Annotated in this window: 50 protein-coding genes (1 of these 50 running past the window's edge); 36 read left to right on the forward strand and 14 right to left on the reverse strand. The window is 45.0% G+C overall.

Annotated elements, in window-relative coordinates:
• Positions 1-152 precede the first annotated feature (152 nt).
• Entirely contained in the window at positions 153-1,307 is a 1,155-nt protein-coding gene (gene metK, locus AACS90_RS10455; RefSeq protein ID WP_099122616.1) for a methionine adenosyltransferase, read from the reverse strand.
• Positions 1,308-2,230: 923 nt separating this feature from the next.
• Here metK and speA point away from each other — a divergent pair.
• Entirely contained in the window at positions 2,231-4,135 is a 1,905-nt protein-coding gene (speA, locus tag AACS90_RS10460) for a biosynthetic arginine decarboxylase (RefSeq protein ID WP_099122617.1), read from the forward strand.
• A 54-nt stretch (positions 4,136-4,189) separates the two neighbouring features.
• Here the strand turns inward: speA and AACS90_RS23325 are convergent, their stop codons facing one another.
• On the reverse strand, positions 4,190-4,300 hold the full coding sequence (locus tag AACS90_RS23325; protein WP_099122618.1) for a hypothetical protein: 111 nt from the start codon (positions 4,298-4,300) through the stop codon (positions 4,190-4,192).
• A gap of 401 nt (positions 4,301-4,701) precedes the next feature.
• On the opposite strand from AACS90_RS23325, the gene speB reads away from it, so the two are divergent.
• The 4 genes from speB (at position 4,702) to AACS90_RS10480 (ending at position 7,621) form a co-directional block, all read left to right on the forward strand.
• The gene (gene speB, locus AACS90_RS10465; protein WP_099122619.1) at positions 4,702-5,628 is read left to right on the forward strand and encodes an agmatinase; all 927 of its coding nucleotides are present in this window, start codon (positions 4,702-4,704) and stop codon (positions 5,626-5,628) included.
• A gap of 307 nt (positions 5,629-5,935) precedes the next feature.
• Positions 5,936-6,082 (forward strand): hypothetical protein, encoded by a 147-nt coding sequence (locus tag AACS90_RS10470; protein WP_241538277.1) that lies wholly within the window; start codon positions 5,936-5,938, stop codon positions 6,080-6,082.
• A 198-nt stretch (positions 6,083-6,280) separates the two neighbouring features.
• Positions 6,281-6,766 (forward strand): YbhB/YbcL family Raf kinase inhibitor-like protein, encoded by a 486-nt coding sequence (locus tag AACS90_RS10475; RefSeq protein WP_099122621.1) that lies wholly within the window; start codon positions 6,281-6,283, stop codon positions 6,764-6,766.
• A 57-nt stretch (positions 6,767-6,823) separates the two neighbouring features.
• Complete coding sequence (locus AACS90_RS10480) at positions 6,824-7,621, forward strand: L-threonylcarbamoyladenylate synthase (RefSeq protein WP_099122622.1); 798 nt, start codon at positions 6,824-6,826, stop codon at positions 7,619-7,621.
• On the opposite strand, the gene AACS90_RS10485 is transcribed toward AACS90_RS10480, so the two are convergent.
• Positions 7,584-8,309 carry a helix-turn-helix transcriptional regulator gene (locus tag AACS90_RS10485; RefSeq protein WP_099122623.1) on the reverse strand — a complete coding sequence of 242 codons (726 nt, stop codon included), beginning with the start codon at positions 8,307-8,309 and terminating at the stop codon, positions 7,584-7,586. The genes AACS90_RS10480 and AACS90_RS10485 overlap by 38 nt on opposite strands.
• Positions 8,310-8,714: 405 nt before the next feature.
• Here AACS90_RS10485 and AACS90_RS10490 point away from each other — a divergent pair, with 405 nt between their 5' ends.
• Complete coding sequence (locus AACS90_RS10490) at positions 8,715-10,208, forward strand: APC family permease (protein WP_099122624.1); 1,494 nt, start codon at positions 8,715-8,717, stop codon at positions 10,206-10,208.
• The gene (locus AACS90_RS10495; RefSeq protein ID WP_099122625.1) at positions 10,183-10,770 is read left to right on the forward strand and encodes a DUF3156 family protein; all 588 of its coding nucleotides are present in this window, start codon (positions 10,183-10,185) and stop codon (positions 10,768-10,770) included. The genes AACS90_RS10490 and AACS90_RS10495 overlap by 26 nt, the downstream gene beginning before the upstream one ends.
• Here the strand turns inward: AACS90_RS10495 and AACS90_RS10500 are convergent.
• Positions 10,729-11,640, reverse strand: coding sequence for a LysR family transcriptional regulator (locus AACS90_RS10500; RefSeq protein WP_099122626.1), 912 nt, complete (start codon positions 11,638-11,640; stop codon positions 10,729-10,731). The two genes, AACS90_RS10495 and AACS90_RS10500, sit on opposite strands and share 42 nt — an antisense overlap.
• Before the next feature lie 222 nt (positions 11,641-11,862).
• On the opposite strand from AACS90_RS10500, the gene AACS90_RS10505 reads away from it, so the two are divergent.
• Positions 11,863-13,161, forward strand: coding sequence for a 3-isopropylmalate dehydratase large subunit (locus AACS90_RS10505; RefSeq protein WP_099122627.1), 1,299 nt, complete (start codon positions 11,863-11,865; stop codon positions 13,159-13,161).
• Positions 13,158-13,739 carry a LeuD/DmdB family oxidoreductase small subunit gene (locus AACS90_RS10510; RefSeq protein ID WP_228864816.1) on the forward strand — a complete coding sequence of 194 codons (582 nt, stop codon included), beginning with the start codon at positions 13,158-13,160 and terminating at the stop codon, positions 13,737-13,739. Before AACS90_RS10505 ends, AACS90_RS10510 begins: the two co-directional genes overlap by 4 nt.
• Before the next feature lie 116 nt (positions 13,740-13,855).
• Here the strand turns inward: AACS90_RS10510 and AACS90_RS10515 are convergent, their stop codons facing one another.
• Positions 13,856-14,596, reverse strand: coding sequence for a 4'-phosphopantetheinyl transferase family protein (locus AACS90_RS10515; protein WP_099122628.1), 741 nt, complete (start codon positions 14,594-14,596; stop codon positions 13,856-13,858).
• A gap of 314 nt (positions 14,597-14,910) precedes the next feature.
• Between AACS90_RS10515 and galE the strand changes: the two genes are divergently transcribed.
• From galE to AACS90_RS10535, 4 genes are all read left to right on the forward strand, one after another.
• Positions 14,911-15,930 carry a UDP-glucose 4-epimerase GalE gene (gene galE, locus AACS90_RS10520; protein ID WP_099122629.1) on the forward strand — a complete coding sequence of 340 codons (1,020 nt, stop codon included), beginning with the start codon at positions 14,911-14,913 and terminating at the stop codon, positions 15,928-15,930.
• A gap of 125 nt (positions 15,931-16,055) precedes the next feature.
• Complete coding sequence (locus AACS90_RS10525) at positions 16,056-17,108, forward strand: UDP-glucose--hexose-1-phosphate uridylyltransferase (RefSeq protein WP_099122630.1); 1,053 nt, start codon at positions 16,056-16,058, stop codon at positions 17,106-17,108.
• Between the two features lie 35 nt (positions 17,109-17,143).
• Positions 17,144-18,307, forward strand: a complete 1,164-nt coding sequence (gene galK / locus AACS90_RS10530; RefSeq protein WP_099122631.1) for a galactokinase — start codon at positions 17,144-17,146, stop codon at positions 18,305-18,307.
• 94 nt (positions 18,308-18,401) lie between these two features.
• On the forward strand, positions 18,402-19,094 hold the full coding sequence (locus tag AACS90_RS10535; protein WP_241538279.1) for an O-methyltransferase: 693 nt from the start codon (positions 18,402-18,404) through the stop codon (positions 19,092-19,094).
• 159 nt (positions 19,095-19,253) lie between these two features.
• Here the strand turns inward: AACS90_RS10535 and AACS90_RS10540 are convergent, their stop codons facing one another.
• Both AACS90_RS10540 and AACS90_RS10545 read right to left on the reverse strand, forming a co-directional pair.
• Positions 19,254-19,745, reverse strand: a complete 492-nt coding sequence (locus AACS90_RS10540; RefSeq protein WP_099122633.1) for a membrane-associated Zn-dependent protease 1 — start codon at positions 19,743-19,745, stop codon at positions 19,254-19,256.
• 53 nt (positions 19,746-19,798) lie between these two features.
• Positions 19,799-20,734, reverse strand: a complete 936-nt coding sequence (locus AACS90_RS10545; protein WP_193757242.1) for a lipase family protein — start codon at positions 20,732-20,734, stop codon at positions 19,799-19,801.
• Positions 20,735-21,146: 412 nt separating this feature from the next.
• Here AACS90_RS10545 and AACS90_RS10550 point away from each other — a divergent pair, with 412 nt between their 5' ends.
• A complete protein-coding gene (locus AACS90_RS10550; RefSeq protein WP_099122635.1) occupies positions 21,147-22,517 on the forward strand; it encodes a pyridoxal-phosphate dependent enzyme in 1,371 nt (456 codons plus the stop codon).
• A 20-nt stretch (positions 22,518-22,537) separates the two neighbouring features.
• Complete coding sequence (locus AACS90_RS10555; RefSeq protein ID WP_099122636.1) at positions 22,538-23,692, forward strand: trans-sulfuration enzyme family protein; 1,155 nt, start codon at positions 22,538-22,540, stop codon at positions 23,690-23,692.
• A 184-nt stretch (positions 23,693-23,876) separates the two neighbouring features.
• Here AACS90_RS10555 and AACS90_RS10560 read toward each other — a convergent pair whose 3' ends face one another.
• The 3 genes from AACS90_RS10560 to AACS90_RS10570 are packed head-to-tail and all read right to left on the reverse strand — an operon-like array spanning position 23,877 to position 26,693.
• A complete protein-coding gene (locus AACS90_RS10560) occupies positions 23,877-25,259 on the reverse strand; it encodes an amidase (RefSeq protein WP_099122637.1) in 1,383 nt (460 codons plus the stop codon).
• Entirely contained in the window at positions 25,256-25,468 is a 213-nt protein-coding gene (locus AACS90_RS10565; RefSeq protein WP_099122638.1) for a hypothetical protein, read from the reverse strand. The genes AACS90_RS10560 and AACS90_RS10565 overlap by 4 nt, the downstream gene beginning before the upstream one ends.
• Before the next feature lies 1 nt (position 25,469).
• Complete coding sequence (locus AACS90_RS10570) at positions 25,470-26,693, reverse strand: MFS transporter (RefSeq protein WP_153043675.1); 1,224 nt, start codon at positions 26,691-26,693, stop codon at positions 25,470-25,472.
• 121 nt (positions 26,694-26,814) lie between these two features.
• On the opposite strand from AACS90_RS10570, the gene AACS90_RS10575 reads away from it, so the two are divergent.
• Both AACS90_RS10575 and def read left to right on the forward strand, forming a co-directional pair.
• Positions 26,815-27,369, forward strand: coding sequence for a TetR/AcrR family transcriptional regulator (locus AACS90_RS10575; RefSeq protein WP_099122639.1), 555 nt, complete (start codon positions 26,815-26,817; stop codon positions 27,367-27,369).
• Positions 27,370-27,416: 47 nt separating this feature from the next.
• A complete protein-coding gene (def, locus tag AACS90_RS10580) occupies positions 27,417-27,923 on the forward strand; it encodes a peptide deformylase (RefSeq protein WP_099122640.1) in 507 nt (168 codons plus the stop codon).
• 100 nt (positions 27,924-28,023) lie between these two features.
• Here def and mutH read toward each other — a convergent pair whose 3' ends face one another.
• The 4 genes from mutH to leuA form a co-directional block, all read right to left on the reverse strand.
• Positions 28,024-28,713 carry a DNA mismatch repair endonuclease MutH gene (mutH, locus tag AACS90_RS10585; protein ID WP_099122641.1) on the reverse strand — a complete coding sequence of 230 codons (690 nt, stop codon included), beginning with the start codon at positions 28,711-28,713 and terminating at the stop codon, positions 28,024-28,026.
• 589 nt (positions 28,714-29,302) lie between these two features.
• On the reverse strand, positions 29,303-30,964 hold the full coding sequence (sgrR, locus tag AACS90_RS10590; protein ID WP_099122642.1) for an HTH-type transcriptional regulator SgrR: 1,662 nt from the start codon (positions 30,962-30,964) through the stop codon (positions 29,303-29,305).
• A gap of 388 nt (positions 30,965-31,352) precedes the next feature.
• On the reverse strand, positions 31,353-32,471 hold the full coding sequence (leuB, locus tag AACS90_RS10595; protein ID WP_099122643.1) for a 3-isopropylmalate dehydrogenase: 1,119 nt from the start codon (positions 32,469-32,471) through the stop codon (positions 31,353-31,355).
• A gap of 2 nt (positions 32,472-32,473) precedes the next feature.
• Positions 32,474-34,051, reverse strand: a complete 1,578-nt coding sequence (leuA, locus tag AACS90_RS10600; protein ID WP_099122644.1) for a 2-isopropylmalate synthase — start codon at positions 34,049-34,051, stop codon at positions 32,474-32,476.
• 891 nt (positions 34,052-34,942) lie between these two features.
• On the opposite strand from leuA, the gene leuO reads away from it, so the two are divergent.
• The 19 genes from leuO to ftsA form a co-directional block, all read left to right on the forward strand.
• Complete coding sequence (gene leuO / locus AACS90_RS10605) at positions 34,943-35,887, forward strand: transcriptional regulator LeuO (RefSeq protein ID WP_099122645.1); 945 nt, start codon at positions 34,943-34,945, stop codon at positions 35,885-35,887.
• A gap of 226 nt (positions 35,888-36,113) precedes the next feature.
• Positions 36,114-37,916 carry an AMP-dependent synthetase/ligase gene (locus AACS90_RS10610; protein WP_099122646.1) on the forward strand — a complete coding sequence of 601 codons (1,803 nt, stop codon included), beginning with the start codon at positions 36,114-36,116 and terminating at the stop codon, positions 37,914-37,916.
• A 274-nt stretch (positions 37,917-38,190) separates the two neighbouring features.
• On the forward strand, positions 38,191-39,918 hold the full coding sequence (gene ilvI / locus AACS90_RS10615) for an acetolactate synthase 3 large subunit (protein WP_099122647.1): 1,728 nt from the start codon (positions 38,191-38,193) through the stop codon (positions 39,916-39,918).
• Positions 39,918-40,412: an acetolactate synthase small subunit gene (gene ilvN / locus AACS90_RS10620; protein ID WP_086956589.1), complete on the forward strand. Its 495-nt coding sequence runs from the start codon at positions 39,918-39,920 to the stop codon at positions 40,410-40,412. The genes ilvI and ilvN overlap by 1 nt, the downstream gene beginning before the upstream one ends.
• Positions 40,413-40,501: 89 nt before the next feature.
• Positions 40,502-41,509 carry a catabolite repressor/activator gene (gene cra / locus AACS90_RS10625; RefSeq protein WP_099122648.1) on the forward strand — a complete coding sequence of 336 codons (1,008 nt, stop codon included), beginning with the start codon at positions 40,502-40,504 and terminating at the stop codon, positions 41,507-41,509.
• A 650-nt stretch (positions 41,510-42,159) separates the two neighbouring features.
• A complete protein-coding gene (mraZ, locus tag AACS90_RS10630; RefSeq protein ID WP_086955542.1) occupies positions 42,160-42,618 on the forward strand; it encodes a division/cell wall cluster transcriptional repressor MraZ in 459 nt (152 codons plus the stop codon).
• 2 nt (positions 42,619-42,620) lie between these two features.
• A complete protein-coding gene (gene rsmH / locus AACS90_RS10635) occupies positions 42,621-43,580 on the forward strand; it encodes a 16S rRNA (cytosine(1402)-N(4))-methyltransferase RsmH (RefSeq protein ID WP_099122649.1) in 960 nt (319 codons plus the stop codon).
• Positions 43,577-43,897 (forward strand): cell division protein FtsL, encoded by a 321-nt coding sequence (gene ftsL / locus AACS90_RS10640; RefSeq protein ID WP_099109915.1) that lies wholly within the window; start codon positions 43,577-43,579, stop codon positions 43,895-43,897. The genes rsmH and ftsL overlap by 4 nt, the downstream gene beginning before the upstream one ends.
• Positions 43,898-43,925: 28 nt before the next feature.
• Positions 43,926-45,680 carry a peptidoglycan glycosyltransferase FtsI gene (locus tag AACS90_RS10645; RefSeq protein ID WP_099122650.1) on the forward strand — a complete coding sequence of 585 codons (1,755 nt, stop codon included), beginning with the start codon at positions 43,926-43,928 and terminating at the stop codon, positions 45,678-45,680.
• A 42-nt stretch (positions 45,681-45,722) separates the two neighbouring features.
• Positions 45,723-47,225, forward strand: a complete 1,503-nt coding sequence (murE, locus tag AACS90_RS10650) for a UDP-N-acetylmuramoyl-L-alanyl-D-glutamate--2,6-diaminopimelate ligase (protein ID WP_099122651.1) — start codon at positions 45,723-45,725, stop codon at positions 47,223-47,225.
• Complete coding sequence (gene murF, locus AACS90_RS10655; protein ID WP_099122652.1) at positions 47,222-48,604, forward strand: UDP-N-acetylmuramoyl-tripeptide--D-alanyl-D-alanine ligase; 1,383 nt, start codon at positions 47,222-47,224, stop codon at positions 48,602-48,604. Before murE ends, murF begins: the two co-directional genes overlap by 4 nt.
• Positions 48,598-49,680 carry a phospho-N-acetylmuramoyl-pentapeptide-transferase gene (gene mraY / locus AACS90_RS10660; RefSeq protein WP_099122653.1) on the forward strand — a complete coding sequence of 361 codons (1,083 nt, stop codon included), beginning with the start codon at positions 48,598-48,600 and terminating at the stop codon, positions 49,678-49,680. Before murF ends, mraY begins: the two co-directional genes overlap by 7 nt.
• 17 nt (positions 49,681-49,697) lie before the next feature.
• On the forward strand, positions 49,698-51,008 hold the full coding sequence (murD, locus tag AACS90_RS10665; protein ID WP_099122674.1) for a UDP-N-acetylmuramoyl-L-alanine--D-glutamate ligase: 1,311 nt from the start codon (positions 49,698-49,700) through the stop codon (positions 51,006-51,008).
• Positions 51,008-52,201, forward strand: a complete 1,194-nt coding sequence (gene ftsW, locus AACS90_RS10670) for a cell division protein FtsW (protein ID WP_099122654.1) — start codon at positions 51,008-51,010, stop codon at positions 52,199-52,201. Before murD ends, ftsW begins: the two co-directional genes overlap by 1 nt.
• Positions 52,198-53,265, forward strand: a complete 1,068-nt coding sequence (gene murG, locus AACS90_RS10675) for an undecaprenyldiphospho-muramoylpentapeptide beta-N-acetylglucosaminyltransferase (protein WP_099122655.1) — start codon at positions 52,198-52,200, stop codon at positions 53,263-53,265. The genes ftsW and murG overlap by 4 nt, the downstream gene beginning before the upstream one ends.
• A 74-nt stretch (positions 53,266-53,339) precedes the next feature.
• Positions 53,340-54,815: a UDP-N-acetylmuramate--L-alanine ligase gene (murC, locus tag AACS90_RS10680; RefSeq protein WP_099122656.1), complete on the forward strand. Its 1,476-nt coding sequence runs from the start codon at positions 53,340-53,342 to the stop codon at positions 54,813-54,815.
• The gene (locus AACS90_RS10685; protein WP_099122657.1) at positions 54,808-55,728 is read left to right on the forward strand and encodes a D-alanine--D-alanine ligase; all 921 of its coding nucleotides are present in this window, start codon (positions 54,808-54,810) and stop codon (positions 55,726-55,728) included. The genes murC and AACS90_RS10685 overlap by 8 nt, the downstream gene beginning before the upstream one ends.
• 1 nt (position 55,729) lies before the next feature.
• On the forward strand, positions 55,730-56,536 hold the full coding sequence (ftsQ, locus tag AACS90_RS10690; RefSeq protein WP_099122658.1) for a cell division protein FtsQ: 807 nt from the start codon (positions 55,730-55,732) through the stop codon (positions 56,534-56,536).
• 35 nt (positions 56,537-56,571) lie between these two features.
• Positions 56,572-57,671 carry the 5' portion of a cell division protein FtsA gene (ftsA, locus tag AACS90_RS10695; RefSeq protein WP_086955564.1) on the forward strand. Its footprint extends 157 nt past the window's final position, so the window shows 1,100 of its 1,257 coding nt (coding positions 1-1,100); it begins with the start codon at positions 56,572-56,574; its stop codon lies off the right edge, out of view.

The following is a 57,671-nucleotide window of genomic DNA, read 5'->3' on the forward strand; positions in this document are numbered from 1 at the left end:
CGCAAGGTGTTTTAACAAATCAAAAGGGGTTTTTATAGCTGCCTCATCGCTGAAAGCTCTACGGAACCCCCTGCCTAGCAGGGGGTTTTCTATATACAAAAAAAGCCCGCTTGTTATGAGCGGGCTTTTTAATATTGCTTAATATTGCAGGATTATTTCAGCCCGGCTGCATCACGCAGGATTTCAGCTTTATCTGTTGCTTCCCACGGGAACTGCTCACGACCGAAATGACCGTATGCCGCAGTATCACGATAGATTGGATGCAGTAGATCCAGCATTTTGATCAGCCCATAAGGGCGCAGATCGAAGAACTCGCGTACCAGCTGAACCAGTGTTGATGTTGGCACTTTTTCAGTTCCAAACGTCTCAACCATGATAGAGGTTGGCTCAGCAACACCGATAGCGTAGGAAACCTGAATCTCACAGCGATCAGCCAGACCTGCGGCAACAATATTTTTAGCCACGTAACGTGCTGCGTAAGCCGCAGAACGGTCAACTTTAGATGGATCTTTTCCTGAGAATGCTCCACCACCGTGACGCGCCATACCACCGTACGTATCAACAATGATCTTACGGCCTGTCAGACCACAGTCACCCATTGGGCCACCAATCACAAAACGGCCTGTTGGATTGATGAAGTATTTGGTCATTGGAGTGAGCCATTCTGCCGGTAAAACAGGCTTGATGATCTCGTCCATAACTGCTTCTTGCAGCTCTTTCTGACCAATTTCTTCTGAATGCTGAGTAGAAAGTACAACGGCATCAATGCCGACAATTTTGCCGTTGTCATACTGGAATGTAACCTGACTTTTGGCATCCGGACGCAACCAAGGCAGTGTATTGTTTTTACGTACATGCGCCTGACGCTCAACCAGACGGTGAGCATAGGTAACCGGTGCTGGCATAAGAACATCGGTTTCATTGGTTGCATAACCAAACATCAATCCCTGATCACCTGCTCCTTGCTCCAGAGGGTCAGCTCGGTCTACACCCTGATTGATATCAGGAGATTGCTTACCAATCGCGCTGATTACTGCACAGGAATTAGCATCAAAGCCCATATCTGAACTGGTGTAGCCAATCTCACGTACTGTATTACGGGTAATTTCTTCGATATCAACCCAGGCGCTGGTAGTGATTTCACCACCAACCATAACCATGCCGGTTTTCACATAAGTTTCGCAGGCTACACGAGCCTTAGGATCTTGTTCTAGGATTGCATCAAGAACAGCGTCGGAAATTTGGTCGGCAATTTTATCTGGATGACCTTCTGAAACAGATTCAGAAGTAAAAAGGTGTGTAGTCATTATATTTCGATACCTTAAATATAATCTTGGTTTAAGGGTGGATGTTTTACCATCTAGACGGCTAGTCTAAGTCAGTATCACTAAATATACCAGTTTTTTTGGTTTCAAATACCTTCTGTTGCGTGACATTTTGGATTTCTTATCTGTCATTCCTTGAAATGTGCAGTTTAAAGAAATCTAACTTCTTGCGCGTTATCTCTTTGTGTGTTGTTGATGGGCCAGTTTATTCTTTTGTGCCCTAATATCTCCCGGAATTGACGGAATACAAAAAATAACTATTTTCTTTATTTTCAAATTGTTATTTTGTTGGTGGGGTTTATTTATCCAAATAAATAGTGATGGAAGTGTTTTATATTAGTAAGAGATTGTTTACTTTCTATAAAGATAACGATGTAAATTTATCGGATATGCTTATCTATATCTGTTAGGCATCAATAAATTTCATTTTGCAATTTTGTAGGATTACAGGTATAAACAGCGCCCTATAACTGATAGGTTTTTTATACTTCAGGTTATAGGCGTTTGCCGGATACGTTTTATGCGTGTTCTGCGTCTCATCAATTGAGAAACGGCTTTCGTAAAGCCATGTGGGGTGAATGGGGTTATGAACCATTATTTGCTGCTTGTTAACAACCGACAGCCACATTATGCCATTGATGTATCCACATCTTGTTCCTTTCTTATCAATATGAATTCATTCCGATGTTACCTGAAACATTCGAGTAGACAGGTCGCTTCGGACAGAAGCCGTATTACCAAACCGTAAATATACATATTGTTTAGCTTCCTCTAAACGTTTTTATAATTTAAGAGCATGCTATTCCCTGACATTTATAAATGCGCAAGATACGCACACTAAATATAGTGTCTTGGGTTATTGACTACAGGTGAAGGCAAACCTCTACTCCATGAAGGAGACTGCCATGAATGATAATATCGCTCGTAAAATGCGCCAGACTTACAATATTGCATACTGGGGCGGCAACTATTACTACGTCAATGATCTGGGTAATGTCAGTGTTTGTCCAAATCCTGATTTGCCGGAAGCTCAGGTTGAGATTGTTGATCTGGTAAAGAAAGTTCAACAAGAGAAAAAACAATTACAGCTGCCAGCATTGTTCTGTTTTCCTCAGATCCTGCAACATCGTTTGCGTTCCATTAATGCCGCCTTTAAACGTGCGCGTGAATCCTATGGTTATAAAGGTGATTACTTTCTGGTCTATCCGATTAAGGTGAACCAACAGCGTCGCGTGATTGAATCACTGGCTAATTCTGGCGAACCTGTCGGTCTGGAGGCTGGCTCGAAGGCTGAGCTGATGGCTGTACTGGCTCATGCAGGTATGACACGGACTGTAATTGTCTGTAATGGTTATAAAGATCGTGAGTATATCCGTCTGGCACTGATCGGTGAAAAACTGGGACACAAAGTGTATCTGGTCATCGAGAAAATGTCTGAGATCGCAATGGTGCTGGAAGAAGCGGAACGTATTAATGTCGTACCTCGTCTTGGTGTGCGGGCGCGTCTTGCTTCACAGGGAGCGGGCAAATGGCAGTCCAGTGGCGGGGAGAAATCCAAATTTGGTCTGGCAGCAGCACAGGTTCTACAACTGGTTGAAACTCTTCGATCAGCCGGAAAACTAGATAGCCTACAATTGTTGCATTTCCATCTGGGTTCCCAGCTGGCAAATATCCGTGATATAGCAACAGGTGTGCGCGAATCAGCCCGTTTTTATGTCGAGCTGCATAAACTAGGTGTCAACATTCAGTGTTTTGATGTGGGAGGAGGACTGGGTGTTGATTATGAAGGTACACGTTCCCAGTCAGAATGTTCCGTTAACTATGGCCTGAATGAATACGCGAATAACGTTATCTGGGGAATTGGGGATGCCTGTGAGGAAAATGGCCTGCCACACCCGACTGTCATCACAGAATCTGGTCGTGCATTGACGGCTCATCATACTGTTTTAGTCTCCAATGTTATTGGAGCGGAATGTAATGAATTCACCGAAACGACACCACCGGCAGAAGATGCTGCACGTCCTCTGACAAGTTTGTGGGATACATGGCTGGAAATGCGGGATGATGGCTACAAGCGTTCTTTGCGTGAATGGCTGCATGATAGTCAGTTTGATCTGTACGATGTTCATACCCAGTATGCCCACGGAATTTTGAGTCTATCTGAGCGAGCTTGGGCAGAAGAATTATATCTAAATATCTGTCGCCGTATTCAGCAGGATCTTGATCCAAGTAACCGTGCTCATCGTCCGATCATTGACGAATTACAAGAGCGCATGGCAGATAAACTTTATGTGAACTTTTCCCTGTTTCAGTCCATGCCGGATGCCTGGGGGATCGATCAGCTGTTCCCGGTTCTGCCACTTGAAGGGTTGGACAAACCTCTGGATCGTCGCGCTGTTTTGCTGGATATCACTTGTGACTCTGACGGTATTATCGATCATTATGTTGAAGGTGATGGTGTGGCGACAACAATGCCAATGCCTGCCTATGATCCGGAAAATCCGCCACTGATCGGTTTCTTTATGGTTGGTGCCTATCAGGAAATTCTGGGTAATATGCATAACCTGTTTGGTGATACTGCAGCTGTTGATGTCTACGTTAGCGAAAACGGTGAAGTAACTTATCAACAGAGTGAAGAGGGCGATACAGTTGCTAATATGCTGCAATATGTGAAACTGGAGCCTCAGGTACTGCTGACCCGCTTTCGTGATCAGGTGAAATCGACCGATTTGGCTGAAAATCTACAGGAACAGTTCCTGCAAGAGTTTGAAAGTGGTCTGTATGGTTATACTTATTTAGAAGATGAGTAATTTTCATTAGTCGTTAACTGAATAAGCGCTGTGACAGGCGCTTATTCGAAAAAATTAAACTAATTTAATCTCTATTCGGTTTAATCCTTTCCCTTTATTCTTTCTGGATAAGTTAACTGTTCCTATTTCGTTTGTATTACTCATATGCGTACCGCAACAAGGCATTTCTATTTCCCTTCATCGGAATTATCTATATGTACAGCGGTTACCGGATATTCACCAATGGAACCAATATCGAAATCCTGATTACCGGAACAGCGGAAACTATTCAATGATTCTTATATAATCTGTGTAACTGGAGCATGGTTATTGTGTACTAAATTAAGGGGTTCCATTTTTTCCAGATAGTTGCCGCGCTTATTTCATCTAATTACCTCAAAAGTGTAGCAAGAAAAAATGATGTCTAATACTATATGCCCGAATATTGGTAGGTATGAGTAATTATCTGTTTTTTGATATTAATTGGTTGTTTTTAAAGGTTATTTAAAAAGTCAGACTTCTTGTGAAGTTAGCGTAATGTAATCAAGCCCTATGTTAATTAAACACAAGGCTTTAGAGGATATATTATGAGTATTAGTTCCTTAGGAAACCAAATCGATAACTCTCTGGTTTCAAACGCCTTTGGCTTCCTGCGCTTCCCGTTGAATTTCCAGCCTTATTCCGGTGATGCGGAGTGGGTTATTACCGGTGTACCCTTTGATATGGCAACATCCGGTCGGGCTGGTAGTCGCCACGGGCCGGCCGCTATTCGTCAGGTCTCGACAAATCTGGCTTGGGAAAGCAGCCGGTGGCCATGGAACTTCAGCCTGCGCAAGCGCCTGAATGTGGTTGATTGTGGTGATCTGGTCTTTAATTTTGGTGATGCGCAGGATATGAGCGACAAACTACAGGCTCATGCTGAGAAAGTGCTGGCATCAGGCAAAAAGATGCTGACTTTTGGTGGCGATCACTTTGTCACATTACCGCTGTTGCGCGCTCATGCGAAACATTTCGGTAAAATGGCTCTGGTTCATTTCGATGCTCATACCGATACTTATCCTAATGGCAGTAAGTTTGATCACGGTACGATGTTTTACCATGCGCCAAACGAGGGGCTGATCGATCCGGCGCATTCTGTCCAGATCGGTATTCGTACTGAACACGATACAGATAATGATTTCACGGTATTAGATGCAGGGCAGGTGAATGATCGCAGCGTTGAAGATGTTGTTGAGCAGATCAAATCTGTTGTCGGCGATCTGCCGGTATACCTGACTTTTGACATTGATTGTCTTGATCCGGCATTTGCGCCCGGTACGGGAACGCCAGTGATCGGTGGTTTGACTTCAGATCGTGCGCTGAAAATTCTGCGGGCTCTGCAACCGCTGAATATCGTTGGAATGGACGTGGTGGAAGTTGCTCCTTCCTATGATCAGTCAGAAATTACCGCGCTGGCGGCAGCAACAATCGGTCTGGAATTACTGTATTTGCAGGCTTCGAAAAAATCAGTTTAGTTTCAACCGCGATTATAATCTCCATTTTGAAAGTTCCTCTTAATGCTGTAATAGCACTCGCTTAAGTGAGTGCTATTAAGGCTGCCATTTATATCTATAAAAAGAAAATCAGTAGTAATTTCGGATGGCATCTTGGCATGTCGGTTTTGTTGTATCTCACGGATTATCCTTCCAAAAAATGAGACAAGTAAAAGATGTTAGGCTATAGTGGTGCATAGTAATTTCATTAATTAACTATAACTTAAAGGTATTAAATATGCGCATCTTATGGTTTGTTGTAATTATTGGTTCAGTCTTAGGACTCATAATGGGGTTACTGCCAGCGTTATTTTTGTCTAACAGTGCTCCCCAAGAAGCCGCTGGAGCAGCGATTGCAGTTGCATGTTCGGTAGTACCTTATTGCATTGCCCGAGCTGTTAGTATGCTGAACAGAAATTCAAAAAAAGACGATTAATGATAAGCAGTATTAACCTTAGTGAATATTTTAGGCCAAGGATGGCTTATTATTTAGCTCTTATTCTAGACAAAAAGTATCCCCAAACGCACCTATTGTTCCCAAATTGAAACAATCCCGCAAAACCATCGCTTAACCTTGCAGCATCGAAAAACTGCGTTAGGATGTTTTAAAAGGCATTCTTATGAGGATACAAGCATGATAATCACTTCAACTGAATTTAAGAATAATGATTTCCTGAGCAAAGAGCAGGAATTCAATGAGTTTGGTGGTAACGGTGGTAATCGCTCACCTGAACTTGCCTGGACAGATGCGCCTGCCGGAACAAAAAGTTTTGCGGTCACGGTTTATGATCCTGATGCCCCAACGGGCAGTGGTTTCTGGCATTGGGTGGCATTTGATATTCCGCTGGAAATACAGGCTTTGTCCCCAGATGCCGGACGGAGTGATGGCAGCAAATTACCGGCTGGCATTATTCAGAGCAGAAATGATTACGGGCAGTTTGGTTTCGGTGGAGCTTGTCCGCCAGAGGGAGATAAAGCCCATCGCTATATTTTCACGGTACATGCCATGTCGGTAGAAAAACTGGGTATTGGCGCTGAAATAACAAATGCGGTCGCACGTTTTATGATCTACGCCAATAGTCTGGCAACCGCCACTATTACCGGCTATTACCAGCGTTAATTGATTCATTATTTTCCGGTTTTAAGATCTTCAGTTTATAAAAAAAGGTATCAATATATGAGCAGCAATTCTTTTTCTTCTCCAAAGAAAGTTCAATGGAATCAGGGATTACAACAGGAAGCAGTCGAGATCCTGTCTAATGATGGCGGAATGATTGTCTGCCCAACTAAAGTGGGTTACATCATTATGACATCCGATGCGAAAGGGCTGGAGCGCAAATTTGAGGCTAAGCAGCGCAACCGCAATAAGCCCGGAGTTGTATTGTGTGGATCTCTGGAACAGTTGAAAGAGCTGGCTCAGCTTAACCCGGAAATTGAAGAACTTTATCAGAAACACTGGGATGCAGATGTGTTATTGGGCTGTATCCTGCCGTGGAAAGAAGAAGCGGTTAATCGTATTCCTGATGATGGTTCCAAAGAGCTGATGATGGATGGCCGTGGTACAAGCTGTTTTGTCATTAAATTTGGTAAGCCCGGTGAAATTCTGGCGAAAGAGCTGTGGGAAAAATACGGTAAATTCTCTTTCGCCAGCTCGGCTAATCCATCAGGCAAAGGTAATCGTGGTTTGGTTGAGTGTATTGGTGAACGCATTGAAGAGCGAGCAGATCTGATTATTACTGCCAATGATTATGTGAAATCTATTCAGCCGAATGAGACTGAGCAAACCCGCTATGAGCAGGGTGTGATGATTTCAATGGTAGATGACAACGGTAAATTAGTACCGATACAAAATGGTCAGCGTGATATTACACCGTGCCCGGTATTGATCCGTAAGGGACTGGATGTCCATAAGATTATGGTAATAATGTCTGATATTTTCACGACATGGGATTACCGTCACGGCAACTATTATTAATAATCGCTGCGGGTGCGGCACTGTACCCGCTCAAATTACGGCGAATAAAGCCAGAAGAAACTAATTCTGTCCGGTTGGTCACACTGGCTTTGGCAAAAATATTACGCAGATGAGTTTTTACAGTCGAAAGGGAGATACAGAGCTGTAATGCTATGCGTTTATTACTTGCACCTTCCCTGACCCACTGAATAATTTCCTGTTCTTTTGCGGTGAATGTGACTTGTGCATCGGGCAAAATATCAAAAGTCATTAGTTCAGCCACAGGAATAATAGAGTGAAGTCTCATGACTTCCTGATGTTGAAACGGATAGTCCCTGAAAACGGAAAGACCAGCGAGGATTTTATTCCCACGGCGGATAAAGATTTCTACTCTATCCGTTAAGTTATTGGGCTGCATAAAATCATGATAGAACTGTTGGTCACTCTCTTTCATATTGTCATTCATGCTGACAAGACGCTGTTCATTATTTCTGAAATTTTCCGGATGCAGCGGATCTAACTGACAAAAATACGCGACATATGCCTGATACATATCGGGTGTGATGCCATACAGGATATGGTGTTCGGGCTGCCACTTTTCATTAACGAGATAATAAGCAACGGCAGACACGGGAATGATGTGGGCAATTGTATTCAGACAGCAATTAACCAGTGTCTGTTGATGCTGGCTGAGTGGTGATGTATTCATTGATCGTACCTATCTGATCCAGTTGTGAATTCATCATGGCTTTTCTGATTATGAATATAAAATATACATATTAATAATGTGAGATTGATTGCATTATTAAAAACTTATTCTTTCATGTTTTAGCTGCTTTTAGACTGACTTTGTACATATTGCCTTTTATTTATTAACATATTAATTGATTGTTTTTTCATTATCGCCTGATATTTCTTGAGTTACGGTATTTTTTATCTTTTTCTTTGGTACTTTTCGGCAAAAAACAGTATGAGATACCCCTTTTGGGTATCGTTCTTTAGAATGATGGCAACACTTTTCCCCTTATCCCTATAGTTAAATCGCAGTCACCTTTCGTTTACAAAAAATTCACAATCAAACCGACTGTATCTCAGGGTAAAAGGGGGAAGAAAAATGAATATGTCCTCAAAGTTAATATCACATATTGAGAAGGGTAAGGTCGGTTTTCCGACGACACTTGCCAGTTCTGTTGGTGTGATTATGGCAAGTCCGGTTATTTTAACCGTCACCAGCGGGTTCGGAATAGGTGGTGATACATTTGCTCTAGCTGTATTTCTCAGCTTTATTGTGATGCAGGCTCAGTTAACGACTTTTGCTGAAGCTGCCGCGATTTTGCCTACTTCCGGCTCAGTATATGATTATATTTCTTGTGGTATGGGACGTTTCTGGGCAATAACCGGGGCACTTTCTGCCTATTTAATCGTGCATGTTTTTGCCGGTACTGCGGAAACCATCCTTTCCGGCATTATGGCATTGGTGAATTTTGAAAGCCTCAATACTGTGATGGAGAGCAATAATACGTCCTGGATGGTTGGAGTAGGGCTAGTAATCACCTTTGGTCTACTTAATGCATTTGGGATCGAGGCATTCAGTAGAGTGGAGATTGTACTAACGTTTGCCATGTGGAGTACGTTAGTGATCTTTAGTTTGTGTGGTCTGCTTATGCCATTTCACACTTCAGTTGATGGCTGGTTTGGTGAGTCACTGAATATTGCTGAACCGACCGTGATATTAAGTTTGATCGGCATGGCGATGTTTATGTTTATGGGCTGTGAGCTGGTGACGCCAATGGCACCAGAAATTAAAAATTCGGCAAAAGTCATCCCCCGCGCAATGGCTATCGGGTTGTGTGGTGTCGCGTTCTGTATGTTTATGTACGGCGCTGCGATGACACATCAGGTGGAAAACGTCATTGTTGACCCAGCAAATAATGTCAGATTACTGGAAACTCCAATGGCAATTCCGGCTTTTGCCGGGCAGGTTATGGGAGATTTTGGTAAATACTGGATTGGTTTTGGCCTGTTGCTGGCGGGAGCGGCAACGATTAATACATTGATGGCAGCCGTTCCCCGTATTTTATACGGAATGGCACTTGACGGTACTTTACCCCGTATTTTCACTTACCTGCATCCAAGATTTAAAACACCCGTGTTTGGTATTTTAGTGGCTGTTTTGATCCCCTGTATCCATGCTTTTGCCATTCAGGGCGATTTGAACCGCATTATGCCGCTGGTATTGGCCGCAGTTTGTTCCTGGGGGACTGCTTATCTGTTAGTCACAATTTCAGTCATCTTGCTGCGTATTCGTCGTCCTGACCTGCATCGTGCCTATAAATCACCGTTTTTCCCTTTACCGCAGATTATTTCCGGTGTGGGAATTGTCATCGCTCTTATTTACATTACGCCCCCGGGCATGGATAAAGCGGATGTTTATATTCCTTTCCTGATCATGCTTGGATTAACAGCGACCTATGCACTGGTGTGGACGATATTTGTTCAGAAAGTCAATCCGTTTAAACCTGTCGAGGTGGAAGACGTTCTGTCCAAAACGTTCTCTGAAACTGAATTGAAGGAGATTAAACTTGAGCCATTACGCAGCCTCCGCTAAATCTTCTTTCTGGCAAAAGATCAATCAACAACGCTTGCCTGCCGACTATCAGGCAGGCCTGACACTTAACCGGCTGGAGCGTGATCTCCAGCCCTATCACTGTGAAAGGCCCGGGCCGGGAGAGCTGATTGTCAGACCAGAAGCGCAGTTGGCAATATGTGTCAACGAAAGGGTGAAAAAACTGTTTATGGCATTCATCGTTTATACGCGCTTTTCTGTTTCTGGTGTGATAAACCAGCCTTTGAATGCCGCTATACAGGTAAAGACGGGAGGTTGCCTGCGTAAAAAGCGGGTGAGATTCTTTTCAAAACAGGAAGATGGACTCAAATTGATTGAGCAACTGGAGCAATATCCTGTTATTCGACAGACGTTAGAAGAACTGGATTTTCGGTCATGCAGCCTGCAAATCAGGGAAGGAAAATGGCGTTGCGAAATTGAACATTTTGCTGCTTCTGAAATTGTCAGCCGGCTTCCGGCAACCCGCCGTTACCTGCGTTTAACCTCAGAGCAGCGTCATCGTCTACTCAGTACGCTGCATCTGATTCATCAGCTTATGCTGTAAGGTATTGGCAAAAAGCCGTACACGTGAAGAGAGCGTTTCTTCTGATTTAAACAGGATCCATGATTGATAGATATCCATGTCCCATTCGGGCAGAAGCCTTATCAGTTTTCCGGCTGTGACGGATTCATGGGTGATATAGTCCGGTAGGTAAGCAATACCCGCCCCAGCCAGAGCCGAACTCATTAATGCTACACTATTATTAATGCGAAAACGGCTACGTACTTCAATATCAAATTTATTTCTCTCTTTCTGAAATGGAAGAGAGATGGTGTGAGCAGGGCCGCGAAACAGCAGATAATCATAACGGGGAAGATCTTCCGGCCTTTCTATAGCCGGAAACTGGCTGAGATAGTCCGGAGTCGCGTAAAGCCCCCAGGTGATATCAATCAGGGGCATCACGAGTGGATGGTTTGGTGTTTCACGGCCTACCACAATAGCGATATCACATTGATCTTTTTCCATGTTAATGATCCTGTCGGTCAGTTCCAGATCGACGCTGACATGGATATTTCCGGCAACAAAATTGTTCAGGGCCGGAACAATGCATTGACTGCCAAAGGATACCGGTGCAATCAGGCGCAGGCTTCCCATCGGCTCTTCATGGAAATTACGGATAAAACGTTCGGCGTTTTTGGCTTCATTCAGAATACGCTGACAATATTGGTAATAACTCATTCCGACTTCTGTCACCTGAATCTTGCGTGTGGTTCGGTTGAGTAACTGAGTACCGAGCCTGATTTCTAACTGTGCGATTTCACGACTGACGGAAGACTTCGAAAGCCTTAATGATTTTGCCGCTTCGGTAAAACTCAATGTCTCTACGACACGGGCAAAGATCACCATTGAGCTGAGATTCTCAATATTATTCATAAAGTAACCTGATGATTTACTCCGAAAAACCCTAACATATCACAGGTTCTGTTCAGAAGGGCTTTATTCTCTGTGGAAATTTTTCATTTAACGAACGACTGTTCCATAATAGAAACAGTGAGCCGAACGGTGGCATTTTGCTGCGATAAAGAGTAATTATTTTATAACAATAACAAGCTGTTCTTTTTCAGCATGTCTAAATATTCTGGAGGGCAATGTGAGATGAACCAAACTATGACACAAAAAATTCTCGCTCGGGCGAGTGGGCGTGAACAGGTCACACCGGGCGAAGTTGTTTGGGCAAAAGTGGATATCCTGATGTCTCATGATCCCTGTGCCCCCGGCGTTGCCAGCGTATTTAAAAAAGAATTTGGTCAGGATGCCAGGATCTGGGATCCGACCCGTTTCATTATGATCCCTGACCATTTTGTTTACTCTGCTGATCCGCAGGCTAACCAGAATATACGGGTAATGCGTGAATTTGCCGCAGAACAGAATGTTAAGTATTTCTATGATGTCGGAACCCCCAATTATAAAGGTGTCTGTCATATTGGATTGGCGGAGGGAGGCCATACTCGTCCCGGAGAAGTTTTGTTGGGGACGGATTCTCATACTGTTACCGCCGGTGCATTCGGGACATTCGCGATTGGATTGGGGATTACTGATGCGGCTTATGCCATAGGGACGGGAGAAATCCCGCTGAAAGTGCCGAGTACCATTCGTGTGAATTTTACCGGTACGAAGCCAGCCCATGTTCTGGCTAAGGATATGATTTTGGCTGTCTTGTCAGAACTGACAGTGGATGGCGCGACCTATCAGGCGATTGAATTCGGTGGCAATGTCATTGATGAATTATCTGTCGAAGAGCGTATGACTATTTGTAATATGGTCGTCGAGTGTGGTGCCAAAAATGGCATTATGGTACCGAATCAGGCAACACTTGATTATCTGGCAGAACGGAATGAGATGCCGTTTGAGATTGTTTACCCAGACGAAGATGCGGAATATACCCGTGTATTAAATATTGATGTATCGGATATGCAGCCGAAGATCGCCAAACCGCATTCTCCGGATAATGTCGTTTCCATTGAAAAAGTTGCCAATGTTGCTATTTCTCAGGCCTATATCGGTTCCTGTACCGGGGGCAAGATTGAAGATTTCATCGCTGCTGCCCGTATCATAAAAGGCCATAAGGTTAAAATTCCGACTTATGCGGTACCAGCAACAAAAGAAGTATTCCATAAAACCATCACAACCCAGATTGAGGGCGTTTCCGTTTATCAGATTTTAACGGATGCGGGAGTAAAGCTTTCTGCTGAAGCAGGGTGTGCTGCCTGCTGCGGTGGCCCACCGGATACTTTTGGCCGCGTTAATGATCCGATATCTGTGATATCCACGACTAACCGTAATTTTGTCGGAAGAATGGGGCATAAGCGCGCTAATATTTACCTTGCTTCACCGTACTCTGTTGCTGCGGCAGCGATTACTGGCCAGATCACGAATCCGGGAGAATTTTTATGAGTGATGTCGTTATGAATGATGCTGTTTTAAATGAACAAAAGGAAAATATCATTCGTGGTCAGGTTTATGTTCTGGAGGATAATATTGATACTGACCAGATTCTGGCTGGGGAATATATCAAAGTAAATCCCTCTTCACCTGAAGGTTATGCTCAATTAGCGTCACTGGCGATGTGCGGGTTACCTGAAGGGTCGTTGCCTTTTATCGATGAAGAAAAAGGTAAGGCGAAATATCCGATTATCGTTGCCGGGCAGAATTTTGGCTGTGGTTCTTCCCGTGAACATGCCGTCGTGGCGCTGGGCGCTTCGGGTGTAAAAGCCATTTTGGCACAGTCTTATGCCCGGATATTCTTCCGCAATTGTGTTTCTACTGGTGAATTATTACCTGTTGCCGCACAAGAGCGTTTGTGCGACAGCCTAGTGACCGGTGACAGCATTGAGATCGATATTGAAAATCAGACAGTAACAATACTGAAAAGCGGTGAAAAATACCCGACCGATCCTGTCGGGGAACTGGCTAATATTGTTGCTGCTGGTGGGCTGTTCTCTTATGCGCGGGCAACGGGCCGAATAAAATAATATACCCGTCGTCTTTCAAGTTGTCTCTTTGTTGCTGCTTTGCCGCCGTGATGCAACTGGAAATCCAGAAAATATGCCAGCAGATTATAAGCTGGCATATTTGTTTCGGGTTTTCTTCATCCAACGATATAGGTTAGTAACTGTTGCTGTGGCATCAGAACAAAATTCCCGTGAAACAGAGAACCGGCCTGATAATCATCAGTGAGTGTTTTCAGCAATTTTATGGTCACAGTATGATGAGTGCAGTCAATCTCCACAATTTCTGCTGCATGGAAATCAAAAAATTGCTTCACATGAGGGTAAAGCGCTTTATAAAGACTTTCTTTAATGGAAAAAGCGAGTGTAAATGCCTGAATAAAAGTAAGCGGAGATTTTGCCAGTAATTCTTTCTCAGTTTCATTGATAATGCTGGCTGAAACGCTATCAATGGTTTCCTGTTTTATCTCTTTTTCGATATCAATCCCCACCCACTGATATTTATCACTTGAAGCAGCGAAAACAACAGCACAATTGGTTGAGTGAGAGATGGAGCCACAAATTCTTTCAGGCCAGACAGGGGAACGATCCTGTGCTGATTCCACCTGAAATTCAGGATATCCCATGTTATTTAATATATTACAGGCACAGTAACGGGCAGCCAGATATTCCGCCCGACGTTTAGTGACAGCATTTCGTAATCGTTCAGGATAGGTAACGCCATATTCAGTAAATAAATCATCCCGATAGCTGCCTTGTGTGAAATAAGCCAGCATAATCTGGATATCTGGATGCCCTGATAGTAAGCCCTTTTGTATCGCAGTAAAAAAGGGTTCATTGATGGCAGTTGTCTGTGCAGGGGTAAAAGTAATTTCTTTCATTATTGATTGTTCATCGGAAATGTTAATAAATTGTCTTTATACACAATGGATTTCAATATGCATCGCGGCGGCAAGAGAGAGAATCCCCTTGAGCATAGATAACTATGTGACTGGGGTGAGCGAGCGCAGCCAACAAAGAGGCAACTTGAAAGACGAAGTGTATAGCCAATTTTGCCACATTTAGTTTTAGTTCACTAAATGGTTAACTCTTTTTATACTGTACTTCGACCAATAAGAACAGGGATCTGAAAACAGGGCGTATCTTATTGGTTGAATAACTGTTTGATTCAGTCCAATTTAAAAAAGAGGTAAATGTGGAAATATTAGTGACAGGTGGGATGGGATATATTGGTAGCCATACCTGCGTCCAGATGATTGAAGCAGGGATGACGCCGATTATTATTGATAACCTGTGTAATGCCAGTCAGGAAGTTCTGGCCCGCATTGAAGCGCTGACGGGTATCAGGCCACTGTTTTATCAGGGGGATATTCGTGATGAAGCCTTCCTTGATTCTGTTTTTTCCCGTCACTCTATAGAGTCCGTTATCCACTTTGCCGGTCTGAAAGCGGTTGGCGAATCAGTCGAAAAACCCCTTGAATATTATGATAATAATGTCAACGGTACATTAGTGTTAGTGCGCAGCATGCATAAAGCAGGCGTAAAAAGCATTATTTTCAGCTCATCGGCAACGGTATATGGCGATCCTGAAATTGTTCCCATTACTGAACAGTCTGCGGTAGGTAATACGACTAATCCTTACGGTACAAGTAAATATATGGTTGAGCGTTGCCTGTCTGATTTCCATCATGCTGAAAGTGACTGGTCAGTCGTATTATTGCGTTATTTCAATCCGGTAGGAGCACATCCATCAGGTACGATGGGAGAAGATCCTCAGGGCATTCCGAATAATTTAATGCCATATATTGCTCAGGTAGCGGTAGGCCGTCGAGAGAAACTGTCCGTTTATGGCGATGATTATCCTACACCGGATGGAACAGGTGTCCGCGATTATATCCATGTGATGGATCTGGCTGATGGTCATATTGCGGCCCTGAATGCAGTCGGTAAAAAATCTGGTCTGCATATCTATAACCTGGGAACAGGAACAGGTACAAGCGTACTGGATATGGTGGCTGCATTCGGTCAGGCATGTGGTAAACCGGTTCCTTATGAAATTTGCCCACGTCGCCCGGGCGATATTGCAGAATGCTGGTCAAGCCCTGAAAAAGCTGAGCGTGAACTGGGCTGGAAAGCAAGCCGCACTATCGTGGAAATGACCGAAGATGCATGGCGTTGGCAGTCTCAAAATCCTAATGGTTATAAAGCAGGATAACGCATCTGGTGCTTTAATCGCATCATACAGACATAGCAGCTACACGGGCATAAAGGTATTTATGCCCATCGATTCATGTACCGTTCATGAGTACAGGGATTGGCACCTGAATGAGCATTTAGGTTATGTCAAAAATGCAATTTAATCAGGCTGATTATCCACACAGGCGCTATAACCCTTTAACAGGGCAGTGGGTAATCATCTCACCACATCGGCTGAAACGACCGTGGGTTGAGGAAGATAAACCATTACAGCATTCTGTATCTCCGGTCTACGATAAACAGTGTGTTCTATGCCCGAATAACACGCGTGCCTCAGGGGATATCAATCCTGATTATCAGGATATCTATGTATTTCAGAACGATTATTCAGCCTTATTGCCGGAAACTCCTGCTATTGCCACTGCTGACGATCCTCTGTTTATAAGCAAACCGGCAAGAGGAACCTGCCGCGTTATCTGCTTTTCACCAAACCACAGTAAAACCTTTCCTGAATTATCTCTGACCAATATCCGCCGTATTATTGATGTCTGGAACAGCCACATAGAAGAACTTGGACAACACTATATCTGGGTTCAGGTATTTGAGAATAAAGGGGAAATGATGGGATGTTCCCAGCCTCATCCACATGGACAAATCTGGGCCAGTGATTTTCTGCCTAATGAGCTGACTCGCAAAGATGAGTTACTGAGGCAATATTATGATCAGCATGGATCTAATTTATTGCTGGATTATGCCAGAGCTGAACAGAAAAACGGTGTGCGTACAATCGTGGATACCAAACACTGGCTGGCGGTTGTGCCCTATTGGGCGGTGTGGCCGTTTGAAACAATGTTATTGCCGAAAAGCCCTGTCCGGCGTATGAATGAACTGACGAAAGAGCAGCGTGATGATCTGGCTGTTGCGATGAAAAAACTGGCCTGCCGATACGATAACCTGTTCCAATGCTCCTTTCCCTATTCTATGGGCTGGCATTTCGCTCCTTTCTTTACTAATAAGCAGACCGATATTAAGCACTGGCAGTTACATGCTTTGTTTTATCCGCCATTATTGCGTTCAGCAACTGTCCGTAAATTTTTGGTGGGTTATGAGATGCTGGCTGAATCCCAGCGTGATCTGACACCGGAACAGGCTGCACAACGGCTACGGGATGTCAGTGATGTTCATTTCAGGAGTTGAAATCCCTGATACAGCATTTTACGAGGAGCGCGGTGATGGAAGCACTAATTCAAAAAGTCACTGAATCTTTTAATGTAGTTTTTCACTCTTCACCGACTCATTTTTTTCAGGCTCCCGGACGGGTGAATTTAATTGGCGAACATACCGACTATAACGAGGGGTTTGTCTTACCCTGTGCGATTGATTATCAGACGGTAGCTGCTGCTGCCAAACGCGATGATACGCTGATCCGGGTGATTGCTGTTGATTACAGTAATGATCGTGATGAATTCGATCTCTCTCAGCCGATCCTTTTTCATCAGGATAAAATGTGGGCGAATTATATCCGAGGTGTGGTGGTAATGTTGATCCAACATGGCTACTTATTTGGTGGAATGGATATCGCAATAAGCGGGAATATCCCACAGGGGGCGGGTCTCAGCTCTTCGGCATCGCTGGAAGTGGTTATCGGCCTGACCATCAACGTGCTTTATCAGCTTGACATTAGTCGGAAGTTGATTGCTGTTAATGGTCAGCAGGCTGAAAATCAATTTGTCGGCTGTAAATCCGGTGTCATGGATCAACTTATTTCAGCCTGCGGCGAAGAAGGTCACGCTTTGTTGATTGATTGCCGCACCCTTGAAATACAGGCGGTTCCGATGCCGGAAAATATCACTGTGATGATTATTAATTCTAATCGGCAGCGCGGTCTTGTAGACAGCGAATACAATATACGGCGTCGGCAGTGCGAAGAAGCTGCCCGAATCCTCGGTGTCCGGGCATTGCGCGATGTCTCACTTTATGATTTCAGTGCGAAGCAGAAACAATTGGGTACTCTGCTTGCCAAACGTGCCCGCCACGTTATTACTGAAAATGCCCGGACTCAGGCTGCTGTTGCTGCTTTAAGGTCAGGAGATTTATCCCGCCTCAGCCAGCTTATGGCTGAATCTCACCTCTCTATGCGTGACGATTTTGAAATTACCGTCCATGAAATAGATGTGCTGGTGGAGATTGTGAAAAATGTTATTGGAGAGCGGGGAGGAGCACGCATGACGGGAGGTGGTTTTGGCGGTTGTATCGTTGTATTGCTTCCCTCTGATTTGGAGAGCGATGTGAGACAGGCCATCGAAAGTGAATACCAGATAAAAACTGGCCTGCAAGCGTCTATTTACATTTGTCAGGCAAGCAGGGGAGCAAGCCAGTTGATAAATCAGGCATAAATGGCTGGCTTTTATTTTTGGTTAACTTATATTCAGGTTGAATTTGGGCATGAGTAAACATTTGTCTTATTTTTTTATAAAGAGGAGTGTTGTCTTGAATAGCAATCTGCAATACGAAGAATTACAACAACAATGGTCATCAGTTGATAGTTATCTAAAGAAGAGCCTGTTACATCCTGCATCTCATCTCGAACAAACCCTTGAATATAACGCCAGTCAGGGATTACCTGCCATTGATGTTTCCGCCCTGCAAGGGCAGTTTTTGATGATGATGGTTCAGATCAGCGGAGCAAAACGCATTCTCGAAATCGGCACGTTAGGTGGCTATAGTGCCCAATATATGGCCAGAACGTTACCCGATGATGGTTTACTCATCACGCTGGAAAAAAATCCCAAAATGGTACAGATCGCACGGCGTAATATCGAATTGGCTCAACTCACTCATAAGATTGAAGTTATCGAGGGAGATGCCAATGAGACTTTACCAACGTTGAGTGAAAGAGCACCTTTCGATCTGATTTTTATTGATGCCGATAAACGGAGTAGCCAGATTTATCTCGATTGGGCAATTAAACTGGGTCGTCCGGGCAGTATTATCATCATGGATAATGTCGTTCGTGGCGGTGCAGTTATCCATGATCAGCGTGATGAGTTCGCTGAAGGTATTCATCAGACACTGGATAAGATACTTAATCGTCCGGAAATCACCGTAACTGCTTTGCAGACGGTGGGGGAAAAAGGCTGGGATGGATTTGCATTGTTACGGATAAATGATGACGTGAATTAATTCTGGCAGGGTAAAACCCTTGTTATATTCCCTTTGGTAGATCCCTGCTGGTGGCACCGTCAGGCGTATTTCAGCCAGAGATCTACCGAGAATTGTACCTGTCGTCTTTCAGGCTGTCTTAAAGAAGCAACCTGAAATCCATTGGTCGCTGGCACTTCTTCAACTCCGGATTTTATGGATTTTTTCCTCTGTATTTGGCCCATTAATTACTTTGGCTTCCCTTGCTGACTGGCATGCCTTACGTTCATTTGACTCACGATCTTTAATCACTTTCTCCGTTTCATCTACAGTAGGAAGTGAAAACCCCATATCATCATAGGCTCCGAAACCAGCCAGATGGTAACTACTGAATGGAGCATCCACAGGAATACGGAATTCCTTTTTTTCTCCCGGAGCCAGTGAATCAAATGAATACACAATGAGTGATTGCGGGTCGCAGGTTGTATTAAGGGGTAAAATAGCCAGATATCCACCAGCCACAGGCTCATCTCCCTGATTTTGCATTGTCCCTCCGACGAAGAATTGTCCTTTTGCTCCCAATCCCATGTGGAATAACAAATGAGCTTCTCCTTGTGCCCGCAGTACCGGGCTGAAAAAGCTACTTATCATTAATATCAATAATATTCTGCGTGAATAATTACCCCATTTCATTGTCTCTCCTCCTTTTCTGAATGATTATATTCTGGCTCAGTGAATTGCCTATATTACTGATTGGATGGTGATGTCAGAGATATACACTTGGCTGTTTTTTTTACATCTTCAGAGTCTGCGTCCTGAGGTTCATTGAGCAGTTTTTTGAATTGTTCAGGATCCAGCAGGGCGATATAGCTGGTTAAATAATGGTTGCATCTCAGACTGTCAGTGATATTGAGGCCATCCGATGTTTTAAGGATCATTGATTTTGACAGGGATTCATACTCCAGTATGAATGGAATGTCGGGAGGCAGATGAGGCACCAGATCATTTTCATATCTGAATGTTTCATAGTTTGCAAAATGGTTATCGATATAGCTAACAAATTCATGGTTACCGGCTCTTGGGCTGGCAAACAGGCTTGCTTTGTGTTTATCGCCAAGCAGGGGAATATCTCTCATAAGATAGGTCGCAATGACTGCGCCAAGGCTATGGCCCAATATAGTATATGCAGTATTGATACCGATGAATTGAGCAACAGCATTGGGAAATCTGAGGTGGCTGTAATTATCTTTAGATTCAGGCTCAACAATAGTCAGTTTCAGTGAATTATAAACACTATAAAACCCCATACTGACTTTTTGTTGAGGAGTATCAGTCCACGGTGAGGTGAAAACAGGAACAATATCATGTAATGCTTCAAACAGATTGGAACTGTCGGTACCCCTGATAACAATGACATACTCTGCCGGCGTTTTTTTATTTTTAGCAATATATCCATAACAAACATGTTTAGGCAGCATAATTAAAAATTGCTGATTACTTTTGGGGTTTACGGAAAAAGAGAGATCATTACCACTAATATAGGCTACCAGATCCCAGCCATCTTCTGCTAAGCGCGGATCTGCGGGGGGAGTCGGATTATTGTAATACTGACTGTTCATCTCTGCTGCATACAGTATCAATGATGCCTGTTGAGCTTCTTTGGTTAACATATTGTTATACATTATTAACTCCTCTTGATACCGCTCGTCTTTCCGGTGGCCTTTTAGCTGTGTCGTTCCATTTCTTCCGCCGTGGCTCAACTGGAAATTGAGTGGGTATATTGTCATTGGCTGTGTGTATTTGTCATTTTTGTTGTACTGCAATATCAAATTTGATCAGCATAAAAAATACAGAAAGGATAATTTAAGCGTATATCATCCTGAAAGGATTTCTGAGAATTTGAGTTATTGATATAGCGGTTCAGTTAAGAGCCTGTATTAGAAAGTACTTGCTATTGTTCAATATCGAATTAATTAATTACTTTTAGTTATATGTAGTTTTGATTTGTTCTTTTTAATCTGTTGTCTAACGGCGTTATTCTTCACGGATCTATGAGTCTTATTTTCAAATATTACTGAATATTAAGAGGCTAATATGTCTGCACCACGTTCGGTTCTGGAGTTGATCGGGAATACACCGTTGCTGGAACTGACCCATCTGGATACTGGCCCATGCCAACTATTTATTAAGCTGGAGAACCAGAATCCGGGCGGTTCTATTAAAGACAGAGTTGCACTCTCAATGATTGAACAGGCAGAAAAACAGGGGCTACTGAAACCCGGTGGCACTATCATTGAAGCAACGGCTGGTAATACCGGTATTGGGTTAGCACTGGTTGCTGCCATGAAAGGTTATAAGCTGATACTGGTTGTACCGGATAAGATGAGCAGGGAAAAAATATATCACCTGAGAGCATTGGGAACGGATGTCCGTCTGACCCGTTCTGATGTGGGTAAGGGCCATCCGGAATATTATCAGGATTATGCGTTGCGTCTGTCGAAGGAAATCAGTGGCGCGTATTATATTGATCAGTTTAATAATTCATCTAATTCACTGGCTCACATGACAACGACAGGCCCTGAAATATGGCAGCAGATGGAACACGATGTAGATGCTGTGGTTGTTGGTGTGGGTTCAGGCGGAACGCTTGGCGGTTTAAGCCAGTATTTCCGGGAAGTTTCTCCCGATACCCGATTTATTCTTGCTGATCCTAAAGGCTCTATTCTTGCTGATTATGTTGAATACGGTCATTACGATGAAGCAGGAAGCTGGTTCGTTGAAGGGATCGGTGAAGATTTTATCCCACCGTTGGGGGATTTTTCTAACATCAGTCATGCTTACCGGATCACCGATGCCGAAGCCTTTTCCTGTGCAAGAGAGCTGCTTTTACAGGAAGGTGTTCTTGTCGGTTCATCTTCAGGCACGTTACTGGCTGCGGCTTTACGCTATTGCCGGGCACAGAAAACACCAAAGCGTGTGGTGACACTGGCTTGTGATAGCGGCAATAAATATTTATCCAAAATGTTCAATGACTACTGGTTACTGGAACAAGGGCTGCGTTCACAACAGAAAGAAAATGATTTAAGTGATTACGTGACATATCGCTACCGGGATGGCGCGACAGTTTTTGTTTCTCCACAGGATACCCTACAGATTGCACATGGGCGAATGCGGTTGTATGACATTTCGCAACTCCCTGTACTCGATAATGACCAGATTGTCGGCATTATTGATGAGTGGGACTTGATGAATGCCATTCAGGCTGATTCTCATAATTTCGCTTTGTCAGTCAGTCAGGCCATGACCAGTCAGGTTAAGACTCTCCATAAAAATGCACCACTGGAGCAACTGGTTGAAACCTTTGATGCGGGTCATGTGGCGCTGATTGTTGATGACAATAAACACTTTATTGGCCTTGTTACCCGTACTGATGTGCTGAACGCATGGCGTCAACAACTCAATTAACCTATTTCAGGAATAACTTAATGACTAAATTTGATACTAAAAGCGTTCACGCCGGCTATGTCCCTGATCATACAGGGGCTGTAATGCCTGCAATCTATGCCACATCCACTTATGCGCAGCCTGCACCGGGTCAGCATACGGGATACGAGTATTCCCGTAGTGGCAACCCCACGCGTGATGCTCTGGAGCGGGCGATTGCTGAACTGGAAAATGGCAGCCGGGGTTATGCATTTGGCTCAGGTTTAGCAGCCAGTTCGACGATTCTGGAATTACTTGATAAAGACAGCCACATCGTTGCTGTGGATGATCTGTATGGCGGTACTTACCGGTTACTGGAAAAAGTGCGCCGCCGGACTGCCGGATTGCGTGTTACCTATGTCGAAGCGGGAGATACTGCGGCACTGGAAGCGGCTATCCAGCCTGATACAAAAATGATTTGGGTGGAAACGCCAACCAATCCATTACTTAAACTGGCAGATTTGGCCGCAATTGCTCAGATAGCCCAACACCATAAGATTATCAGTGTTGCAGATAATACGTTTGCTTCTCCTTATATCCAGCGCCCACTGGATTTAGGGTTTGATATTGTTGTTCACTCTGCGACTAAATACCTGAATGGTCATTCCGATGTTGTTGCCGGCCTTGCGGTAGTAGGAAACAATGCTGAACTGGCTGAGCAGCTTGCTTTCCTGCAAAACTCAATTGGCGGGATCCTTGACCCTTTCAGTAGTTTTCTTGTCTTGCGTGGTATACGGACACTATCACTGCGTATGGAAAGACATATCAGCAATGCAGAAAAAATTGCCCACTGGCTGGAACAGCAGCCACAAATAGAAAAAGTCTTTTATCCCGGCCTTGATTCTCATCCTCAGCATGAGCTGGCGAAGCGTCAGATGAAAGGTGCTGGTGGCATGATTTCTATTGTGCTGAAAGGGGATGATGATGCTACTCATCGGATGATAAAAGCACTGAAATTATTCACACTGGCAGAAAGTCTGGGTGGTGTGGAAAGTCTGGTTGGTCAGCCATTTACTATGACTCATGCGTCTATTCCGTTAGAAAAACGTTTAGCGGCAGGTATTACACCACAATTAATCCGTCTTTCAGTGGGTATTGAGAATGTCGATGATTTGATTGCCGATTTATCGCAGGCGCTTGGCGCAGCAAATCTGTAAAGCTGAAATATACACTTCGTCTTTCAAGTTGCCTCTTTGTTGGCTGCGCTCGTTCACCCCAGTCACATAGTTATCTATGCTTCTGGGGGTTCTCTCTCTTGCCGCCGCGACGCACCTTGAAATTCATTGTGTATAATATGCCAGCCCGGTTTTCGGGTTGGCATTTTTTTTTGTGTTTTTATTTCTATACAGACTCAGTTTTGCCAGCCATTTCTATAGCATGGCCTACTCGTAGTACTGTTGCATCATCCATTGCCCGGCCAATCACTTGTATACCGATAGGCAGACCTTGTTTATCCTTCGCTACAGGCAGTGTTAAGGCCGGTAGCCCCGTGATATTGGCCGGAATGCATAGACGAAGATAGGCATTTGTGACGTTTTCCTCAGAATTGTCAGACCAGATAAACGATTCCTGCCCGACGAGCGCTGCTGTCTCAGGGACTGTGGGCGTGAGTAAGATATCGATATCATTAAATAACGCATTCCACTGCTGGCATATCATCCGTCTGGCTCGTTGTGCTTTCAGATAATCTCCGGCAGGTAATAACTGTCCTGTTTCAAAGAAAGTCCTCACATCATCCCCATACAGTGATGCAGACTTACGTAAAGTACGAGAATGTATTGAAGCCGCTTCAGCCACTGTGATGCCCCACTGGGTTGGCATAAGATAATCTGTCAGAGGTATGTTGACTGTCGTGACTTCGGCTCCTTGCTGTTTAAGGCGTTCTGCGGTCTGTTTTACTGCCGCTATCACTGATTCAGCAACCTGATCAAAATAATAGTTTTGCGGAATGCCAATCCGTAATCCTTTAATTTCCTGTTTAGAAAAATCTGCATAATTTGTATCTGGTACCTGACGGCTTGCCGGGTCACGTTCATCAAAACCCGTTAATGCCTGTAATACTAATCCGGCATCTTCAACTGTTCGGGTCATTGGCCCGGCATGATCCAGTGACCATGCTAGTGGCGTAACACCATAACAGGAAACTAATCCATAAGTCGGTTTAAAGCCGACAATTCCGCACAGTGCCGCTGGTATTCTGATAGAACCACCGGTATCTGTTCCCATTGCTGCCAATACCCCGCCGTAGGCTACCGCAGCAGCAGAGCCACCACTGGAGCCGCCAACGATACGACGAGTATCAAGAGGATTACGTGTTTGTGGAGTAATGACACCAAATGCGAATTCGTGAGTATGGGTTTTCCCCAGTAAGATGGCTCCCGCACGATGTAAAGCATCAGTTACCGCACTGTTGGATTGGGCAATATGTCCCGCTCGCACTTTAGAACTGGCTGTGGTCGGTTTACCGGTGACATCGAATAGATCTTTTAATGCCAGAGGGATCCCATGTAACGGCCCGCGATATTTTCCCTGACTAATTTCACGCTCTGCTTGTTTGGCCTGTTCCCGTGCTTCTTCCACCCAGACAGATACAAAAGCATTAATTTCTGGCTCTGCTATTTTTATATTGGCAAGGGCGGCATCAACCAGTTCTACCGGAGATAATGTCTGCGCGGCAATCGCTTGACTGGCTTGAGAAATAGTCAGGTTTTTCAGGTCGATCATATTTTTCTTTCCCCTCCGGCATTGAAAGCTGGTGCCGGAAGATCAGCATCATCCATCGGCAGTTCATCTAATCGGGCGATTGACGTACGGATATGATGCAGTGCTCCTGCAATATATTGCGAGCGTTCTATATCCAGTATCAGGCCGACACTGGCTGCCAGTAATTGTGTTTCTTCCGCAGATAAAGGATCAGGTACTGTTATATTCATATTATTTCCTTAACGGTATTGAGATATTTTTATTCAATATTGTCAGTAGAATAGCCAGTAAAACCAGAGCTATGATGACTGCACCGTAGACATTGACCGCAACCAGCAAACCGGACTGATGTGCGAGATAACCAATCGCAATTGTAGGAACACTGTTGGCAAGGTAACTTTCAATATAAAAAGCGCCCATCAGACCACCTCTTTCATGAGGCTCAGCCAGTGGTAATACGGTTCGTATCGCACCAAGAAAGGTTGCTCCAAAGCCGAATCCAGTGATAACTGAGCCTATCAGCAAGAGCATGACATATTCCCGATTTGCAGCCAGTAGGATCAGTAATAACCCTGTTGCTAAAGCGAGCTGACCTGATAACAGAGTCATAAACGAGGTGAGTTTACGTGCGGCGATGATTGCAACCGCACCACTGAGCGTTAATGCTGCGACTGAAAGTCCTCCCATCCACGGTGATGTTGTGTGAGTTGTTGCAACAATCAGTGATGGCATGAGAGATAAGTAGAATCCACCGATCATCCACACAGCAAAATTGGCCGGGGTGATTGCCCGTAACGCATTGCGGGCCTGTACGGGCACCATAATGCGGGGACGCAGGCTTTCCCATGCTCCCGAACGACGTTGTACAGTTTCAGGAGTCAGTTGGGTAAGAATTAATACCACCAAAAACACAATCAGTAATAAGACATATATGGTGTGGAGTGGGCCGGGAGCAAATACCAGCAATGTGGTACTGCCTAATGCACCGGCAGCCATACCCAGCATCGGTGCAATACTGTTAATCAGCGCCCCGCGTTCTCTGTGCATATCCAGCAAAGCAGCTCCTACGGAAGCAGTCGCCAAGCCGGTTGCAAGCCCTTGTATAATACGTGCACCTACCAGCCATCCGGGATCAGAGGCCAGTAAAAAAGTACTCATGGATATGATTTGTAACAATAAGGCTAAACTGATCACCGGTCGTCGCCCTATATGATCTGATAAGCGCCCTGCTATCAATAAAGCCAGCAACAGGGCTAGTGCATAGGCGGCAAAAATTACCGTCAGTAACGTTGAGCTGAATCCCCATTCATGCTGGTAAATACGATAAAGTGGCGTAGGTGCACTGGATGCCGCTAAGAACGCCATTAGCGTGATGGCATGAAGTACCGTCGCGGCTTGATAAGACATCCGATTGTTATGAGATTGTCGACAGGAATCAGGTGTGTTATTTGACATAACAACTCCATAAAAGCAAAATGTTAGCTTTAATGATGCTACAAGAATTATCTCACTAACGCAATTTTTTTGCTTTAGTGGGTTTGTGTGAATAGTGACAGAAGTAGGAGCAGAGAAAGAAATGACTCACAGAGCAGCACCGCGTCCCGGTGGTCGTAGTGCCCGCGTGCAGGCGGCTGTCCATCAGGCTGTGCGGGAATTACAACAAGAACTTGCCCGTACTGAACTGACTGTGCCCGCGATTGCTGCCCGTGCTGGTGTGACACCATCGACTATTTATCGCCGCTGGGGGGATTTGTCACAATTACTGGCAGATGTTGCGGTTGAAGAGCTACAGCCGGATCACCCCCCTGCTGAAACAGGTTCATTTCGTACAGATCTTCTGACATGGCTTGAGCAATACTTTGAAGAGATGGCATCTGAACCCGGTCGGGCAATGTTAAGAGATGTACTGGGTACGCCGGGCCATGAATATGCGGGTAAGTGTGATGGATGTATACGCCAGCAAATAGAGGCAATCTGTCAGCGGGCACTAGAAAAAGGCGAAAATCCTATTTCTGTTGATTTGATTATTTCGGGTGTTGTTGCACCGTTAATGTATCGCATCCTGTTTGCAAATGATCCTCCTACAAGTGAACAGATACACACATTTTTCGAACAGTTGGAAGCAAGGTAAAGCGAGTTATATTATTCTTAACGTTCCGTGAACAAAGGAGAATGGTTATGGCTGTTTTAGATATACTCACAATTCCTGATGAAAGACTGAAACAGAAATGTGTTGATGTCGCCCATGTTGAAGATATCCAAACGTTGGTTGATGATATGTTGGAAACAATGTATGACACGGATAATGGCATTGGGCTGGCCGCACCTCAGGTAGGAAGAAGAGAATCTGTATTAGTTATTGATATTTCACCAGAGCGGAATCAGCCACTGGTTTTAATCAATCCTAAAATCGTCGAAAAAGAACGTAAGGTCGTGAATCAGGAAGGCTGCTTATCAATTCCCGGTTATTATGCTGACGTGGAACGATTTGAAAAAGTGAAAGTAGAAGCGCTGGATCGAAACGGTCAGGCTATCACAGTGGAAAGTGAAGATTTTCTTTCTATCGTGATGCAGCATGAAATTGACCATCTGCACGGTATTATTTTCATCGATTATTTATCGCCTTTAAAAAGACAAATGGCACTAAAAAAAGTGAAAAAATATTTGAGCAGCAGAGTAAGTTAGCGGGTAAGGGTAAGTATATAGGTTAATATTTTCCAGTCACTATCGCTATGGTGACTGGAATAAGCGGGGATCAGAAGATAGTGAAGTTTAAGTGGCAACACTAGTCAGAACCTATGAAAAAGTGACGGGCTAATAATGGCGCAGTAAGGCTTTTCTTTAAATAAAAACCACGGGGAAGCGTCATAATCGGCTGTCCATATTCACCAATAGCTTCTGTTAATGCCCGGCTGTTTGCTGCTTTTGGGCGCAATTGCAAGACTTCACCATGACGGGCTGTAATACTCTCAACTTTGCCTAACACGATGAGATCCATCAATTCTTCCCAATCACATCTCAATAACTCTTCTTCAACCGGATTTGGGCTCCAGAGAAGCGGAGAACCAACACGACGTTCAGCAAGCGGGATCTCTCTTTCTCCTTCAACCGGCACCCATAAAACACGAGACAGCTTACGCCTGACATGACAGTTTTCCCATGTGATGCCGCTGTTGCCAGTTAAAGGAGCAACGCAGACAAAAGTGGTTTCCAGCGGCGTGCCTTTTCTGTCCACCGGGATTGTTTTCAGTTCAACACCAATATGCTCAAAATCTTGTTCTGGCTTACTTCCCGCACTTGCGCCCAGATAATATTCAAGCAACATGCCCACCCAACCTTTGTCCCGTTTCAGATTAGGCGGTATGGGAATGCAGGCTTGGGTAGCCAGTTCTCCTAACGTTAAGCCAGCCAGAGACTGAGCTAGCCTGAAGAGTTGTTGTTCGTTTTCTGGTGGTGCTGGTGGTGTGAATTGCATGATTATAAGATATATTTAGTCTTGTTTAAAAAATGAACACAATAATTGTGTAATTTCATTATGAGTTTATTAGTATGCGGATTAACCAGATAATGACATGATATACAAGATATTTTAATTCGTGTTCTTCGTATTAAAAATAAACTCATTATGATTGTTCACCTATTCACCGTGATAATAAACAGGATCTTACACCATGTTATCCACAGAACTATGGGATAAGTGATGAAAATTGCGATCACTGGTTTGATTTACAGCCTTATCTAAGGTGGTTTTCTACAAAAAACGCGTGTTTTTGTTTAACTAAAAGGCATATCCTGTGGATAAATTCACCATTGGTTGATATTTGCACAGTGTAAGAAAAACAGAAAACTGTGATATTCCGCACATGTTGAGGTAATGCACGTTATAAACATTAACATAATGAAAAATAATAGGTATTTATTTAATCTTATCAGACGATTGAAAGGGGTAAAGAAAATTATACCTGCCTTACCCCTGACTTTTTCACATACATATCCACAGAAAAAGTGAATAAAATTATCATAGTCAGACTATAATTGTTTATAACTTTAGGTTTTTCTGTGAATTATCCTTCCGGAGGTGTAAACCATGCAGATTTAAAGTCAAACCATCCAAAAGTATTCATTTTCACCCCTCTCATACTTCTTTGCCCCTGTAATTCAAGCCAGTGATGGAACAGTGGATGTAACCGATGTTCATCAACGATTTTTTCACACCACTCTTCAACATTCAGCTTATCCTGCCGCCATAAAGAAACCTCGCTTTTTAAATCACTGTTCAGACATTTTTTCAGCAAGGGAATTTCGTAGAGAGTTGCAAACAGTGAAAACTCCAGTGGCTTATAAAAATTGGCGGTGGCTAACCAGACATCGCTTTCGGCATCGCCATTGAACCATGTTTCGTAATCCACAATATTGATAGTCAGCTCAACACCATACTTTGCCAGAATAACTTGCAGGATTTTACTGATAGTGTGGTATTCATGATGCTGTTGATAAAAAGTGACTGTCAGGCTGGTAATATCTTCCGGTTTTTGGCGTTGCGGGAGGAGTTTGCTGTGATGCCAGCGTAGCAATAGCCCATAAGCCGGTGACCAGTGGCGCTGATAGAAAGGATCACAGTGCGCTAATAAATTAATCGGGGTGAGTAAACTGCACAGCCAGTCACGCACGTCTTGTCTGGCACATTTCGCCGAGCGCTGATCACTTAACAGGAAATAACAGCCTTCTTCCATTCGGCTATCTAATGAATTGTTATTACTGCCATCATTTCCCAGATGCAGAGTTGTACAAACCAGTTTTTCTGTCAATTCAGGGTGAATTGAGATATTAACTTCATCAAGTAGCGCTCTGAAACCAAAATAGTGATCAAATGCTTTAATTTTTAATTTATGGCTATTATTGGTAACGACCTGATAAGGGCCGGTTCCGACTGGGCGTTGAGCAAAGTTGGGCAGGCTTTTCCATTCTTCTGGCAGGATCATGGCATGAGGGCTGCCCATCAGAAAGTCAAACCGAGTGTCAGGCTGATGAAGAAAGATATCTACCGTATAGGGAATGGTCGAGGTGATTTTTTTAATATGGGAAAAAAGCGGAAAGCTTTTTAAATGCTCCAGTGAGCTGATGATATCTTTTGCCTGTAATTCTCTGCCGTGGTGGAAATAGATGGCTGGCCGCAGATAAAAACGCCAATGATGTTCTGTCATTTGCTGCCAGTGATGGGCCAGATCACCTTCTACTTCCTCTTTTTCCTCATTTATACGGGTTAATCCGTTGAAAATTTGTCGTATCAGGTGAATTTCTGAACGCCTGAGGGCCGAGCCGGGTAATAAATTTGGAAATGGACGATAGTAAATGATGCGTAATGTGTTTTTCCCCTGCCTGAAATTGCGCTCCAGTTGCGATAGTACCATTTGGCGCACGGTATTTTTGTCACCGACTAAATGAACCAGTTCCTCAATGTCTTCCTGTTCGAACAGTTTTTCTGCCCGTTGTTGCTGGAGTTCTAGTCCACTGCGCAGAAAGTGGAGCCGGGAACGTTTTCCTCTGCCGGCTTCAGCGTGCCAGCGTAACCAGCCAGCTTGCTGCATATTATTTAATAGGGAACGGACATGGCGACGTGAACAGTGCAGGATATCAGCGAGTATCTGGAGTGTGGTTTCAGCATTTTCGCCCTGATAATGCTGCCATAACTGGATGAACTGTTGTTGCAGGCGAGGGTTCGGCATAAAAGAGGAACTCCACTGATTTTTTCATCAATTTTTATTTCCTTATATTAAGCCGATAATAAGTCAGATTTAAAGTCATTTATAAGTGGAAAGTTATCACTTATTGACTCCCGATTTTTTGAGTAATGGTATTTTTACCAGCCAGTAAGGCGACTTACTGGCCTTTCTTTTATACACTTCGTCTTTCAAGTTGCCTCTTTGATGACTGCACTCGCTCACCCCGGTCACCGTTTTTATAAACATACGGTTATCTATGCTCCTGGGGATTACTGAGAGGCTCCTGCCTCTCACCGGAGGCCAGCCTTTGGCTGGGCAAATTCGTTCCCGACGAATTTGTTACTCCCTTGCCGCCGCGATGCATTTTGAAATCCATTGTGTACATACCAGTTTAATTTTGTTCAATGATATTTCTAGCAATAACATCGCCCATTTCATCAGTGCTGATTGCTTTTCCGTTACCCGCTAAATCAGCGGTTTTATAACCCTGTTCCAGTGCAGTATTGACTGCTGTTTCAATGGCCTCTGCAATATCATCCCGTTTAATGCTGTAACGCAGCAAGAGGGCGGTGGATAGGATCTGGGCGATTGGATTGGCAATATTTTTTCCTGCGATATCCGGAGCAGAACCCCCGGCAGGTTCATATAAACCAAATCCTTTCTCATTCAGGCTGGCAGAAGGCAGCATGCCCATTGAACCGGTGATCATGGCACATTCATCAGACAGAATATCACCAAAGATATTGGAGCAAAGTAGTACATCAAACTGAGACGGTGCTTTGATGAGCTGCATCGTGGCGTTGTCGATATACATGTGATTGATTTCAACGTCAGGATATTCTTTCGCAATTTCACTGACAATTTCACGCCACAGAACAGAACTTTGTAAAACATTGGCTTTATCAATCGAAGTGACTTTATGACGGCGTTTGCGGGCCGATTCGAAAGCAATGCGGGCAATTCTTTCTATTTCAAACCGATGGTAGACTTCTGTGTCGAAAGCGCGTTCGTACCTTCCTTCACCTTCCCGTCCTTTGGGCTGACCGAAATAGATCCCGCCAGTCAGTTCACGGACACATAAAATATCGAAACCTTTTTCCGCAATATCATGACGCAGCGGGCAAAAAGACGTCAGACTGGTATATAAGTGTGCCGGGCGTAGGTTACTGAATAGCTTGAAGTGCTTGCGCAGTGGTAATAATGCCCCGCGTTCTGGCTGGCTGGCCGGGGGTAAATGCTCCCATTTAGGGCCACCGACAGAGCCAAACAGAATTGCATCCGCTTTTTCACAACCAGCAACAGTGGCTTCAGGTAAAGGACAGCCATGCCTATCAATGGCAATCCCTCCAACATCATATTCACTGGTTGTGATGCGAATAGAAAAACGACGACGAATAGCATCCAGTACTTTATAGGCTTGCTTCATGACTTCCGGGCCAATACCGTCACCGGGCAACACTGCAATATGGTAAGCAGGTTCCTGTTGTTTTGTAATAGAGTGGGTAGACATTGTTATTCAGTTTCCTTTGTTGTGCTTTTGGAAATATTGTCTTGTATGCGTTGTTTTTCTTTCTTGACCTGTTCTGCCTGCCAGATATTGTTCAGCGCGTGGATCATTGCTTTAGCAGAAGACTCAATCACATCTGTCGCTAACCCGACGCCATGAAAACGGCGACCAAAGCACTCTACGATAATATTGACCTGACCAAGTGCGTCCTTCCCATGCCCTTTGCCGGATAATTGATAAGAAAGTAATTTTATCGGATAGCCCGTAATCCGGTTCATAGCATGATAGATAGCATCGACAGTCCCGTTTCCGGTTGCTGCTTCAGATTTAATTTCATCACCGCAAGCCAGACGCACTGTTGCTGTTGATACTATGCTGGTTCCGGACTGAATACTGAAATAATCCAGACGATAATGCTCATCTTCCTGCTGTTGCTGGTTAATGAACACCAGCGCTTCCAGATCGTAATCAAAGACCTGACCTTTTTTATCAGCCAGTTTCAGGAAGGCTTCATACAGGGCATCCAGATCATAATCTTTCTCCTGATAGCCCATTTCAGTCATGCGATGTTTTACGGCAGAGCGACCAGAACGGGAAGTCAGATTCAGTTGGGTATCTTTCAGGCCGATGGAATCCGGTGTCATGATTTCGTAGGTTTCACGGTTTTTCAGAACACCATCCTGATGAATGCCGGATGAATGGGCGAAAGCATTGCTGCCCACAACCGCTTTATGGGCCGGGATTGGAGTATTACAAATTTGACTGACTAACTGGCTGGTACGATAAATTTCTTTATGGTTAATATTGGTATGAACCCCCAACATTTGCTGGCGGGTTTTTATCGCCATAATCACTTCTTCCAGTGAACAGTTTCCGGCTCGTTCACCCAGACCGTTAATGGTTCCTTCAACTTGTCTGGCGCCTGCCTGAACGGCAGTAATGGAATTAGCGACTGACATCCCCAAATCGTCATGGCAATGGACAGAAATAATTGCCTTATCAATATTAGGTACGCGATTAAATAAGGTCTTAATAATACCGCCAAATTGGTAGGGAGTTGTATAACCGACGGTATCAGGAATATTGATGGTTGTTGCACCTGCTTTTATAGCCTGCTCGACGATGCGGCACAAGTTATCGATATCTGAGCGTCCGGCATCTTCACAGGAGAATTCCACATCATCGGTATACCTGCGGGCCCGTTTGATGGAGCGAACCGCCATTTCGACGATATCATCAAACCCTTTTTTTAATTTATGTTCAACATGCAGGTTGGAAGTCGCCAACACCATATGCAGGCGGAAAGCTTCTGCAACACTCAGAGCCTCCGCCGAAACATCGATATCATTATCAACACAACGGGACAGGGCACAGATACGGCTGTTTTTGATCTCGCGAGCGATAGTCCGGACTGATTCAAAATCGCCGGGGGAAGAAACGGGGAAACCCGCTTCGATAATATCAACGCCCAGCCTTTCCAGTGCATAAGCAATTTGCAGTTTTTCTTTGACACTCAGGCTGGCCTGTAATGCCTGTTCACCATCTCTCAATGTGGTATCGAAAATAATAACTTGCTGGCTCATAGTTGTGCTCCTGTCAATGGGTTGTCATGTTTTAGTTTTTTTAGGGCGCCGAGCAGGTATAAAAAAACCCGCGTTAGCGCGGGTTTTTATCTCTGGTAAAGATTAACTCTGAATTCAATCTACCAGCATACCGCGCACATTAAAGGCGTTTAGTAGTAGGCTTAGTAGACGAATATTGTGAATCATGTAAGTCAACCTTTGAAAATCTGTTAATTGAGTATTACCGTTTCGATATAATTATTGATACGTCATCTGAAAAACATTGTCAAGCAGTACAAATTTAGGCCGGGAATGAATAATGTGCATTAATAGGTTTTTTTTTGACCTTTTCGTAGCCGGAGTGACTATTTTTTACATTTTTAACGATGTTTTTATCTATTTTTCATATCTATATATGAAGTAAAATCCGGCCCTAATGGATAATAAATATAATGCTTATAATGTTATAAAGATGTTTATTAACGGGACAGGGATAGAATGAATACTCACTATGGTGTTCTTGGCTTACTAATCAATAACCATATTAAATATAAATATATTAATGAAAAACATTTATTCATCATATGAATAAATTTGTTTCTGTGCGCTGAAAAATAACCAGCCATAGTTAACATAACAATTTAGTCCTGCTGGAAAATTTATATAAATAAATTCATAAGGATTATTCTAATTCAGAGTTATGGGTTAATAATTTATTTTTGATTATTTTTAATAATATATAATTGTTTTTATACAAGGAAGAATCTCAATTAAATTGTCATTGATTGAGATAAATGATCTTATTATTTGAAGTGGCTCTTTAAAATGTTGAAACTTACATGGTAAGGCAGTCTATATTCATTTATTAATAATAAGATCGCCGCAATAAATATAGTGGAGTGAAATTAAATAATGGCTGGATGCAACCTGGTAAACACAGGAAAAAAAGAACCATGTGAAGTTCAATTGCGTAGTGTAGATCTCAATTTGCTGACTGTTTTTGATGCTGTTATGCAAATGCAGAATATTACACGTGCAGCTCAGGCATTAGGTATGTCACAACCGGCGGTCAGTAACGCAGTAGCTCGCTTAAAAACGATGTTTGATGATGAATTATTTGTGCGGCATGGGCGTGGTATTCAGCCAACGGCGAGGGCAAAACAACTTTTCGGGCCACTTAGGCAGGCACTTCAGATTGTACATAATGAGTTACCCGGAGCAGGATTTGATCCCGATAATAGTGTAAGAACATTTAATCTTTCTATCTGTAGTCCACTTGATATCCGTTTAGCTGCTCAAATTGTTGGTGAAATAAAAAGGCATTCTCCCAATATCGATGTCGTGATTAAAACACAAATAAACGACAATATTGAGAAGAAATTAAAATATCAAGAAATCGAATTTGTTATCAGTTATACCCAATTTGAACATCCTGATTTTCAGCATTTCCCATTATTTGATGACGAGTTAGTTCTGGCTGTTTCTCAAAGCCATCCCAGAATTGGTGAATGTATCAGTCAGCAGCAATTGCAGGATGAGCGGCATGCAATTGTAGCATTAGATAATTCAGATTCCTTCAGCAAACCTTACTATGAAAACAGTGAATTAATAGATTCTATCTCTTATCAGGGAACTGATTTAAATAGTGTTCTTAACATCGTATCTCAGACTTATCTGGTTGCCATCGCGCCTAAATGGATGGTTGAGCACTATTCCGGACAGTTAAATATCCGTACTGTATCATTGCCTAATAACAGTGTTTCCCGTCCGTGTTATTTGATATGGCATGCTTCAATGAACAGAGATAAAGGACATCAGTGGATGAAATCATTACTGAGTTGCCTTGGCGATCGGTAATAAAACGGGGTACTCACCTGTCGTTATCTTTTATCCAATCTATTTCGAAACGCATTGCAGTAGCAGGCCTCCCTCTTTTTAGGGAGGCCTGTCTTATTAAAAATACGCTTTCCCCTTTCATCAGGAATGGGTAGACTGCGCGGAAATAGCTAACACATGTAAGCTGAAAATTAGGCAGTTTTCTTGCTGAATGTGATGAACCAAAGATTTAGAACAGGAATATATTGTGGTAACAAATTCTCTCCACTCCTATCACTTGATCACGCGATTACAACAGCAAGTCAGCAAATACCCTGAAAAAATTGCATTTCGCCAATGGTCAGCATCAGAACAGCTTGAAATGAGCTGGCAGGATGTTGATAGTAAAACGAAATCCATTGCAAGATCCCTGCTGTCACTTGAGGTGGGAATTCAGGAGAAAATCGGTATTTTTGCCGATAACTCAATGGCATGGTCATTATCGGATCTGGCCATTTTGCAGTTACGGGCCGTCACAGTACCGCTTTATGCGACAAGTAGCCGGGATCAGGCTGCATTTATTCTCAATGATGCAGGAGTACGGATATTATTTGTGGGAGGGCAGGAGCAGTACGATATAGCGTTGACATTGTTAGCCCTTTGCCCGCAGCTTAATCATCTGGTTGTTCTGGATGAATCTGTCGATTTGAAAGAATGTCCACAAGCATTGTATTTATCGGCATTTATTGCGGATGACAAGCAACAGTATCAGGCTGAACTTGATAGCCGCATTGCCGGGTTGGATTTGCATGATCTTTTTACGCTGATTTATACCTCCGGTACAACAGGAGAGCCAAAAGGTGTCATGCTGGATTACCAGAATATCGCTGCCCAGCTTTATCTGCATGATCAGCGGTTAACGCTGACTGAACAGGATATTTCCCTCAGTTTTCTGCCGTTATCCCATATTTTTGAGCGTGCATGGAGTTATTACGTCATGCATACAGGTGCCTTAAATGTCTATCTGACCGACACCAATTTTGTTCGGGAGGCGATGGTTGATGTGCGTCCGACCGTGATGTGCTCTGTTCCTCGTCTGTATGAAAAAATATATAGTGCAATTCTTGAGAAAGTGTCCCGCGCTCCATTCTGGCGCAGAATGATTTTCCAGTGGGCGATCAAACGGGGTGAACGCCGTTGGTCACGTCAATTAAACGGTAAAAAGAGCTGTCCGTTTTCTCTATGCGGAGAAAAACTGGCTGATCGTTTGGTGCTGAACAAACTTCGCCAGCTATTAGGTGGTCGGATCCGTTTTCTGCCGGTAGCCGGAGCACGACTTGAAGACTCCATTATGCGTTTCTTCCTGTCAGTTGGTCTCAATATCAAATACGGTTATGGAATGACGGAAACCTGTGCCACGGTTTCCTGTTGGGAAGAGAAAAATTATCTCTTGGGTTCAATTGGTACGCCATTGCCCGGAGTGGATGTTCGTATCAGCACAGCGGGTGAAATTCAGGTACGTGGCCCAATCGTAATGAAAGGGTATTACAATCGACCGGAAGACACGGTTCATGCCTTTACTGAAGATGGCTGGCTGCGAACAGGGGATGCCGGAGGGCTGGACGAAACCGGGAATTTGTTCATTACAGAACGCCTGAAAGATTTAATGAAAACGTCAACGGGAAAATACATTGCTCCGCAATTAATTGAAGGAACACTGGGGCAAGATCGTTTTATTGAGCATATTGCTGTGATTGCTGATGCCCGCCAGTTTGTTTCAGCGTTAATTGTTCCCAGCTATGAAGCGCTGGAGGATTACGCAAAATCGATAAATCTTCATTACCAGAGTCGTCTGGAATTGCTGCGTAATCATCAGGTTATCGGGTTATTTGAACAACGCCTGAAAGAATTGCAGAAAAATATCGCCAAATTCCATCAGGTAAAACGTTTTACGCTACTACCGGAGTCCTTTTCGATGGAAAAAGGCGAATTGACTCCGACACTGAAATTACGGCGTAAGGTGATTTCTCAACGTTATCAGAGTGAAATTGAATCCATGTATCGGGATTGAATCAGTTCTGAATAATAACGCTCCTGATTTGGTTTCACTGAGAACAACGAAATCATTTTATTAAAAAAATGTTTTCAATATGTGAATTGTTGTTTGATAACCTTGAGATCTGACGTTATGTTAATGGCTTAGTGTATTAATGAAATGCGTGTCATTACGAATGCTAATCTAATAAACACTACGAATAAATAGAACGGGATAAATAAGGTCACTTTCATGATGACCTTATGAAGTCCTGACATTAACTTGCAAACAGAGCCTGGAGGCAAACTCAATGGAGATGTTGTCAGGAGCCGAAATGGTCGTCAGATCGTTAATCGATCAGGGCGTTGAGCATGTATTCGGTTATCCGGGAGGGGCCGTCCTGGATATTTATGATGCCTTACATACGATTGGCGGAATAGAACATATTCTGGTTCGTCACGAACAGGGCGCTGTTCATATGGCGGATGGTTATACGCGTTCAACGGGGCAAACGGGGGTTGTTCTGGTTACTTCAGGGCCGGGAGCAACTAACGCCATAACCGGAATTGCAACGGCGTATATGGATTCGATCCCGATGGTGGTGTTGTCTGGTCAGGTGGCCAGCTCTTTGATCGGTAACGATGCTTTTCAGGAATGCGATATGGTGGGGATCTCCCGTCCTATCGTCAAACATAGCTTTCTGGTGAAGAAAGCGGAAGATATTCCAAATATAATCAAAAAAGCCTTTTATTTAGCTGCAAGTGGCCGTCCGGGACCTGTTGTTATTGATTTCCCTAAAGATACCGTTAATCCAGCGCTGAAATTTCCCTATATTTATCCAGAAAAAATCAATATGCGCTCCTACAATCCAACGATTCAGGGGCATAAGGGACAGATTAAGCGAGCACTGAAAGCGTTACAGGAAGCGAAAAAACCGGTGCTTTATGTAGGAGGCGGTGCGATTAATTCGGACTGTTCAGCGGAATTGCTGAAACTGGCGGAATTTCTTCGTCTTCCCGTGACAAGCTCATTGATGGGACTCGGTGCTTTTCCTGCTACTCATCAGCAGAGTCTGGGTATGCTGGGGATGCATGGCACGTTTGAAGCCAATAAAGCGATGCACAATGCCGACATTATTCTTGCTGTAGGGGTGCGTTTTGATGATCGCACGACCAATAATTTAGCAAAATATTGCCCGCAAGCGACGGTATTACATATTGATATTGATCCAACATCCATTTCTAAAACGGTGACGGCTGATATTCCGATTGTTGGCGATGCGAAACAGGTACTCGGTCAGATGGTGGAACTGTTGGACACAACGGAAAGCTCTCAGGATCCTGATGCAATCAAAGACTGGTGGCTATCTGTTGAACAGTGGCGTAATCGCAAATGCCTTGATTATGATCGTGCCAGCCCGAAAATAAAACCACAGGCAGTGATTGAAGCACTTTATCGTTTGACCAAAGGGGATGCGTATATTGCATCCGATGTTGGTCAGCATCAGATGTTTGCCGCACTGCATTATCCATTTGATAAGCCAAGGCGTTGGATTAATTCTGGTGGTCTGGGAACGATGGGCTTTGGTCTGCCTGCGGCTCTGGGTGTTAAGCTGGCAAATCCGGCAGCAACGGTCATATGTGTGACCGGCGATGGCAGTATTCAGATGAATATTCAGGAGCTGTCCACTGCATTACAGTACGGCTTACCGGTTCTGGTGCTTAACTTAAACAACCGTTTCTTGGGCATGGTGAAACAGATACAGGATATCATTTACGCGGGTCGCCATTCTCAGTCCTACATGGAATCACTGCCTGATTTTGTCAGGCTGGCAGAAGCTTACGGGCATATTGGTGTCTCCATCCAGAGTTATGATGAGCTGGAAAGCAAACTGGCTCAGGCTTTGCGTGAAGTGACAGAAAACCAGCGTCTGGTTTTTGTTGATGTTACCGTTGATGAAACAGAACACGTTTATCCAATGCAGATCCGTGGAGGAGCAATGGATGAGATGTGGTTAAGCAAAACAGAGAGGACCTGATCATGCGCCGGATTTTGTCTGTATTACTTGAAAACGAATCGGGAGCATTGTCTCGCGTAGTGGGTCTGTTTTCCCAACGGGGTTACAATATTGAAAGTCTGACGGTAGCACCAACGGAAGACCCAACTTTGTCACGCATGACCATTCAGACTAAAGGTGATGCAAAAGTATTGGAGCAGATAGAAAAACAGCTGCATAAGTTAGTGGATGTTCTGCGGGTTAATGAGTTAACGGCTGGTGCTCACGTTGAGCGTGAAATCATGCTGGTAAAATTGCAGGCCAGTGGATACGGGCGCGAAGAAATTAAACGCAGCACCGATATTTTTCGTGGGCAGATCGTTGATGTGACTTCGTCACTGTATACTGTTCAGTTGGTGGGAACGAGCGAAAAACTGGATGCCTTTCTTGATGCGGTGCGGGAAGTTGCAGAGATCGTGGAAGTGGCACGATCAGGCATTGTAGGTGTTGCGCGCGGAGAAAAAATTATGCGATGAAAATTCGCAATCTGCGGGTTAATATACAGATATTTACTGGGCCCTACTGTAACGTGGGGCTTTTTCTATCATATTACTGAGGGGTTAATGTGAAACTGGATGAGATCGCCCGCTTAGCAGGTGTTTCACGTACTACGGCCAGTTATGTTATCAATGGTAAAGCTAAACAGTACCGGGTTAGCGATAAAACAGTAGAAAAAGTGATGGCGGTAGTCAGAGAACATAACTACCATCCTAATGCTGTTGCTGCCGGTCTACGGGCAGGACGTACCCGTTCTATTGGTTTAGTGATACCGGATTTAGAGAATACGAGCTATACCCGTATTGCTAACTATCTTGAACGTCAGGCACGGCAGCGAGGATATCAGTTATTGATAGCCTGCTCTGAAGACCAGCCAGATAACGAAATGCGTTGTGTTGAGCACCTTTTGCAACGGCAAGTTGATGCAATTATTGTATCCACTGCTCTGCCTCCTGAGCATCCATTCTACCAGCGCTGGGCGAATCGCTCCCTGCCTATTATCGCGCTGGATCGTGCATTGGACAGCGAACATTTCGTCAGTGTTGTCGGGGACGATCTTGAAGATGCGAAAATGCTGGCACAGGAATTACGCCAGTTTCCTTCAGAATCCGTGCTTTATTTGGGCGCACTGCCTGAATTATCCGTCAGTTTTTTACGTGAACAAGGGTTCCGCAAAGCATGGGAAAATGATCCGCGTCAGGTGAGTTATCTCTATGCGAACAGCTATGAACGTGAAGCAGCGGCTGACGTTTTTGCTTCATGGCTGGAAAAAAATCCTTTGCCTCAGGTACTTTACACGACTTCATTTGCCTTGCTTCAGGGGGTGATGGATACCATCCTGAAACGCAGTGGACGTTTACCGGAACAGTTGGTCATAGCAACATTTGGTGATCATGAGTTGCTTGATTTTCTTGAGTGCCCGGTATTATCGGTAGCACAGCGCCATCGTGATGTTGCTGAACAGGCTTTGTCACTGGTATTAGCTAGCCTTGATGAAAAACAGAGGCCGGAACCGGGAATAACCCGTATGCGTCGTCATTTATGCCGCCGGGGAAGCCTGAGTCGTAAAGACTGATTTGTGTGCCCTCATTTTAGATGGGGGTGCAATATGATGTTCCAAAAATCATTCAAATAGATTCGTTGATTTAATTTTGAGACTATTCCGACTAAAATTTTTCTGAACGAAAATCTATGAGTGAAAAAATAGCAAATAGGCTATTGAAGGTGAAAAGAACGATATCTTTGCTTAAGAAATATATTATAAAGAAAAGTTATTTCTTTTATGTGAGATATTTAGTTATATACTTTATATTCAAATAATTGCAGGTTTTTTTGTTCTACTTTATTTCAGCTTATTATTACTTTTTATACTATTTTGATCTGAGTATATTTTTATTATTGATAGATTACGATTGATTAACAATTGTGCAATAATGAGATATGGATTGCATAAATTAATTTAAGTGATAATTATTTGTCCTAAAAATTTTTTTTCAGGTTAGTCTTGAACTCATTCATAAATAATTCAGTTTTATCATGGTGTTAGCTGATAATAATATTGCCAAATCTAAAAAATCCTTCTTTTTCTCTCTTAAATCTTTCTGTAAATCTAGCTAAAGCACACTGGCTCTGGCTTGACAAGGTTTTCATACCATCCGTAAACTCTTAATTGTGGTGATTTGTGGGATAATGTGGAGATTTCGGCCATCAAGGGGTAACCTGAGTATGTTTCGTGGAGCAACGCTGGTTAATCTCGATACTAAAGGGCGACTTACTGTACCCGCCCGATATAGGGAAACGCTGAATACGGAATCAAAAGGTCAAATGGTTTGTACTATTGATCTTCACCAGCCGTGTCTGTTGCTTTATACATTACCCGAATGGGAAATCATCGAAGAAAAATTATCTCGCTTATCCAGCATGAACCCAGCCGAACGTCGTGTTCAACGTTTGTTATTAGGACACGCTAGTGAATGCCAAATGGACAGTGCAGGACGTCTTTTGTTAGCCCATACACTGCGTCAGCATGCAGGGCTAACAAAAGAGGTCATGCTGGTTGGGCAATTTAATAAATTTGAATTGTGGGATGAGCAGGTCTGGTATCAGCAAGTACAAAGTGACATCGCTGCTGAACAATCTACACAAGAACCTTTATCAGCAAGGCTACAGGATTTATCACTATAAACATGGCAAATAGTCATTTCAAGCATACCAGTGTATTACTGGATGAAGCTGTCAATGGACTGAATATCCGGGAAGATGGAATTTATATTGATGGAACATTCGGGCGAGGGGGGCACTCTCGCCTGATTTTATCAAAATTAGGGCCGAATGGTCGTTTGATGGCAATTGATCGCGATCCGCAGGCCATTGAAGCATCAAAGGCGATTACTGACCCGCGTTTTTCCATTACACATGGGCCATTTTCAGATTTGGCGACCTATGTAAAAGATGCAGGTCTGGCTGGAAAGATTGATGGTGTACTGTTGGATTTAGGGGTGTCTTCACCGCAGCTGGATGATCCTGAACGTGGTTTCTCATTTATGCGTGACGGGCCACTGGATATGCGGATGGATACAACCCGGGGGCAATCAGCCGCAGAGTGGCTGATGAAGGCTGAAGCAGATGATATCGCGTGGGTACTGAAAACGTTTGGTGAAGAACGTTTTGCCAAACGTATTGCAAGAGCCATTGTTGCTCGCAATCAGGAAGAACCGATTACGCGAACCAGAGAATTGGCAGAGTTAATTGCGAAGGCAAGTCCAATTAAGGAGAAGCATAAGCATCCTGCGACACGCAGTTTTCAGGCTATCAGAATCTACATTAACAGTGAACTGGAAGAAATAGAACGTGCATTGGACGGTGCATTGCAAGTTTTAGCACCACAAGGGCGATTATCAGTCATCAGTTTCCATTCGTTGGAAGATCGCATCGTGAAACGCTTTATCCAGCAACATAGTCAGGGGCCTAAGGTGCCGGCAGGTCTGCCGCTTACCGAAGTACAATTGAGGGCATTGGGAGGACGTAGTCTGAAATCAATTGGCAGGTTAAAACCCTCAGAGGATGAAGTGGCAACCAATCCGAGAGCAAGAAGTTCGGTATTGCGATTTGCTGAAAAGGCAGGTGATGAGAAGGCAGGTGAATAGTGGCAGGTGAACGTCATGGATTAGTGGGGGTTATTGGCAGGGATTTGTTCCGTAATGCCAAAATCCCACTGATTTTACTGGTAGCTGTTGTGGTTTCAGCCATCAGTGTAGTGACGGTCACCCATCAGACCCGCTTATTGACTGCGGAGAAAGAACGTCAGGCAATTCAGATTGATGCTCAGGATATTGAATGGCGTAACTTGCTCCTTGAAGAAAATGCATTGGGTGACCACAGTCGGATCGAATCTATAGCGACTGAAAAATTTCACATGCAACATGTCGATCCAGCACAAGAAAATATTGTGATCACTCAATAAAGTCCAGTTGACAACTAAAAGGTAGGCGATGAAAGCTGCACGCTCTTTAAAGTTGAAAAAACAAGAAGATAAAGCCAGTTTTGTTAAGTGGCGTTTTGTCTTGCTCTGCGGGGGCATTTCGCTTGCTTTAATCGGGCTTTTGATTCGAGTGGCTTATTTGCAGATTATCAACCCTGACCGTTTGGTGAAAGAGGGGGATTCCCGCTCTTTGCGTGTCCAGTCCATTCCTACCTCTCGTGGCATGATTAACGACCGCAATGGGCGTCCGCTGGCTGTCAGCGTACCGGTAGATGCCGTCTGGGCGGATCCGAAAGAAGTCTTTGAAAAAGGTGGGATTACGGATGATACCCGCTGGCAGGCACTGGCTGATGCACTTTCTATTCCCCTAGACCAACTCACCAGTAAAATTAATGAATATCCCAAAGGTCGATTCGTCTATCTTGCTCGTCAGGTTAATACCTCAATTGGCGATTATGTCGGAAAACTGAAACTCCCCGGTATCTATCTGCGTCAGGAGTCCCGCCGTTATTATCCGGCTGGCCAGGTGACGGCACACATTATCGGTGTGACCAATATTGATGGTAATGGTATTGAAGGGGTGGAAAAGAGTTTCGACAGTTGGCTGACGGGTAAACCGGGTAGCCGGACTGTCCGTAAGGATCGTAACGGTCGGGTTATTGAGGATATCTCATCTGTAGACAGCAGGGCTGCCCATGATCTGGCGCTCAGTATTGATGAACGCCTACAGACATTGGTCTACCGGGAATTAACCAAAGCCGTCGTACTTAACAAGGCTGAATCCGGTACAGCCGTATTAGTAGACGTTAATACCGGTGAAGTACTGGCAATGGCAAACAGCCCGTCCTATAACCCGAATAATCTGGCTGGCACTCCCAAAGATGCGATGCGCAACCGGGCTATCACTGACATGTTTGAACCCGGCTCCACGATAAAACCGCTGGTTGTGATGAGTGCGCTGAATAATGGGATTGTCAAAGAAAATACCGTATTGGATACCAGACCCTACCGGTTGATGTATGGTTCGAGAGGCCATGAAATTAAAGACGTTGCCCCTCGCTCTGAATTAACCATCACGGGGATCTTACAGAAGTCGAGTAACGTTGGTGTTTCTAAACTGGCGTTAGCGATGCCTGCCTCAGAGCTGGTAGATGTGTATTACCGCTTTGGGATGGGAAAACCGACCGATTTGGGGTTGGTCGGAGAAAAGAGTGGCGTATTTCCAAAAAATAGACAAAGGTGGTCAGATCTTGAGAGGGCCACCTTCTCCTTCGGCTACGGGCTGATGGTAACACCGTTACAGTTAGCGCGAGCCTATGCAACGATAGGCAGTCTGGGTGTTTATCGCCCATTATCGATTACCAAAGTTGACCCACCTGTTCCGGGAACCCGGGTATTTCCTGAGCATATTATGCGCACTGTGGTACACATGATGGAAAGCGTGGCACTGCCCGGTGGTGGTGGGGTACGTGCGGCGATAAAAGGCTATCGTATTGCGATTAAAACCGGTACGGCTAAAAAAGTCGGGCCGGACGGTAAATATGTAAATAAATATATTTCCTATACCGCAGGTATTGCGCCTGCGAGTAATCCACGTTTTGCACTGGTTGTGATTATCGATGATCCACAGGCAGGAAAATATTATGGCGGTGCAGTTTCAGCGCCTATCTTCGGTGCCATCATGAGTGGTGTTCTCCGTACGATGAACGTTGAGCCTGATGCCTTGCCTGCGGACGATAAAAAAGAGTTTGTAGTTGATAACTAATTAATAACTAATCTGTGATGAATAAATAAAAAGAGGATAAAAGTGGAAGATCGTAATTTACGCGATTTGTTGGCTCTCTGGGGGATTAATGCCCCTGAGCTTCCGCTACGAGAAATGACATTGGACAGCCGCAAAGCGGCTGCCGGAGATCTGTTTGTTGCGGTTAAAGGGCATCAGACAGATGGTCGAAAATACATTCCTCAAGCCATCGCTCAGGGGGTCGCTGCGGTGATCGCTGAAGCGGAGGGAAAAGCGGATAACGGCACCATTCAGGAAATGCATGGTGTTCCGGTTATCTATTTTGATGATTTAAATAATAAACTGTCGAAATTGGCAGGTGAATTTTATCAGCACCCGGGTAACAAATTAAAGCTGGTTGGCGTCACAGGAACCAACGGTAAAACAACAACAACACAATTGTTGGCACAGTGGAGTCAGGGACTGGGAGAAACCAGTGCCGTGATGGGAACGGTGGGAAATGGTCTGCTGGGCATGACTGTTCCAACTGAAAACACGACAGGTTCAGCCGTTGACATTCAGCTTGATTTACAGCAACTCGTCAATCAGAAAGCAACGTTTGCGGCAATGGAAGTTTCATCACATGGCTTAATACAAAGCCGCGTAGCATCGTTACCGTATCAGGCCGCTGTTTTTACTAATTTGAGCCGTGATCACCTTGATTATCATGGCGATATGGAAAGCTACGAAGAAGCCAAATGGCTGCTGTTCAGCACACATAACGTTAAACAAAAAATTATTAATGCTGATGATGACATCGGTCTGAAATGGTTATCCCGATTACCTGATGCTGTGTTATCTGAAACCGTCGCCGTCACGATGGAAAATCGCCTGCCGGAAAACTGGCAGGGGCAGTGGTTATCGGCAACAGATATTCATTACCACGATAAAGGCGCGTCTATTACCTTCACATCCAGCTGGGGAAGCGGAACTCTCGAAAGTCCTCTGATGGGAGCCTTTAATGTCAGCAACCTGTTATTAGCTCTTGCAACGCTATTATCACTGGAATATCCGTTAGAAAAACTGCTGGCAACTGTATCTTGTCTGATCCCGGTTTGTGGGCGAATGGAAGTATTTGCAGCCTCAGGCCGTCCTACGGTAGTCGTCGATTATGCTCACACACCGGATGCACTGGAAAAAGCCCTGGCAGCGGCAAGACTGCACTGCAAAGGGCAGCTCTGGTGTGTATTCGGTTGTGGAGGCGATCGCGATAAAGGCAAACGCCCATTAATGGGCGGTGTAGCTGAGCAAGAGGCAGATCGGGTAGTTGTTACTGATGACAATCCACGTAGCGAAGAACCTCAGTCTATTGTTGCGGATATCCTGACAGGCTTCATCGATCCGGGCCGTGCGATGGTTATTCATGGGCGTGTTGAAGCTGTAACCAGTGCCATTATGCAGGCGGCAGAAGACGATGTTGTACTGGTAGCAGGCAAAGGCCATGAAGACTATCAATTGGTAGGGAACCGCCGTCTGGATTATTCAGATCGTCTGACAGTTGCGCGTCTGTTGGGGGTGATAGCATGATTCCATTGACTCTACAACAGCTGGCACAAGTGACCGAAGGAACGTTACATCACGTTTCCGGGCAGCAGGCGGCCATTATCCGCATTGAGGCGGTGACAACCGACAGTCGCAAAATCACACGTGGTGATCTGTTCATTGCTTTAAAAGGGGAAAACTTTGATGCCCATAACTTCGCGGCTGATGTAGCGAAGCAAGGCGCCGCTGTTTTGTTGGTCGAGCGACCTCTTGAAGTTGATTGCCCTCAGGTGGTTGTAGAAGACACCCGTTTGGCGATGGGCAAACTGGCAGGCTGGGTTCGTGGGCAAAGCAATGCACGAATTGTTGCATTGACGGGTTCTTCCGGCAAAACCTCCGTGAAAGAGATGACCGCTGCGATTTTACGTCAATGCGGTAATACGCTTTATACCGCAGGCAACTTTAATAACGATATCGGTGTACCGTTAACCCTGTTCCGCCTTACGCCGGAACACCAGTTTGCGGTTATTGAGCTGGGTGCTAACCATATTGGTGAAATTGCTTATACCACGGAGATGGTTCGGCCTGAAAGTGCGCTGGTTAATAACCTGTTTTCTGCTCATCTGGAAGGATTTGGTTCGCTGGCGGGAGTGGCCAAAGCAAAAGGTGAAATTTTTGCAGGGCTTTCGTCCACTGGAACCGCCATTATCAATCTGGATAGCAATGACTGGCGTAACTGGCAGCAGAGCATCAGTGATCAGCAGACGGTATGGCGTTTTTCCATTACACCTGCGGCAGACGCCGATTTTTATGTGACAGATATTCAGGAGCAGCCGCTGGAAACGCGTTTCTGCCTGCATACACCAATCGGTAGTTGTGAAATCGCGTTGCCGTTGCCCGGAAAACACAATATAGCCAATGTATTAGCCGCCAGTGCGCTGGCGATTTCCGTCGGGGCATCCCTTGATGATATCCGTACGGGTTTATTAGGGCTGAAAGCTGTGCCGGGGCGGTTATTCCCGGTTCCTCTGGCTGCCGGAAAAGTGGTGCTGGATGATACTTATAACGCCAATCCCGGCTCCATGATTGCTGCCGCACAGGTATTAGCCCGGATGCCCGGATATCGCGTGATGGTTGTCAGCGATATGGGTGAGTTGGGTGATCAGGCAATTGAGTGCCACCGTCAGGTTGGTGAAGCTGTTGCATCGACAGACATTGAACAATTGCTTAGCGTCGGGCCTTTAAGTGCCCATATTAGTGAGGCAAGTGGTCGTGGTCAGCATTTTTCCAGCAAGGCCGAGTTAGTTGCAGCACTGCTTCCTGTATTGAAGCAACACGAAACGATTTCTGTATTAATTAAAGGTTCACGCAGCGCCAAAATGGAAGAGGTAGTGGACTCACTGAAGGAGAACTTCCAATGTTAGTTTGGCTGGCTGAGTATCTGGTTAAGTATCATACAGGATTTAACGTCTTTTCCTATTTGACGTTCAGAGCGATTGTCGGCTTGCTGACTGCGTTGTCTATTGCATTGTGGATGGGGCCAACTCTGATTGCTTATCTGCAAAAGTTACAGATTGGTCAGGTTGTGCGTAACGATGGGCCGGAATCCCATTTCAGCAAGCGCGGGACACCGACGATGGGCGGGTTGCTGATCCTGTTTTCTATTACTATTTCTGTCCTGTTATGGGCGCGTCTGGATAACCCTTATGTCTGGTGTGTACTGGCTGTACTGCTGGGTTATGGCATCGTCGGATTTGTTGATGATTACAGGAAGGTTGTCCGTAAAGACACTAAGGGATTGATTGCCCGCTGGAAATATTTCTGGCAGTCCGTACTGGCTCTTGGTGTGGCATTTGCGATGTACAGCATTGGTAAAGACACGCCGGCGACACAATTGGTTGTGCCGTTTTTCAAAGATGTGATGCCACAGCTTGGCCTGCTGTATATCTTGCTGACTTATTTCGTGATTGTCGGAACCAGTAATGCCGTTAACCTGACCGATGGGCTGGATGGCCTGGCAATTATGCCAACCGTGCTGGTGGCTGCCGGTTTTGCATTAGTGGCATGGGCAACAGGTAACGTCAATTTTGCCAATTATCTGCATATTCCTTACCTGAGCCATGCCGGTGAATTAGTGATTGTCTGCACCGCAATTGTCGGGGCAGGGCTGGGTTTCCTGTGGTTCAACACCTACCCGGCACAGGTTTTCATGGGAGATGTTGGCTCACTGGCTTTGGGCGGAGCACTGGGAACGATTGCGGTGTTACTGCGTCAGGAGTTTCTGCTGGTCATTATGGGGGGAGTGTTTGTTGTGGAAACACTGTCCGTTATTTTGCAGGTCGGCTCGTTCAAGTTACGCGGTCAGCGTATTTTCCGTATGGCGCCTATTCACCATCACTATGAGCTGAAAGGCTGGCCGGAGCCACGCGTTATTGTACGTTTCTGGATTATTTCCCTGATGCTGGTACTGATTGGTCTGGCAACACTGAAGGTACGCTAATCATGACTGAACGGATCATGACAAAATACGAAGGTAAAAAAGTCGTTATTGTTGGGCTGGGATTAACCGGCCTTTCCTGCGTTGACTTTTTCATGGCGCGCGGAGTGATTCCTCGTGTGATGGATACCCGTATAGTACCGCCGGGAAGTGACAAGCTGCCTGATAATGTTGAATGCCACACCGGCAGCTTCAACAAACAATGGCTGATGGAAGCTGACTTAATCGTCTCCAGCCCGGGTATTGCGCTGGCAACACCTGAACTACAGGCCGCGGCTGATGCTGGCATTGAAATAGTCGGAGATATTGAACTGTTCTGCCGTGAGGCAACAGCACCGATTGTGGCGATTACGGGCTCAAATGGTAAAAGCACAGTAACCACTCTGGTGGGTGAAATGGCGAAAGCCGCCGGATGGCAGGTTGGAGTTGGAGGGAATATCGGTGTCCCGGCTCTGGAGTTACTGAAGCAACCGTGTCAGCTATATGTCTTGGAACTTTCCAGTTTTCAGCTTGAGACAACTTACAGCTTGCGGGCAGCTGCTGCGACCGTGCTGAATGTCACGGAAGACCATATGGTTCGCTACCCTGAAGGACTGGCTCAATATCGCGCAGCCAAGCTGCGCATCTATGATCAGGCCAAAGTGTGCGTAGTGAATGAGCAGGATGATTTGACCCTGCCGGTAGCAGGTAAAGACAGCCGTTGTATTAGTTTTGGTGTCGGAAGTGGTGATTACCGGCTTGACAGTGAGCAACAACAATTAGTTGCCAATCAACAGCCCGTCCTGTCTACACGCGAGATGTGTCTGACAGGTCAGCATAACTATACTAACGGGCTTGCTGCGCTGGCTCTGGCCGATGCGGTTAATATCCCCCGTGAAGCAAGTCTGCTGGCTCTGCGTACTTATCAGGGGCTGGCTCACCGTTTTCAGGTAGTTCATATGAGAAACGGTATTCGCTGGGTCAACGATTCCAAAGCAACAAATGTCGGCAGCACTCAGGCAGCATTGAGTGGCCTGATGCTGGAGGGCACGCTTTACCTGTTAGTCGGTGGCGACGGGAAAGAGGCTGATTTCACCCCTCTTCGGTCTTATTTATCCGGAAATAACATTCGTCTTTATTGTTTTGGTCGTGATGGAAATCAACTGGCGCAGCTGCGTCCTGAAATTTCCACACTGACGGATACGATGGAACAGGCCATGAGGGAGATTACCCCCAAATTGGTTAGCGGAGACATGGTGTTATTGTCACCGGCCTGTGCGAGCTTTGATCAGTTTAGTGGTTTTGAACAACGGGGTTATGAGTTCTCCCGTTTGGCGGAGGAGTTGGGTTAATGATCATTCCGGGCCTCGGTAAATTTAAAAATTGGCTGGCGGGTAATGTGGAGACAGATCCCACAGATATCGTCATGTATGATCGTACCCTGGTCTGGATGGTGCTTGGGTTAGCGGCGATTGGTTTTGTGATGGTGACATCGGCGTCAATGCCAGTCGGTCAGCGTCTTGCTCAGGATCCATTTATCTTTTCGAATCGCGATGCAACTTATCTGGGGCTGTCCTTTGGCCTGTCGCTGATTACGCTGCGCATTCCGATGGCGTTCTGGCAGCGTTACAGCATTGTTATGTTATTAATGACGATCATGATGCTGGTTGTCGTGCTGTTTGTGGGTAGCTCGGTGAATGGTGCATCTCGTTGGGTAGCCATTGGCCCTTTACGTATTCAGCCGGCGGAATTGTCGAAGTTGTCACTCTTTTGTTACCTCTCCAGTTATCTGGTGAGAAAAGTCGAAGAGGTGAGAAACAACTTCTGGGGGTTCTGTAAGCCGATGGGCGTCATGATTGCGCTGGCTGTCCTGCTGCTGGCCCAACCCGATTTGGGAACGGTGGTTGTACTGTTTGTAACAACTTTAGCCCTGTTATTTTTGGCGGGGGCAAAGCTGTGGCAGTTTCTTGCCATCATTGGCTGCGGGATCTTTGCAGTTATCGTGTTGATTATTGCGGAGCCATACCGTGTGCGCAGGGTGACTTCTTTCCTGAATCCGTGGGATGACCCATTCGGTAGTGGCTATCAGCTTACACAATCCCTGATGGCATTTGGTCGCGGAGACTTTTTCGGGCAAGGGCTTGGGAATTCAGTTCAGAAACTGGAATATCTGCCGGAAGCACACACTGACTTTATTTTCTCCATATTAGGGGAAGAATTAGGTTATTTAGGTGTGGTTTTGGTGTTGGCAATGGTATTCTTCGTCGCTTTCCGCGCAATGATGATTGGCCGCCGCGCGTTGCAGCTCGATCAGCGATTTGCAGGTTTTCTGGCCTGTGCCATTGGTCTCTGGTTCAGCTTTCAGGCATTCATCAATGTGGGTGCAGCTTCAGGGATGTTACCGACGAAAGGGCTGACATTGCCTCTTGTCAGTTATGGTGGTTCGAGCCTGATCGTGATGTCAACGGCCATCGTTTTATTATTGCGAATTGATTATGAAGTGCGTCTGGCAAAAGCGCAGGCGTTCGTAAGGAGCCCTAAATGAGTGGCAAAAACCGGCGGTTGATGGTAATGGCGGGCGGAACCGGAGGCCATGTGTTTCCGGGGCTGGCGGTTGCCCATTATTTGAAAGAACAGGGCTGGGAGATTCGCTGGTTGGGAACAGCTGATCGCATGGAGGCTGATTTAGTTCCGAAACATGGCATAGAGATCGAGTTTATTCAGATTTCAGGGTTGCGGGGCAAAGGGATAAAAGCGTTACTTGCTGCACCTATCAGAATTTTTAAGGCAATCCGGCAGGCAAAAGCGATTATCCGGCGTTATCAGCCGGATGTAGTGCTGGGAATGGGAGGATACGTCTCAGGGCCGGGCGGTATTGCTGCATGGTTGTGTGGTGTTCCGGTGGTTCTCCATGAGCAGAATGGTATCGCAGGATTAACTAACCGCTGGCTGGCTAAAATTGCAAAAACAGTTTTGCAGGCTTTTCCGGGTGCATTTCCTGATGCTCCGGTGGTCGGTAATCCGGTTCGTAAAGATGTGTTGGCACTGCCTGCACCAGCACAGCGCCTCACAGACAGGCAAGGGCCTGTGCGCGTTCTTATTGTTGGTGGCAGTCAGGGGGCAAGAATTCTGAACCAGACAATGCCAGAAGCCGCTTCCCTTCTGGGAGACAGTATCTCTGTATGGCATCAGGCGGGCAAAGGTGCACAGGCAGAAACACAGAAAAAATATGTCGACTTAGCTGTCACTGATTTCAGGGTGACTGAGTTTATTGATGATATGGCGCAGGCTTACGCGTGGGCTGATATCGTCATTTGTCGTTCCGGTGCATTGACCGTCAGTGAGATTTCAGCGGCAGGTTTACCTGCGATTTTTGTACCGTTTCAGCATAAAGATCGCCAGCAATACTGGAATGCGTTGCCGCTGGAACAAGCAGGAGCAGCAAAAATACTTGAACAGCCTCAATTTACGGCGGATGCCGTGGTGGAATTGCTGAAACAGTGGCAGCGTCCGCAATTGCAGGAAATGGCAGAAAAAGCTCATTCTGTTGCCATTATCGATGCAACTGAACGAGTAGCTGCGGCATTGACTGATGCTGCTAAAAAATAGAATTCAGGCCGTTTTGTGGGTTTTTAAGATACCGGCAGAGCGGAGAAGTAAACATAACTAGTGAAGATTAAAACGTGAATATACAACAGTTGGCGAAATTAAGAGCTTCAGTGCCTGAAATGAGAAAAGTCAGGCATATCCACTTTGTTGGCATTGGTGGTGCTGGCATGGGTGGGATCGCCGAGGTGTTGGCCAATGAAGGTTATCAGATAAGTGGTTCTGATCTCGCTCCCAATCCTGTTACGCAGCAACTGATTGAACTGGGAGCAACTATTTATTTTAATCACCGCGCGGAGAATGTACGCAATGCCAGTGTGGTCGTTGCATCAACAGCAATTCCTGCCGATAACCCAGAAATTATTGCGGCCCGTGAAGCCCGTATTCCGGTTATCCGTCGTGCAGAGATGCTGGCAGAGCTGATGCGCTACCGACATGGCATCGCTGTTGCGGGAACACATGGCAAAACGACGACGACAGCAATGATTGCCGGTATCTATGCTCAGGCTGGCCTTGATCCTACCTTTGTCAATGGCGGGTTAGTCAAAGCTGCGGGTACGCATGCTCGTCTTGGTACCAGCCGTTACCTGATCGCTGAAGCGGATGAAAGCGATGCGTCTTTCCTGCACTTGCAACCCATGATGGCGGTGGTAACCAATATTGAACCCGATCATATGGATACCTATCAGGGAGACTTTGAAAACCTGAAGCAGACTTTTGTCAACTTCCTGTATAATTTGCCATTTTATGGTCGGGCCGTGATGTGTATTGATGATCCGGTTGTGAAGGAGTTAATTCCGCGTATCGGTCGTTATGTGACGACTTATGGCTTCAGCAATGAGGCTGACGTTCGCATTACCCATTATGAGCAGAAGGGGGCACAGGGTTTCTTTACCATCAGCCGTGAAGATTTACCTGAACTTCATGTTGTCCTGAATGCACCGGGAAAACATAACGCACTGAATGCAACAGCCGCTGTGGCTGTCGCGACTGAAGAAGGCATTGATGATGCCGCGATTCTGGCATCACTGGCTGAATTTCAGGGAACCGGACGCCGTTTTGACTTCCTGGGGGATTTTTCTCTCAGGAATATTAACAACAAAGAAGGCAATGTCATGTTGGTTGATGATTATGGTCATCACCCGACTGAAGTTGATGCCACAGTTAAGGCTGCGCGCGCCGGCTGGCCAGATAAACGTATCGTTATGGTATTCCAGCCTCACCGTTATACCAGAACGCGTGATTTGTACGATGACTTTGCCAATGTATTGAATCAGGTGGATGTTCTGTTAATGCTGGATGTTTATTCTGCCGGGGAAACTCCGATACCGGGTGCGGACAGCCGTTCCTTATGTCGTACTATTCGCAGTCGAGGGAAGTTAGACCCGATACTGGTGTCAGAACCGGAGCAAATTTCGGTCATGCTGTCACAAATAATGGAAAACAACGACTTAGTATTAGTACAGGGTGCCGGTAATATCGGTAAAATAGCGCGCAATTTGGCTGAAACAAAATTACAGCCGTCTTTTAATGAAGGGGAGCATCATGGCTGATAAGGTCGCTGTCTTGTTGGGAGGGACTTCTGCTGAACGTGAAGTTTCACTGCAATCCGGGCAGGCTGTTGTAGCTGGGTTGAAGGAAGCAGGTATTAATGCACATTCAGTCGATACAAAATACTTTGATGTGACTAAACTCAAGGAAGAAGGGTTCAGCAAAGTCTTTATCGCCCTGCATGGACGCGGTGGTGAAGATGGTACAGTACAGGGTGTACTGGAATTTTTGCAGCTCCCTTATACCGGCAGCGGCGTAATGGCATCTGCTTTATCAATGGATAAATTGCGCACAAAGCAGTTATGGCAAGGGGCAAAACTGCCTGTTTCTCCCTATGTTGTGATTAATTCTCATCAATTTGAACAACTTAATGATTTTCAAATCAAAGAATATGTTCAAGAATTAGGGCTGCCATTAATGGTTAAGCCAAATCTGGAAGGTTCCAGTGTTGGCATGACCAAAGTGAATGACTACTCCGATTTGCGTGGAGCACTGGAGCTGGCATTCCAATATGACCAAATTATCTTGGTTGAGAAATGGATGTTCGGCCCGGAATATACAGTGGCATTTCTTGGTGATGAAGTTCTTCCCTCCATTCGTATTCAGGCACCGGAAGTATTTTATGACTATGATGCGAAATATATCTCAAACGAAACTAAATATTTCTGCCCTAGTGGTTTAAGTGCAGAAAAAGAGCAAGAGTTGGCGGATCTCGCATTAAGAGCCTACAAGATCGTGGGATGCAGTGGCTGGGGAAGGGTTGATATCATGGATGATGGAAATGGCAATTTCTATCTACTGGAAGTGAACACTTCTCCGGGCATGACAAGTCATAGTCTGGTGCCTCAGGCTGCGCGTCAGACGGGATTAAGTTTTTCACAATTAGTAGCGAGAATTCTGGAGCTGGCTGATTGATATGTCACAGGCAGCCCGGAATACGCGGGAAATTGAAGTTCGGAGTTCCCGCCCCAGTAATGGTTATTATCTGGCAGGGTTCCTCTTCTTTCTGATGGTGGTTGGTACTGTCATATGGGGGAGCTGGGTAACCTTAGAGTGGATGAAGGATTCAAACCGGCTGCCACTCTCAAAACTGGTGTTGACAGGCCAGCGGCATTACACCACGGATGATGATGTCAGGCAGGCAATCCTGTCACTGGGCACGCCAGAGACATTTATGACACAGGATGTCAATGTCATTCAGGGCCAGATAGAGCGGCTGCCATGGATCCGTCAGGTCACTGTACGTAAACAATGGCCTGATGAACTGAAAATTCATCTGGTAGAATACGTCCCTTATGTGCGTTGGAATGATACGCACATGCTGGATAAAGAAGGAAGAGTATTCAGTTTGCCTATTGAACGTAGCGCCGGAGGGCATTATTCCATGCTCTATGGCCCGGAAGGCAAAGAAAAAGTCGTATTGGCAGAATATCGCACAATGGCTGAACAGCTTGCTGCACATAAAATGAAATTGAAAGCAGTGATCATGACGGCTCGTAATTCCTGGCAACTGGTACTGGATAATGACGTCCGGCTGGAATTGGGTAATAAAGATCAAGAAGGGCGCATTCAGCGTTTTATTGAACTTTACCCTGTGTTGCAGAAAAACACGCAAAAACGTGTGGCTTATGTGGACTTACGTTATGACAGTGGTGCTGCGGTTGGCTGGGCTCCTTTATTAACTGACGCACCGGCTTTAATGAACGGGCAAGAAAATAAATAGTGACTGGCAATAATACAGAGACAGGCAGAACAACGATGATCAAATCAACGGACAGAAAATTGGTAGTTGGCCTTGAAATCGGGACAGCAAATGTATCTGCCCTGGTTGGTGAAATTCTGCCCGATGGTATGGTTAATATTATCGGAGTGGGAAATTGCCCATCCCGCGGCATGGATAAAGGCGGCGTCAACGATCTTGAATCAGTCGTTAAATGCGTCCAGCGTGCGATTGATCAGGCTGAGTTAATGGCAGATTGCCAAATATCTTCAGTTTATCTGGCGCTGTCTGGCAAACATATTAGTTGCCAGAACGAAATTGGCATGGTGCCAATTTCAGAAGAAGAAGTAACACAGGATGATGTGGACAGTGTTGTCCATACAGCCAAATCGGTTCGTGTTCGCGATGAACACCGTATTTTGCATGTGATCCCACAGGAATACGCTATCGATTATCAGGAAGGTATCAAAAACCCAGTCGGGCTTTCCGGTGTGCGTATGCAGGCGAAAGTGCATTTGATTACCTGCCATAACGACATGGCAAAAAATATTGTAAAAGCTGTTGAGCGTTGTGGGCTGAAAGTTGACCAGCTTATTTTTGCAGGATTAGCGGCAAGTTATGCTGTTTTGACAGAAGATGAGCGTGAATTAGGGGTATGTGTCGTTGATATTGGCGGCGGAACGATGGATATCGCGGTATATACTGGCGGTGCATTGCGTCATACCAAAGTGATCCCATATGCAGGAAATGTTGTTACCAGTGATATTGCCTATGCATTTGGTACACCGCCGAGTGACGCTGAAACCATCAAGGTACGCCACGGTTGCGCACTGGGTTCGATAGTCAGCAAGGATGAAAGCGTTGAGGTTCCGAGTGTGGGAGGACGCCCTCCCCGCAGTTTGCAACGCCAGACTCTGGCTGAGGTTATTGAGCCACGTTATACCGAACTGCTGAATTTAGTCAATGATGAAATTTTACGATTGCAGGAGCAATTGCGTCAGCAGGGGGTAAAACATCATCTGGCCGCAGGGATCGTTTTAACAGGTGGGGGTGCTCAGATAGATGGGTTGGCTGAGTGTGCCCAAAGAGTATTTCATACTCAGGTACGTATTGGACGTCCCCTGAACATTACCGGCCT

It is taken from the genome of Xenorhabdus sp. KK7.4 (genome assembly GCF_963876465.1).
Classification (GTDB): domain Bacteria; phylum Pseudomonadota; class Gammaproteobacteria; order Enterobacterales; family Enterobacteriaceae; genus Xenorhabdus; species Xenorhabdus stockiae.

What these genes read in the sequence shown, in the direction of transcription:
- metK (WP_099122616.1), bottom strand. Translation starts at nt 1,307, where the DNA reads ATGACTACACACCTTTTTACTTCTGAATCTGTTTCAGAAGGTCATCCA.
- speA (WP_099122617.1), top strand. Translation starts at nt 2,231, where the DNA reads ATGAATGATAATATCGCTCGTAAAATGCGCCAGACTTACAATATTGCA.
- AACS90_RS23325 (WP_099122618.1), bottom strand. Translation starts at nt 4,300, where the DNA reads ATGCCTTGTTGCGGTACGCATATGAGTAATACAAACGAAATAGGAACA.
- speB (WP_099122619.1), top strand. Translation starts at nt 4,702, where the DNA reads ATGAGTATTAGTTCCTTAGGAAACCAAATCGATAACTCTCTGGTTTCA.
- AACS90_RS10470 (WP_241538277.1), top strand. Translation starts at nt 5,936, where the DNA reads ATGGGGTTACTGCCAGCGTTATTTTTGTCTAACAGTGCTCCCCAAGAA.
- AACS90_RS10475 (WP_099122621.1), top strand. Translation starts at nt 6,281, where the DNA reads ATGATAATCACTTCAACTGAATTTAAGAATAATGATTTCCTGAGCAAA.
- AACS90_RS10480 (WP_099122622.1), top strand. Translation starts at nt 6,824, where the DNA reads ATGAGCAGCAATTCTTTTTCTTCTCCAAAGAAAGTTCAATGGAATCAG.
- AACS90_RS10485 (WP_099122623.1), bottom strand. Translation starts at nt 8,309, where the DNA reads ATGAATACATCACCACTCAGCCAGCATCAACAGACACTGGTTAATTGC.
- AACS90_RS10490 (WP_099122624.1), top strand. Translation starts at nt 8,715, where the DNA reads ATGAATATGTCCTCAAAGTTAATATCACATATTGAGAAGGGTAAGGTC.
- AACS90_RS10500 (WP_099122626.1), bottom strand. Translation starts at nt 11,640, where the DNA reads ATGAATAATATTGAGAATCTCAGCTCAATGGTGATCTTTGCCCGTGTC.
- AACS90_RS10505 (WP_099122627.1), top strand. Translation starts at nt 11,863, where the DNA reads ATGAACCAAACTATGACACAAAAAATTCTCGCTCGGGCGAGTGGGCGT.
- AACS90_RS10510 (WP_228864816.1), top strand. Translation starts at nt 13,158, where the DNA reads ATGAGTGATGTCGTTATGAATGATGCTGTTTTAAATGAACAAAAGGAA.
- AACS90_RS10515 (WP_099122628.1), bottom strand. Translation starts at nt 14,596, where the DNA reads ATGAAAGAAATTACTTTTACCCCTGCACAGACAACTGCCATCAATGAA.
- AACS90_RS10525 (WP_099122630.1), top strand. Translation starts at nt 16,056, where the DNA reads ATGTCAAAAATGCAATTTAATCAGGCTGATTATCCACACAGGCGCTAT.
- galK (WP_099122631.1), top strand. Translation starts at nt 17,144, where the DNA reads ATGGAAGCACTAATTCAAAAAGTCACTGAATCTTTTAATGTAGTTTTT.
- AACS90_RS10540 (WP_099122633.1), bottom strand. Translation starts at nt 19,745, where the DNA reads ATGAAATGGGGTAATTATTCACGCAGAATATTATTGATATTAATGATA.
- AACS90_RS10545 (WP_193757242.1), bottom strand. Translation starts at nt 20,734, where the DNA reads ATGTATAACAATATGTTAACCAAAGAAGCTCAACAGGCATCATTGATA.
- AACS90_RS10550 (WP_099122635.1), top strand. Translation starts at nt 21,147, where the DNA reads ATGTCTGCACCACGTTCGGTTCTGGAGTTGATCGGGAATACACCGTTG.
- AACS90_RS10555 (WP_099122636.1), top strand. Translation starts at nt 22,538, where the DNA reads ATGACTAAATTTGATACTAAAAGCGTTCACGCCGGCTATGTCCCTGAT.
- AACS90_RS10560 (WP_099122637.1), bottom strand. Translation starts at nt 25,259, where the DNA reads ATGATCGACCTGAAAAACCTGACTATTTCTCAAGCCAGTCAAGCGATT.
- AACS90_RS10565 (WP_099122638.1), bottom strand. Translation starts at nt 25,468, where the DNA reads ATGAATATAACAGTACCTGATCCTTTATCTGCGGAAGAAACACAATTA.
- AACS90_RS10570 (WP_153043675.1), bottom strand. Translation starts at nt 26,693, where the DNA reads ATGTCAAATAACACACCTGATTCCTGTCGACAATCTCATAACAATCGG.
- AACS90_RS10575 (WP_099122639.1), top strand. Translation starts at nt 26,815, where the DNA reads ATGACTCACAGAGCAGCACCGCGTCCCGGTGGTCGTAGTGCCCGCGTG.
- def (WP_099122640.1), top strand. Translation starts at nt 27,417, where the DNA reads ATGGCTGTTTTAGATATACTCACAATTCCTGATGAAAGACTGAAACAG.
- mutH (WP_099122641.1), bottom strand. Translation starts at nt 28,713, where the DNA reads ATGCAATTCACACCACCAGCACCACCAGAAAACGAACAACAACTCTTC.
- sgrR (WP_099122642.1), bottom strand. Translation starts at nt 30,964, where the DNA reads ATGCCGAACCCTCGCCTGCAACAACAGTTCATCCAGTTATGGCAGCAT.
- leuB (WP_099122643.1), bottom strand. Translation starts at nt 32,471, where the DNA reads ATGTCTACCCACTCTATTACAAAACAACAGGAACCTGCTTACCATATT.
- leuA (WP_099122644.1), bottom strand. Translation starts at nt 34,051, where the DNA reads ATGAGCCAGCAAGTTATTATTTTCGATACCACATTGAGAGATGGTGAA.
- leuO (WP_099122645.1), top strand. Translation starts at nt 34,943, where the DNA reads ATGGCTGGATGCAACCTGGTAAACACAGGAAAAAAAGAACCATGTGAA.
- ilvI (WP_099122647.1), top strand. Translation starts at nt 38,191, where the DNA reads ATGGAGATGTTGTCAGGAGCCGAAATGGTCGTCAGATCGTTAATCGAT.
- mraZ (WP_086955542.1), top strand. Translation starts at nt 42,160, where the DNA reads ATGTTTCGTGGAGCAACGCTGGTTAATCTCGATACTAAAGGGCGACTT.
- rsmH (WP_099122649.1), top strand. Translation starts at nt 42,621, where the DNA reads ATGGCAAATAGTCATTTCAAGCATACCAGTGTATTACTGGATGAAGCT.
- AACS90_RS10645 (WP_099122650.1), top strand. Translation starts at nt 43,926, where the DNA reads ATGAAAGCTGCACGCTCTTTAAAGTTGAAAAAACAAGAAGATAAAGCC.
- murF (WP_099122652.1), top strand. Translation starts at nt 47,222, where the DNA reads ATGATTCCATTGACTCTACAACAGCTGGCACAAGTGACCGAAGGAACG.
- mraY (WP_099122653.1), top strand. Translation starts at nt 48,598, where the DNA reads ATGTTAGTTTGGCTGGCTGAGTATCTGGTTAAGTATCATACAGGATTT.
- murD (WP_099122674.1), top strand. Translation starts at nt 49,698, where the DNA reads ATGACAAAATACGAAGGTAAAAAAGTCGTTATTGTTGGGCTGGGATTA.
- ftsW (WP_099122654.1), top strand. Translation starts at nt 51,008, where the DNA reads ATGATCATTCCGGGCCTCGGTAAATTTAAAAATTGGCTGGCGGGTAAT.
- murG (WP_099122655.1), top strand. Translation starts at nt 52,198, where the DNA reads ATGAGTGGCAAAAACCGGCGGTTGATGGTAATGGCGGGCGGAACCGGA.
- AACS90_RS10685 (WP_099122657.1), top strand. Translation starts at nt 54,808, where the DNA reads ATGGCTGATAAGGTCGCTGTCTTGTTGGGAGGGACTTCTGCTGAACGT.
- ftsQ (WP_099122658.1), top strand. Translation starts at nt 55,730, where the DNA reads ATGTCACAGGCAGCCCGGAATACGCGGGAAATTGAAGTTCGGAGTTCC.